The sequence below is a fragment of the Litoreibacter albidus genome, from assembly GCF_900107015.1.
GTDB classification, from domain to species: Bacteria; Pseudomonadota; Alphaproteobacteria; order Rhodobacterales; family Rhodobacteraceae; genus Litoreibacter; species Litoreibacter albidus.
The window spans coordinates 56,739-114,165 of the sequence record NZ_FNOI01000009.1 but is presented as its reverse complement, the minus strand read 5'-3'; the positions used below and the strand labels follow the sequence as shown (position 1 = coordinate 114,165).

56 protein-coding genes (2 of these 56 only partly in view) are annotated in these 57,427 nt (G+C 59.8%); 35 read left to right on the top strand and 21 right to left on the bottom strand.

Annotated features, from left to right (window positions below; genetic code table 11):
* A protein-coding gene (locus tag BLW66_RS16495) for a sensor histidine kinase (RefSeq protein WP_089948562.1) crosses the window boundary here: on the top strand, positions 1-155 show its final stretch. 1,294 nt of this gene lie to the left of the window's left edge; only the last 155 of its 1,449 coding nucleotides appear in the window; the start codon falls outside the window, past its left edge; the stop codon is at positions 153-155.
* Positions 156-161: 6 nt separating this feature from the next.
* Here the strand turns inward: BLW66_RS16495 and BLW66_RS16490 are convergent, their stop codons facing one another.
* From BLW66_RS16490 to BLW66_RS16465, 6 genes are all read right to left on the bottom strand, one after another.
* On the bottom strand, positions 162-638 hold the full coding sequence (locus BLW66_RS16490; protein ID WP_089948559.1) for a heme-degrading domain-containing protein: 477 nt from the start codon (positions 636-638) through the stop codon (positions 162-164).
* The gene (locus BLW66_RS16485) at positions 635-1,663 is read right to left on the bottom strand and encodes a Gfo/Idh/MocA family oxidoreductase (RefSeq protein ID WP_089948556.1); all 1,029 of its coding nucleotides are present in this window, start codon (positions 1,661-1,663) and stop codon (positions 635-637) included. The genes BLW66_RS16490 and BLW66_RS16485 overlap by 4 nt, the downstream gene beginning before the upstream one ends.
* A 1-nt stretch (position 1,664) precedes the next feature.
* Complete coding sequence (locus tag BLW66_RS16480) at positions 1,665-2,789, bottom strand: ABC transporter ATP-binding protein (protein WP_089948553.1); 1,125 nt, start codon at positions 2,787-2,789, stop codon at positions 1,665-1,667.
* 4 nt (positions 2,790-2,793) lie between these two features.
* Entirely contained in the window at positions 2,794-3,681 is an 888-nt protein-coding gene (locus tag BLW66_RS16475) for a carbohydrate ABC transporter permease (RefSeq protein WP_089948550.1), read from the bottom strand.
* Positions 3,674-4,609, bottom strand: coding sequence for a carbohydrate ABC transporter permease (locus BLW66_RS16470; protein ID WP_089948548.1), 936 nt, complete (start codon positions 4,607-4,609; stop codon positions 3,674-3,676). Before BLW66_RS16470 ends, BLW66_RS16475 begins: the two co-directional genes overlap by 8 nt.
* A gap of 97 nt (positions 4,610-4,706) precedes the next feature.
* Positions 4,707-5,969, bottom strand: coding sequence for an ABC transporter substrate-binding protein (locus tag BLW66_RS16465; RefSeq protein WP_089948544.1), 1,263 nt, complete (start codon positions 5,967-5,969; stop codon positions 4,707-4,709).
* A 269-nt stretch (positions 5,970-6,238) separates the two neighbouring features.
* Here BLW66_RS16465 and rfbC point away from each other — a divergent pair, with 269 nt between their 5' ends.
* From rfbC to rfbA, 4 genes are read left to right on the top strand one after another with little or no spacing between them, the layout of a single operon-like run.
* Positions 6,239-6,805 (top strand): dTDP-4-dehydrorhamnose 3,5-epimerase, encoded by a 567-nt coding sequence (gene rfbC, locus BLW66_RS16460; protein WP_342027830.1) that lies wholly within the window; start codon positions 6,239-6,241, stop codon positions 6,803-6,805.
* On the top strand, positions 6,806-7,843 hold the full coding sequence (gene rfbB, locus BLW66_RS16455) for a dTDP-glucose 4,6-dehydratase (RefSeq protein ID WP_089948538.1): 1,038 nt from the start codon (positions 6,806-6,808) through the stop codon (positions 7,841-7,843). It abuts the gene before it with no gap.
* A complete protein-coding gene (gene rfbD / locus BLW66_RS16450) occupies positions 7,840-8,727 on the top strand; it encodes a dTDP-4-dehydrorhamnose reductase (protein ID WP_244508679.1) in 888 nt (295 codons plus the stop codon). The genes rfbB and rfbD overlap by 4 nt, the downstream gene beginning before the upstream one ends.
* Positions 8,724-9,731 carry a glucose-1-phosphate thymidylyltransferase RfbA gene (rfbA, locus tag BLW66_RS16445; protein ID WP_089948532.1) on the top strand — a complete coding sequence of 336 codons (1,008 nt, stop codon included), beginning with the start codon at positions 8,724-8,726 and terminating at the stop codon, positions 9,729-9,731. The genes rfbD and rfbA overlap by 4 nt, the downstream gene beginning before the upstream one ends.
* Here rfbA and BLW66_RS16440 read toward each other — a convergent pair.
* A complete protein-coding gene (locus tag BLW66_RS16440; protein WP_089948528.1) occupies positions 9,636-10,394 on the bottom strand; it encodes a DeoR/GlpR family DNA-binding transcription regulator in 759 nt (252 codons plus the stop codon). The genes rfbA and BLW66_RS16440 overlap by 96 nt on opposite strands.
* Positions 10,395-10,658: 264 nt before the next feature.
* Here BLW66_RS16440 and glpD point away from each other — a divergent pair, with 264 nt between their 5' ends.
* From glpD to BLW66_RS16395, 9 genes are all read left to right on the top strand, one after another.
* A complete protein-coding gene (glpD, locus tag BLW66_RS16435) occupies positions 10,659-12,263 on the top strand; it encodes a glycerol-3-phosphate dehydrogenase (RefSeq protein ID WP_089948525.1) in 1,605 nt (534 codons plus the stop codon).
* A gap of 22 nt (positions 12,264-12,285) precedes the next feature.
* The gene (locus BLW66_RS16430) at positions 12,286-13,377 is read left to right on the top strand and encodes an ABC transporter ATP-binding protein (RefSeq protein WP_089948522.1); all 1,092 of its coding nucleotides are present in this window, start codon (positions 12,286-12,288) and stop codon (positions 13,375-13,377) included.
* Positions 13,378-13,389: 12 nt separating this feature from the next.
* Entirely contained in the window at positions 13,390-14,469 is a 1,080-nt protein-coding gene (locus BLW66_RS16425) for an ABC transporter ATP-binding protein (RefSeq protein WP_089948520.1), read from the top strand.
* A 49-nt stretch (positions 14,470-14,518) separates the two neighbouring features.
* Entirely contained in the window at positions 14,519-15,391 is an 873-nt protein-coding gene (locus tag BLW66_RS16420) for a carbohydrate ABC transporter permease (protein ID WP_089948518.1), read from the top strand.
* On the top strand, positions 15,391-16,239 hold the full coding sequence (locus BLW66_RS16415) for a carbohydrate ABC transporter permease (RefSeq protein WP_089948515.1): 849 nt from the start codon (positions 15,391-15,393) through the stop codon (positions 16,237-16,239). Before BLW66_RS16420 ends, BLW66_RS16415 begins: the two co-directional genes overlap by 1 nt.
* A gap of 22 nt (positions 16,240-16,261) precedes the next feature.
* Positions 16,262-16,534 carry a DUF2160 domain-containing protein gene (locus BLW66_RS16410; protein ID WP_089948512.1) on the top strand — a complete coding sequence of 91 codons (273 nt, stop codon included), beginning with the start codon at positions 16,262-16,264 and terminating at the stop codon, positions 16,532-16,534.
* Between the two features lie 73 nt (positions 16,535-16,607).
* Positions 16,608-18,329 carry an ABC transporter substrate-binding protein gene (locus BLW66_RS16405; RefSeq protein WP_089948510.1) on the top strand — a complete coding sequence of 574 codons (1,722 nt, stop codon included), beginning with the start codon at positions 16,608-16,610 and terminating at the stop codon, positions 18,327-18,329.
* Between the two features lie 126 nt (positions 18,330-18,455).
* Entirely contained in the window at positions 18,456-19,943 is a 1,488-nt protein-coding gene (glpK, locus tag BLW66_RS16400) for a glycerol kinase GlpK (RefSeq protein ID WP_089948507.1), read from the top strand.
* Between the two features lie 9 nt (positions 19,944-19,952).
* Positions 19,953-20,924: a class 1 fructose-bisphosphatase gene (locus tag BLW66_RS16395; protein ID WP_089948505.1), complete on the top strand. Its 972-nt coding sequence runs from the start codon at positions 19,953-19,955 to the stop codon at positions 20,922-20,924.
* On the opposite strand, the gene BLW66_RS16390 is transcribed toward BLW66_RS16395, so the two are convergent.
* Both BLW66_RS16390 and BLW66_RS16385 read right to left on the bottom strand, forming a co-directional pair.
* Positions 20,921-21,736 carry a class II glutamine amidotransferase gene (locus BLW66_RS16390; RefSeq protein WP_089948502.1) on the bottom strand — a complete coding sequence of 272 codons (816 nt, stop codon included), beginning with the start codon at positions 21,734-21,736 and terminating at the stop codon, positions 20,921-20,923. The two genes, BLW66_RS16395 and BLW66_RS16390, sit on opposite strands and share 4 nt — an antisense overlap.
* 1 nt (position 21,737) lies before the next feature.
* Positions 21,738-23,201, bottom strand: a complete 1,464-nt coding sequence (locus BLW66_RS16385) for an aminotransferase class V-fold PLP-dependent enzyme (RefSeq protein WP_089948499.1) — start codon at positions 23,199-23,201, stop codon at positions 21,738-21,740.
* Between the two features lie 103 nt (positions 23,202-23,304).
* Between BLW66_RS16385 and BLW66_RS16380 the strand changes: the two genes are divergently transcribed.
* A complete protein-coding gene (locus BLW66_RS16380) occupies positions 23,305-23,775 on the top strand; it encodes an Lrp/AsnC family transcriptional regulator (RefSeq protein WP_089948496.1) in 471 nt (156 codons plus the stop codon).
* On the opposite strand, the gene BLW66_RS16375 is transcribed toward BLW66_RS16380, so the two are convergent.
* Positions 23,772-24,545, bottom strand: a complete 774-nt coding sequence (locus BLW66_RS16375; protein WP_089948494.1) for an N-formylglutamate amidohydrolase — start codon at positions 24,543-24,545, stop codon at positions 23,772-23,774. The two genes, BLW66_RS16380 and BLW66_RS16375, sit on opposite strands and share 4 nt — an antisense overlap.
* On the bottom strand, positions 24,542-25,396 hold the full coding sequence (locus BLW66_RS16370) for a MurR/RpiR family transcriptional regulator (RefSeq protein ID WP_089948492.1): 855 nt from the start codon (positions 25,394-25,396) through the stop codon (positions 24,542-24,544). The genes BLW66_RS16375 and BLW66_RS16370 overlap by 4 nt, the downstream gene beginning before the upstream one ends.
* A 164-nt stretch (positions 25,397-25,560) precedes the next feature.
* Between BLW66_RS16370 and BLW66_RS16365 the strand changes: the two genes are divergently transcribed.
* The 11 genes from BLW66_RS16365 (at position 25,561) to BLW66_RS16315 (ending at position 37,691) form a co-directional block, all read left to right on the top strand.
* Entirely contained in the window at positions 25,561-27,189 is a 1,629-nt protein-coding gene (locus BLW66_RS16365; RefSeq protein ID WP_089948489.1) for an ABC transporter substrate-binding protein, read from the top strand.
* Between the two features lie 64 nt (positions 27,190-27,253).
* Entirely contained in the window at positions 27,254-28,225 is a 972-nt protein-coding gene (locus tag BLW66_RS16360; protein WP_089948486.1) for an ABC transporter permease, read from the top strand.
* A gap of 5 nt (positions 28,226-28,230) precedes the next feature.
* The gene (locus BLW66_RS16355) at positions 28,231-29,160 is read left to right on the top strand and encodes an ABC transporter permease (RefSeq protein ID WP_089948483.1); all 930 of its coding nucleotides are present in this window, start codon (positions 28,231-28,233) and stop codon (positions 29,158-29,160) included.
* Between the two features lie 15 nt (positions 29,161-29,175).
* Entirely contained in the window at positions 29,176-30,852 is a 1,677-nt protein-coding gene (locus tag BLW66_RS16350) for a dipeptide ABC transporter ATP-binding protein (RefSeq protein WP_089948480.1), read from the top strand.
* A 125-nt stretch (positions 30,853-30,977) separates the two neighbouring features.
* Positions 30,978-31,874 (top strand): LysR family transcriptional regulator, encoded by an 897-nt coding sequence (locus tag BLW66_RS16345; protein WP_089948478.1) that lies wholly within the window; start codon positions 30,978-30,980, stop codon positions 31,872-31,874.
* A gap of 192 nt (positions 31,875-32,066) precedes the next feature.
* Positions 32,067-32,738, top strand: coding sequence for a DUF4286 family protein (locus BLW66_RS16340; RefSeq protein WP_089948476.1), 672 nt, complete (start codon positions 32,067-32,069; stop codon positions 32,736-32,738).
* A gap of 78 nt (positions 32,739-32,816) precedes the next feature.
* Positions 32,817-33,785 carry a TRAP transporter substrate-binding protein gene (locus tag BLW66_RS16335; RefSeq protein WP_089948473.1) on the top strand — a complete coding sequence of 323 codons (969 nt, stop codon included), beginning with the start codon at positions 32,817-32,819 and terminating at the stop codon, positions 33,783-33,785.
* Between the two features lie 77 nt (positions 33,786-33,862).
* Positions 33,863-34,372 (top strand): TRAP transporter small permease, encoded by a 510-nt coding sequence (locus BLW66_RS16330; protein ID WP_089948471.1) that lies wholly within the window; start codon positions 33,863-33,865, stop codon positions 34,370-34,372.
* Complete coding sequence (locus BLW66_RS16325; RefSeq protein ID WP_089948468.1) at positions 34,373-35,671, top strand: TRAP transporter large permease; 1,299 nt, start codon at positions 34,373-34,375, stop codon at positions 35,669-35,671.
* A gap of 11 nt (positions 35,672-35,682) precedes the next feature.
* Positions 35,683-36,858: an amidase family protein gene (locus BLW66_RS16320; protein ID WP_089948466.1), complete on the top strand. Its 1,176-nt coding sequence runs from the start codon at positions 35,683-35,685 to the stop codon at positions 36,856-36,858.
* Positions 36,858-37,691 (top strand): 6-bladed beta-propeller, encoded by an 834-nt coding sequence (locus tag BLW66_RS16315; protein WP_089948463.1) that lies wholly within the window; start codon positions 36,858-36,860, stop codon positions 37,689-37,691. The genes BLW66_RS16320 and BLW66_RS16315 overlap by 1 nt, the downstream gene beginning before the upstream one ends.
* Here the strand turns inward: BLW66_RS16315 and BLW66_RS16310 are convergent.
* From BLW66_RS16310 to BLW66_RS16300, 3 genes are all read right to left on the bottom strand, one after another.
* Complete coding sequence (locus tag BLW66_RS16310; protein WP_089948688.1) at positions 37,680-38,861, bottom strand: multidrug effflux MFS transporter; 1,182 nt, start codon at positions 38,859-38,861, stop codon at positions 37,680-37,682. The two genes, BLW66_RS16315 and BLW66_RS16310, sit on opposite strands and share 12 nt — an antisense overlap.
* A 136-nt stretch (positions 38,862-38,997) precedes the next feature.
* Positions 38,998-39,879 (bottom strand): NAD(P)-dependent oxidoreductase, encoded by an 882-nt coding sequence (locus tag BLW66_RS16305; RefSeq protein WP_089948460.1) that lies wholly within the window; start codon positions 39,877-39,879, stop codon positions 38,998-39,000.
* Positions 39,880-39,910: 31 nt separating this feature from the next.
* Positions 39,911-40,243 carry a cupin domain-containing protein gene (locus BLW66_RS16300; RefSeq protein ID WP_089948457.1) on the bottom strand — a complete coding sequence of 111 codons (333 nt, stop codon included), beginning with the start codon at positions 40,241-40,243 and terminating at the stop codon, positions 39,911-39,913.
* A gap of 327 nt (positions 40,244-40,570) precedes the next feature.
* Between BLW66_RS16300 and rsgA the strand changes: the two genes are divergently transcribed.
* The 7 genes from rsgA (at position 40,571) to BLW66_RS16265 (ending at position 47,650) form a co-directional block, all read left to right on the top strand.
* On the top strand, positions 40,571-41,644 hold the full coding sequence (gene rsgA / locus BLW66_RS16295; RefSeq protein ID WP_089948455.1) for a ribosome small subunit-dependent GTPase A: 1,074 nt from the start codon (positions 40,571-40,573) through the stop codon (positions 41,642-41,644).
* A gap of 3 nt (positions 41,645-41,647) precedes the next feature.
* Entirely contained in the window at positions 41,648-42,076 is a 429-nt protein-coding gene (locus BLW66_RS16290; RefSeq protein WP_089948453.1) for a GNAT family N-acetyltransferase, read from the top strand.
* Between the two features lie 168 nt (positions 42,077-42,244).
* A complete protein-coding gene (locus BLW66_RS16285; protein WP_089948451.1) occupies positions 42,245-43,564 on the top strand; it encodes an extracellular solute-binding protein in 1,320 nt (439 codons plus the stop codon).
* Positions 43,565-43,648: 84 nt separating this feature from the next.
* Entirely contained in the window at positions 43,649-44,554 is a 906-nt protein-coding gene (locus BLW66_RS16280) for a carbohydrate ABC transporter permease (protein ID WP_244508678.1), read from the top strand.
* Positions 44,551-45,447: a carbohydrate ABC transporter permease gene (locus BLW66_RS16275; RefSeq protein WP_089948448.1), complete on the top strand. Its 897-nt coding sequence runs from the start codon at positions 44,551-44,553 to the stop codon at positions 45,445-45,447. Before BLW66_RS16280 ends, BLW66_RS16275 begins: the two co-directional genes overlap by 4 nt.
* A gap of 41 nt (positions 45,448-45,488) precedes the next feature.
* Positions 45,489-46,571 carry an ABC transporter ATP-binding protein gene (locus BLW66_RS16270; RefSeq protein WP_089948444.1) on the top strand — a complete coding sequence of 361 codons (1,083 nt, stop codon included), beginning with the start codon at positions 45,489-45,491 and terminating at the stop codon, positions 46,569-46,571.
* Positions 46,572-46,618: 47 nt separating this feature from the next.
* A complete protein-coding gene (locus BLW66_RS16265; RefSeq protein WP_089948441.1) occupies positions 46,619-47,650 on the top strand; it encodes a hypothetical protein in 1,032 nt (343 codons plus the stop codon).
* A gap of 56 nt (positions 47,651-47,706) precedes the next feature.
* Here BLW66_RS16265 and BLW66_RS16260 read toward each other — a convergent pair whose 3' ends face one another.
* The 7 genes from BLW66_RS16260 to BLW66_RS16230 form a co-directional block, all read right to left on the bottom strand.
* Positions 47,707-48,381, bottom strand: coding sequence for a GntR family transcriptional regulator (locus BLW66_RS16260; protein ID WP_244508677.1), 675 nt, complete (start codon positions 48,379-48,381; stop codon positions 47,707-47,709).
* Positions 48,382-48,634: 253 nt separating this feature from the next.
* Positions 48,635-49,327 (bottom strand): RraA family protein, encoded by a 693-nt coding sequence (locus BLW66_RS16255; protein ID WP_089948439.1) that lies wholly within the window; start codon positions 49,325-49,327, stop codon positions 48,635-48,637.
* Positions 49,328-49,335: 8 nt separating this feature from the next.
* Positions 49,336-50,157: an ABC transporter permease gene (locus BLW66_RS16250; protein WP_089948436.1), complete on the bottom strand. Its 822-nt coding sequence runs from the start codon at positions 50,155-50,157 to the stop codon at positions 49,336-49,338.
* Entirely contained in the window at positions 50,154-51,071 is a 918-nt protein-coding gene (locus tag BLW66_RS16245; RefSeq protein ID WP_089948434.1) for an ABC transporter permease, read from the bottom strand. Before BLW66_RS16245 ends, BLW66_RS16250 begins: the two co-directional genes overlap by 4 nt.
* Positions 51,068-52,666, bottom strand: coding sequence for a dipeptide ABC transporter ATP-binding protein (locus BLW66_RS16240; protein WP_089948431.1), 1,599 nt, complete (start codon positions 52,664-52,666; stop codon positions 51,068-51,070). The genes BLW66_RS16245 and BLW66_RS16240 overlap by 4 nt, the downstream gene beginning before the upstream one ends.
* 2 nt (positions 52,667-52,668) lie before the next feature.
* Positions 52,669-54,237 carry an ABC transporter substrate-binding protein gene (locus BLW66_RS16235; protein ID WP_089948429.1) on the bottom strand — a complete coding sequence of 523 codons (1,569 nt, stop codon included), beginning with the start codon at positions 54,235-54,237 and terminating at the stop codon, positions 52,669-52,671.
* A 45-nt stretch (positions 54,238-54,282) separates the two neighbouring features.
* Positions 54,283-55,152: a carbon-nitrogen hydrolase family protein gene (locus BLW66_RS16230; RefSeq protein WP_089948426.1), complete on the bottom strand. Its 870-nt coding sequence runs from the start codon at positions 55,150-55,152 to the stop codon at positions 54,283-54,285.
* A 106-nt stretch (positions 55,153-55,258) separates the two neighbouring features.
* On the opposite strand from BLW66_RS16230, the gene BLW66_RS16225 reads away from it, so the two are divergent.
* A complete protein-coding gene (locus BLW66_RS16225) occupies positions 55,259-56,167 on the top strand; it encodes a LysR family transcriptional regulator (protein WP_089948424.1) in 909 nt (302 codons plus the stop codon).
* A 71-nt stretch (positions 56,168-56,238) separates the two neighbouring features.
* Positions 56,239-57,427: the 5' portion of an MFS transporter gene (locus BLW66_RS16220; protein ID WP_089948421.1), read on the top strand. It continues 434 nt past the right edge of the window; the window shows 1,189 of its 1,623 coding nt (coding positions 1-1,189); its start codon is at positions 56,239-56,241; the stop codon falls past the right edge of the window.

Genomic DNA, 57,427 nt, shown 5'->3' with positions numbered 1-57,427 from the left:
GCATCGAAGGGTCGCGCAGTCGGGCGACGGGGGGCGTTGGGCTTGGATTGTCCGTGGCAAAGTCAATCATCGAAGACCACAACGGCGAGATACAACTGTTCAACCATCACACCAACGGGCTGGAATTGCGCGTAAGCTTGCCGCGCAATTCCTAAGCAAGGTCAGACAAATTCCGACAGGACCGAGACAACCAATTCGTGATCTTCAATCTGCGGCAGGCCCGACACGGTCACCGTGCCAATCACACCCGCGCCCTCCACGATGATCGGAAATGCCCCGCCATGTGCCGCGTATCTGTTCGCGGGCAGCATGTACTTTTGCTCCAACGTGACGCCCGCAATTCTACAAAATGCTCCCATATAGAGAGAGCTGTGCCGGAACCTGTCGACCACGCGGTTTTTGCGGATGACCCACTGGGCATTGTCGGGCGTTGCACCTTCTAAGGCGCAGTGAAACAACACTTGTCCAGTGCGGGTGATGTCGACAACGACAGGCGCATTCGCGGCTTGAGCCTTGGCGACCAAGGCCTGACCAACCTCCAACGCGCGCGCCATGCTGAAGTCGCGAAACACGATGCGCGCCTCTTGATCCGCGATGTGCCGCAGAAGATCTTCGTCAGGCATCTCGTGAGGGGTCATACCAAAGCCACCGTGCGTTTCTCGATGCCGCTTGTTACGGCGGCTTGCAAGATTGCAAAGGTGTTGCGGGCGTCTTCGGGCGTCACGGGCAGGGGGGCACCAGTCAGGATCGCCTTGGCGACGCCGTTATAATACGTCTCATACGCGCCGTTCAGAGAGGGGATTTCCCTGCGCGAACTGCCGTCGGCGGCCAGCATGACCGCCTGCGCGTTGTCCATGTGACCCCACCCAGCATCGCCGGGGCGTTTGCCCGCTTTCAAGTCATCTTCCTGACCGTCCAACCCGTAGTGTTGGAATCCCGCCTTGTCACCGTAGAGCGCTATGCGCGGCCCGTGGTCATAGAGGAGCGAGCTTGCGTTCAGCACCACGCGGGCGGTCGGGTAGTCCAGAACGATATGGAAGAAGTCATCGACCACCGCCCCCTCGCGTTGCGCAGTCACGGAGGCCGTGACGGCCGTCGGCATGCCCAGCAGATAATATGCTTGGTCGATCAGATGTGCGCCCAGATCAAACAGAACCCCCGCGCCGGGGGCCGGTTCCTCGCGCCAGCGCTTCTTTACCGTTGGAACAAAACGGTCGTACCGGAATTCCGCGTATGAAATATCGCCCAACTCCCCGCCATCAACTACAGATTTTGCGGTGCGCAAGCCACCATCCCAACGGCGATTTTGGAAGACGGACAGCAGGCGGTCCTTGTCAGCAGCGCGCGCGATAAGGGTTTCCACCTCGGACAGGCGCACGGCCATAGGCTTGTCGATGACCACGTGTTTGCCTGCCGAAATTGCCTGCAAGCCAAGCGGAAAATGGCTGGTGTTCGGCGTGGCGATCACGATCAAATCTATGGCGTCGTTGTTGATAACGTCGTCGAACGATCCCGTCTCGACCCCGTCCGGCGTGTCCTTGCCCTCAAAGCTGCGGCTGCCGATCGCAGTCAATTCCATGTCGGGGCAGGACTGGATCAACGGCGCGTGAAACACCGATCCGGCAAGCCCGTATCCCAATAGGCCAACTTTTACTTTCGACATCTCATTCTCCCATTTCGATACGGTTGGTTGTGTCAGGGTCAAACAGACTGACCTCGTTCATTTTGAATTGAAACCGCATGGATTGTCCGGCGGGGACAACATCCTTCGGCGACAGGCGCGCGGTGACTTCTTTGCTCCCTAGGTTGAACACAACCATGGTGTCCGCCCCCGTGGGTTCGACCACATCCACGACCAGATCGAAAGACCCAGTGTCGTCCGCGCCGGATGGCGCGCGGGTGATCCCTTCGGGCCGGATGCCAAGTATCAGGTCCGTTCCCAGTCGCGCGGATAGGTCGGTGTTGCCGGTGGGTAGCACCAGTTCAATTTTCGTGCGCAGGTCGTCCGGTTGCGTGATGGTCGCGCAGTACTGTCCGCTTTCGTTTTGGGTCAAGACGCACGGCACAAAATTCATAGCAGGCGCGCCGATGAAGCCAGCCACGAACATATTGGCAGGGCGCTCGTAAATTTGCTGCGGCTCGCCGTACTGCTGAATTGCTCCGTTTTTCATCACCGCGACGTGGCTCGCCAACGTCATCGCCTCCACCTGATCATGGGTGACGTAAACAATCGTGGAGCCTAACCGTTGGTGCAGGCGCTTGATCTCGGTGCGCATTTCACCGCGCAGCTTCGCGTCAAGGTTTGAGAGCGGCTCGTCGAATAAAAACAGCTTGGGATCACGCACCAACGCGCGGCCCATCGCGACGCGCTGGCGTTGACCGCCGGACAGTTGCGCCGGACGCCGGTTCAACAGCGGCTTGATCTGCAACAGTCCCGCCACATGGTCCAGTGCCGCTGCCTGCTCCGCCTTGCTGGCCCCGCGCCGTTGCAGCCCGAAGGTGATATTCTTCGCCACGGTCATGCTGGGGTACAAAGCGTAGGATTGAAACACCATCGCGATGTCACGGTCGCGGGGGTGGACGTTGTTCACAACGCGGTCACCGATGCGAACTTCGCCACTGTCGATGGTTTCCAGCCCTGCAATCATGTTCAGGAGGGTGGATTTCCCGCAGCCCGAAGGACCAAGCAGCACAAGGAAATCGCCGTCCTCCAGATCAACATTGATCCCGTTGAGAATGTCATTCCCGCCAAGCTTCTTCCGGATGTCGGAAATTCTGAGGGTTGCCAATGTTCTATCCTTTCACAGAACCCGCGGTCAGACCGCGAATGAAGTATTTTCCGGCGACGACATAGACGAAGACCGTCGGAATGGCCGCGATGATGGAGGCGGCGAAATCTACGTTGTATTCTTTGACGCCAGTGGTGGTGTTGACCAGATTGTTGAGCGCGACGATGACCGGTTGACCCGCCCCAGAAGAGAACGCCGCCCCAAATAGAAAGTCGTTCCACATGCCGGTAAACTGCCAGATGACGGTCACCACGATGATCGGCGGGGACAGCGGCACGATGATGTACCACAGGGTCGCGAAGAAGCCCGCGCCGTCGATGGTGGCGGCTTTGATCAAATCGTCAGGGATGCTCACGTAGTAGTTTCGGAAAAACAGCGTCGTGAACGGGATGCCGTAGAGCGTGAACACCAAGCCCAGCCCGAGAGGGGTATTGGATATGCCAAGCGTCCCAAGGGTTTGCGCCATCGGCAGCAGGATCGCCTGATAGGGGACGAAGCAGCCGAACAGCATCAGGCCGAATACCAAATTGGCCCCTTTAAAGCGCCACTTGGTCAGCGCATAGCCGTTGATCATGCCCAGTACCGTGGAGACGATCACCGACGGCACCACGACCTTTAGCGTGAGCCAGAAGTGCGGGCTCAGGCCGTCGCACTTTGTACCGATGCAAGCCTGCCCCCATGCCTTCACCCACGCGTCAAACGTGATCTCTCGTGGCAAGGCGATGATGGAGCCGCTTTTGATCTCCGCTAACGGTCGCAAGGACGTGGACAGCATCACAAACAGGGGCATCAGGTAGTACGTCGCGAAGATCAGCAGCATCGCGTAAATGGTGATGCGCCCGATGATTTGTCCGATGGAGCGTCGTCCGGGAAGTGCGCTTGTATCAAGCATGACGCTCCCCCCTGAGTTGGGAGTAGAAGTAAGGCACCATGATCGCCATGACCGTCGCCAGCATCATCATCGCGCTCGCCGCGCCGACGCCCAACTGGTTGCGCTGGAATGACATCGCGAACATGAATGTGGCAGGTAGGTCGGACGCCACACCAGGGCCGCCTGCGGTCATTGCCACCACCAGATCGAAGCTCTTGATTGCAAGATGCGACAGGATCACCACCGCGCTCAGAAACACTGGCTTGATGGAGGGGATGATGATCGTTGTATAAATCCGCGGCAGGCTGGCGCCGTCAAGATAGGCCGCTTTGATAATGTCCTGATCAACCCCGCGAAGTGCGGCCAGAAACAGGGCCATCACAAAGCCCGAGGCCTGCCAGACGGCGGCAATAACCAGCGTGTAGACCACCATATCACGGTCCGCAATCCAGTCGAAGGTGAAGGTCTCGAACCCGAGGTCGCGCACGAATTGCTGCACGCCTAACCCGGGGTTCAAAATCCACTTCCACGCCGTCCCCGTCACAATGAAGGACAGCGCCATCGGATACAGGAATATCGTGCGCAACGCGCCTTCCATGCGGATGCGTTGGTCCAGTAATATGGCCAGCGTGATGCCGATCAGCAGGCTTATGAAGATGTAGAGCCCGCCAAACACCAGCATGTTGTTCAGGGCCGTATACCACCGCGACATGGACCAAAGGCGGTCGTATTGCTCTAGGCCCGCAAAGTTGTAGCTGGGCAGCATGCGGGAGTCTGAAAGGGAAATATAGCCGGTCCAAAGGATGAAACCGTAAACCACAACCAGTATCGCGAGGAATGACGGCGCGACGACAAATTGCGAGATGCGGGTCTGTAGCCAAAAGACAAAGTTACCTTGGCCACCCTTTGACCTGTCCGGGCTTTCGCCGGACTCTTTGGTCTGGGACATGTGTCCACCTCATGGGTGAAACTGCGACGGTGCGCAGTTGGTGTTGAATTAAATGCCGCTGCCGGATGGGGCAGCGGCATTCTTGAAGGGGTTGGGCTTACTGGGCGAGTTCAATCGCCTCGACCAGCAGTTCAACCGCTTCTTGGGAGGACATGTCCGAGTTGAAATGCTCGGTTATGATTTCCAGAAATGCCCCGCGATTGGCGCTGGATGTTGCCATCTCATGCGCCATACTTGGGACAAGAGTGCCGGACGCCAAAGTGGCCTCAATATCATCCATGGAGCGCACACCGCAGATGTCATAAGGCTCTCTCGATACGCCAAGACGGGCAGGTACGGAGCCCTTGTTCAGCGTGAACTCGATCTGCGCTTCTTCGGACAACAATAGCGACGCCATCAATTCACGACCGGCGACCGCATCGTCGGATGCATTCGGATCGTCAAAGAAGGCAAAGCTGTTGGAGTTCAGAATGTAGCCGCCCTTGTTCGGCGCTGGCGCACAGATGAAGTCTTCTCCGGGGGTTTTGTTGGCCGCCAGAAACTCCCCCTTGGCCCAATCGCCCATGATTTGCATGGCAGCGTCGCCGTTCATCACCATGGTCGTGGCAAGGTTCCAGTCGCGTCCCGAAAAGTTGTCGTCCACGTAGCCGCGCATGCGGCGCATCTGGTCGAAAACAGCGATCATAGTGTCACTGCGCAGCGCGTCTGGGTTCACGTCGACCAGCGCTTCACGGAAAAAGTCAGGGCCGCCAAGCCCCAAGGCCACGACCTCGAACATCGTGGCGTCTTGCCAAGGCTGGCCACCATGCGCCAACGGCGTGATGCCGGCTTCAAGCAGCTTGTCGGCAAGGGTGTTGAATTCGTCCCATGTGGTCGGCACGGCGCCGTCGACACTCGCCAGCACTTCGGGGTTCACCCACATCCAATCCACGCGGTGCACGTCCAGTGGAACCGCCGCGTATTTGCCGTCCACTTTCACGATGTCCGACAGAAGCGGCGGGAGGATGTCGTCCCATTTCTCGGCAGCCGCCACGTTTTCGAGGTCAGCCAAGGCCCCCGCGTTAGCCCATTCAGTCACAACCGGCCCCTTCAGGATCGTCATGCCGGGCGGATCGCCTGCAATGACGCGGGTGCGCAAAACGGTGTTCATCGCGTCCCCGCCGCCACCGGCAACTGGTTGGTCGACCCATTTGCCGCCTGCGTTGTTCAGTGCGTCGGCAAAGACGTTAATCGCGAGCGACTCGCCGCCCGAGGTCCAGTAATGCAGCACCTCCAACGTCGGTTCCGCGTGCGCGCCGCCTGCCAAAACCGCCGACATCATAGCGGCCCCCGAGACGTTTCTAATAGCTTTCGTTTTCATGGCATATCCTCCCTGGAAATGATCTCACTCAGTACATGCCCGCGCCTCCTCAAACACTGGCATGACTTGAAATCATAGTTTCCGAAGTCGGTGTGAGATGCACACGAAACTTGGTCTCAGGTTTGTAAAGATTTGATACAAACGCCAGTGGCGTCCAATAGGCGCGCGCAAGATAGGCCAGCAACAGTTAAGGCAAATAATCGGGAAGTTGCATCTAATTCGTTAACCAATTCGACGTAATCGTAGGGGATACGAAGGGTTAACTTATGGTGCAAATTGAGCAGACGCCCCTTGCTGGGGTCATCGTCATCACCCCGTCGCGGCATGGCGACGGGCGGGGGTTCTTTTCCGAGTCTTACAGCCAGAAAGCACTGGCCGCGCACGGTGTCAGCACCCGATTTGTGCAAGACAATCACTCTTTTTCAAAGGCGGCGGGCACCATTCGCGGTCTGCATTTTCAGGCCCCGCCCCACGCGCAGGACAAGCTGGTGCGCTGCGGGCGCGGGGCGTTGTTTGACGTGGCCGTCGATATCCGCCGAAACTCCTCCACCTATGGTGCATGGTTCGGGGCGGAGCTGAGTTTCGAGAACGGCAAACAGCTGCTGGTTCCAGCGGGCTTTGCCCACGGTTTTGTGACGCGGCAGCCGGACACGGAAATCATTTATAAATGCTCCGACCACTACGCACCCACCTCGGAAGGCGCATTGGCCTGGAACGACCGCGATGTCGGCATCAAGTGGGGCTTGGCGGGGCGTATACCAATCTTGTCAGACAAAGACGCGCAAGCGCCGCTGCTCGCCGATCTGCGGAGCCCGTTTGAATATGAGGGGGCATAGATGAAGCTGTTGGTCACAGGCGGGGCAGGGTTCATCGGGTCTGCGGTGGTCCGTTTGGCGATCGCGCGGGGTCATACCGTCGTGAACCTCGACGCGTTAACCTACGCGGCCTGTCTGGAGAACGTCGCCAGCGTGGCCTCCAACCCGCGCTACAGGTTCGAACACGCGGATATTTGTGACCGCGCGGCGCTAGACCGGATGTTCGCGGCGTACCAACCGGACGCGGTGATGCATTTGGCGGCCGAAACCCACGTGGATCGCTCTATTGATGGGCCTGAGGTCTTCGTCCAAACCAACATCACCGGCACCTCTACCTTGTTGGAGGCCGCGCGGAATTATTGGCAAAGCGCGGGAAAACCGCGCAATTTCCGCTTCCACCACGTCTCCACGGATGAGGTATTCGGCACCTTAGGCCCAACGGGCCAATTCACCGAAGACACGCCTTATGATCCGCAAAGCCCCTATGCGGCATCCAAGGCGGCCAGCGATCATCTGGTGCGGGCTTGGGGGCAGACCTATGGCTTGCCGTTCATCATTACCAATTGCTCGAACAATTACGGCCCGTTTCACTTCCCTGAAAAGCTGGTGCCCGTGGTTATCCTCAAGGCGCTTTCTGGGCAGCCGATCCCGATCTACGGCGACGGCAGCCACGTGCGCGATTGGCTATTCGTGGAGGATCATGCGGAGGCGTTACTATGCGCACTCCAATCAGGTGCGGTAGGGCGAAGCTACGCCATTGGCGGCGAGAATGAGGTCAGCAATCTGGCGCTGGTCAAGGTGATCTGCGCCTTGCTGGACGCGCGCCGCCCAACGCAAGCGCCCCATGCTCGCTTGATCACTTTTACGGCTGATCGCCCCGGTCATGATCTTCGTTACGCGATCGATCCGTCCCGTATCCGGACGGAGTTAGGGTGGTCCCCCTCAACGACGATAGAGAGCGGACTTGCGCGAACTGTGGATTGGTATCTGGACAATCCCGCGTGGTGGCAGGCGCTGCAAACCCGCCAAGGTGTTGGCATGCGTCTGGGCGCCGCGTGAGCCCCGCGCGTATCCTTGTGTTCGGGCGCACGGGCCAAGTTGGCAGCGCACTTAGCGCCTTAGACGGGTGCGGCGCACAGATCACCGCGCTTGGCCGTGCAGAGGCTGACCTGATCAATCCGTCAGCCTGCATAGCCGCAATCAAAACGCACCACCCCGACGCGGTCATCAACGCCGCCGCCTACACGTCGGTTGATGCCGCCGAAACGGATCGCGACACCGCGCGTGTGATCAACGCGGCGGCGCCGGCGGCCATGGCAAGGTTTTGCGCCGCGCAGGGTATTCCCTTCGTCACCATCTCAACGGATTATGTGTTCTCCGGCAAAGGTACAAAGCCGTGGACGCCAACCGACCTGCCGGACCCACAAAACACCTACGGGCGTACCAAGCGCGAGGGGGAGGTCGCGGTCGCATCAGCGGGCGGGCGTTATGCCATCTTGCGAACGTCTTGGGTGGTGTCGGCGCACGGGCGAAACTTTATCACAACGATGGTGACCCTTGGGGCATCGCGCGATGCACTGGCGGTTGTGTCGGACCAGATCGGCGCACCCACCGCCGCGGCGAACATCGCGCAGGCATGTGTGACTATTGCAAAAACGCTTGTGTCAGAGCCTGAAAAATCGGGGATATATCATCTATCCGGCACCCCGCACACGACTTGGGCAGACGTCGCCCGCATGGTTTTCAGCCATGCGAGCATCACATGCGACGTGCAAGACATCCCAACCCGCGATTACCCGACCGCAGCCGCCCGCCCCCTGAATTCACGGCTCGATTGCACCACGACACGGGCGGCCTTCGGGATCTCCCAAGCTGATTGGCGGGTCAGTGTCGCGGGCATTATCGACCAACTGAACGACAAAAACGAGGTAATCTCGGCATGACGCGAACACCCAAACGCAAAGGTATCATCCTCGCCGGTGGCTCCGGCACGCGGCTCTATCCGATTACCGTCAGCGTGTCGAAACAACTGCTACCGGTCTATAACAAGCCGATGATTTACTACCCGTTGTCGGTGCTGATGCTGGCGGGGATCCGCGACATCCTGATCATCACCACGCCGCAAGACGCCGATCAGTTCAAGCGCGCATTGGGCGACGGCAGCCAATGGGGCGTATCGCTGTCTTACGTCACCCAACCCGCGCCGGACGGCTTGGCGCAAGCCTATGTATTGGCGGAGGATTTCTTGAATGGTGCCGCGTCCGCCATGGTGCTTGGGGACAATATTTTCTTCGGCCACGGCTTGCCCGATATCCTTGCGCGGGCGAATGCGCAGGCGTGGGGCGGGACGGTGTTCGGCTACCGCGTGTCTGATCCGGAACGCTACGGTGTGGTGGATTTTGACGATAACGGTCGGGCGCAGCAGATCATTGAAAAGCCGCGCGTGCCCCCCTCCAACTACGCTGTTACGGGGCTTTATTTTCTGGATGGCACCGCGCCGGAGCGGGCGAAATCGGTCACACCCTCGGCCCGTGGGGAGCTGGAAATAACCGCGCTTTTGGAAATGTACCTCCATGACGGCTTGCTTAACGTGCAACGCATGGGGCGCGGTTATGCGTGGCTCGATACCGGCACGCACGCAAGCTTGCTTGATGCGGGGAATTTCGTGCGAACGCTGGAAACCCGCCAAGGACTGCAGACCGGAAGCCCAGATGAGATTGCCTTTACCCAAGGCTGGATCAACGCTGCGTGTCTGCGACGGCGGGCGACGCTCTTCGCCAAAAACGAGTACGGGGATTATCTGGAAAGCCTGCTTCAGGCGGAGCCTTGCGACACCGAACTGCACGCAAAATCACGCAACCACGACTTCCGTCCCCCAAGCGGTACAATCAGCGACAAGCTGCTTCGACAGATTAGCGTCGGTGAAAAGCATAGTAACGTCACTTAAGGAGCAGATCGTCAGCGGTGCCTTGCGCTCAAACTTGTTCTGATCGGCCACGACCATCACCTTTCGGGACCGTTTTATCGCGGTGCTACTGACGATGATTTCCTGCCCGTCAAAGTCCAGCAAATCGCCGTCCGCATCAATGGCGGAGCAGCCCAGAACCGAGTAATCAAACTTGAACTGCTTGACCATCTCCACGGTCAGCCCGCCGACAATCCCTCCGTCAGCGCGGCGCAGAACGCCGCCAGCTAGGATAATTTCGCAGCTGTGATTGGCGGCAAGAATATTGGCAATGTTCAGGTTGTTGGTGACGACCAGCAGGTTTTCATGATCAAGCAATTCATGCGCAACGGCCTCTGTCGTCGTGCCGATATTCATGAAGACGGACGCCCCGTTCGGGATCTCTTGGGCACATCTTACCGCAATCGATTTCTTGCCGTCTTCGTTCAGCCTGCGCCGCTCCTCGTACTGAATATTGACTACGCCGGAGGGGACAACCGCCCCGCCGTGGACGCGTTGAAGGCGGCCGCTGTCGGCCAGTTCCGACAGGTCGCGGCGAATGGTTTGCACGGTCACATCGTATAGCTCTGCAAGGCCGTCGACTGTCACCTTGCCGTCTTTTCGTGCCAGCTCGAGTATCTCTTTTTGCCTGAAGTTCGAGACCATCGCTCCCCCTTTGGTCACCTCCTTCACGCCGCATTTCTGGGGCGTGTTTAGTCGTATAAACAATCAATAGTCCTGCCCCAGCGTCAAGACTCGATTCGAATCTTCATGCTCGAATGGGACACATATGTTCGCATTGCGATAATAAAGCGCATGATTTTCAGAGGCATATGCCTAAACGAACATAAACGAACATTCGTTATTGACTTAAAATTTGACTCAGTGTTGATTGATGTGACGCTAAAAGCTGGGAGGCTTTGGCGCGGTATGACTGAGGGGGAGGCTTCAGTGGAGCAACGTGAAACTCACGACATAGTCGATCTGTTTGTCATCGGTGGTGGCATCAATGGGTGCGGCATTGCCCGTGACGCGGTGGGCCGTGGGCTTCGTGTCGAACTGGCCGAAATGAACGACCTCGCCTCGGCAACATCTTCCGCCTCTACCAAGCTTTTCCACGGCGGATTGCGCTATCTGGAATACTGGGAAGTCCGCCTTGTCCGCGAGGCTTTGATCGAGCGCGAAACGCTTCTGCGCGCCATGCCGCATATCTCTTGGCCGATGCGCTTTGTGCTGCCTTATCACCCCGATATGCGCTTTGATGGCGATACGCCAACCTCCAAAGTTTTGAACATTTTCATGCCGTGGATGAAGGGCCGCCGCCCCGCGTGGCTCATCCGCTTTGGCCTGTTCCTTTACGATAACCTCGGTGGTCGGAATATCCTGAAGGGCACAACGTCCTTGAGTCTGTCGGGAACGCCAGAAGGCGCGCCGCTGGAAGACCGCTTCGAGAAGGCGTTTGAATACTCCGACTGCTGGATCGAAGACAGCCGTTTGGTGGTTCTGAACGCCCGCGACGCGCAGGCGCGCGGTGCCAAGATTAACGTGCGCACCAAGGTTGTGTCGGCGGAGCAGTCGGACGGCATCTGGAACGTGACGCTGGAGCAGCAAGACGGTAGCCAGCGCGTTGTGCAGGCGCGGATGCTGATCAACGCGGGCGGCCCGTGGGTGGAAAACGTCATTCGCAACACGGTGCGCAGCAACTCCACTGACGGCGTTCGGCTGGTTCGTGGCAGCCACATCGTGACCCGCAAGCTTTATGATCACGACAAATGCTATTTCTTTCAAGGCGAAGACGGCCGGATCATCTTCACGATCCCTTACGAGACTGATTTCACCCTGATCGGCACCACCGATGCGGATCACGAGGACGTCTCCCAAAAGCCTGTTTGTACGCCGGAGGAGCAGACATATCTGCTCAACTTCGCCTCAAAATACCTGAAAGAAGACATCTCGGATGACGACGTTGTCTGGACATATTCCGGCGTGCGCCCGCTCTATAATGACGGTGCCAGCTCCGCGACTGCTGCAACGCGCGATTATGTGCTAAAGGTAGATAAGTCGTCGGGCGCGCCGATCCTGAACGTGTTTGGCGGCAAGATCACCACCTACCGCAAACTGGCTGAATCCGCGTTGGAAAAGATCGCAGGCGTCTTGCCGGATACGGGTAAACCGTGGACGGCGGGCGTGCCACTGCCGGGCGGTGATTTTCCGGTCGACGGGGTCGGTGCGCTGAAACAGCGGCTGTCTGCGCAATTCCCGTTTTTGGATGATGCTTGGGCGGCGCGGCTGATCAAAGCGTACGGTTTGGACGCGTTTGACCTGCTTGGCGATGCGGCATCCATTGCCGATCTGGGCCAGTCTTTCGGCTTCAACCTGACAGAGCGCGAAGTGCGCTGGCTGGTAGATCACGAATTCGCGCAGACCGCAGAGGACATCGTTTGGCGGCGATCGAAACTGGGCCTTCGCCTGACGACAGAAGAAATTGACGCGCTTGACGCGTGGCTGACAACGGCAACGCAGCACACCGTGTGAAAAGCGCTAAGGGGAGAACGAAATGTCACTTGTTTTAGAGGGCGTGTCGAAGGTCGTGAACGGCCAGACGCATATTTACCCCACCGATCTAGAGCTGCAATCGGGCACAATGAACGTGCTGCTTGGGCCAACCTCGTCGGGCAAAACATCGCTGATGCGCCTGATGGCGGGGCTGGATGTGCCGAACACGGGTAAGGTATTCTGGGGGGGCAAGGACGTCACCGGCCTGCGCGTGCAGGATCGCGGCGTGGCGATGGTGTACCAGCAGTTCATCAACTACCCCTCGATGACAGTCTATGAGAACATCGCCAGCCCGATGCGCCTCTTGAAACAATCCGCAGAGCAGATTGACGCGGCAGTGAAAAACGCGGCAGAGCTGATGAAGCTCACCCCGTTTCTGGACCGCAAGCCGCTGGAACTGTCCGGCGGCCAACAACAGCGCTGCGCCCTTGCGCGCGCGCTTGTGAAAGGCGCGGGGCTGGTTCTGCTGGACGAGCCTTTGGCCAACCTCGACTACAAACTCCGTGAAGAACTGCGCGCGGAAATCCCGAAGATCTTTGAAGAGGCAGGCTCCATCTTCGTCTACGCCACGACAGAGCCGGAAGAGGCGCTGCTTCTTGGCGGCAACACGGCGACGATCTGGGAAGGCCGCATCACCCAGTTTGATAAGACACCGATCGTCTACCGCCAGCCGGTCAATGCGACGACGGCACGCGTCTTCTCCGACCCGCCCATGAACTTTCTGGAGTTCGAGAAATCCGGCGACCAGCTGCGCTTTGGCGACGGCAAAATCGGCGCGGCGACCTCCGGCGCCTTCGTTGGTCTTGCCGATGGCAGCTATGTTGCGGGCTTCCGCCCGAACCACCTGAAGCTGGAGAAAGAGGCGCCCGACGCGCTAGAATTCACCGGCGACCTGTCGGTGACAGAGATCACAGGCTCGGAGACATTCATCCATCTGAAGCACCACGGCGAAAACTGGGTCGGCTTGGTGCACGGCGTTAAAGCGCTGCAAACCGGCGCGGAACTCAACGTCTATCTGGACCAGGCACATGTTTACATCTTTGCGCAAGACGGCACTTCTGTCGCTCCGGCGTCTTACGCAGCTGCAGCTTGAGGGAACGAACCAATGGCTAAAATTACCCTCGAAAATCTGGCGCATTCCTACCTGCCAAACCCCAAGCATGAAGACGATTATGCGCTGAAAGAACTGAACCACGATTGGGTGGACGGCGAGGCTTACGCTCTGCTTGGCTCTTCGGGGTGCGGCAAGTCAACGTTGCTCAACATCATCTCCGGTTTGCTGCACCCCAGTCAGGGGCGCATTTTGTTCAACGACAAGGACGTCACGAACGCACCGACAACGCAGCGCAACATCGCGCAGGTTTTCCAGTTTCCGGTTGTCTACGACACGATGACTGTGCGCGACAATCTGGCGTTCCCGCTGCGCAACCGCGGCGCTGATCCCAGCTACATCAAAGACCGCGTGCAGCAGATCGCCGCAATGATCGGCATGGAAGCGACGCTGGATCACAAGGCGCGCGGCCTAACTGCTGACGCCAAACAGAAAATCTCGCTCGGGCGCGGCATGGTCCGCGAGGACGTGAACGCGCTGCTGTTCGACGAGCCGCTGACCGTGATCGACCCGCACATGAAGTGGGAGCTGCGCACGCAGCTAAAATCGCTGCACCAAGAGTTCGGCCATACGATGATCTACGTGACCCACGACCAAACGGAGGCCCTGACCTTCGCGGATAAAGTCGTGGTCATGTATGACGGGCGCGTTGTGCAAATGGGCACCCCAAGGGAGCTGTTCGAGACGCCGGAGCACACCTTCGTGGGCTACTTCATCGGCTCGCCCGGCATGAACGTTCTGGCGGCCGACGTGCAGGGCGACAAGGCCGTCATCGGCGGGACGCAGATATCACTGGGCAAGGGGTTTGGCGCGCCGCAAGGGCAGGTCGAAGTCGGCGTACGGCCGGAATTCGCGTCCCTCGCCACTGGCGACGCGGGCTTGCCAGTCACAATCAAACGGGTCGAAGACGTGGGCCGCCACAAGATCGTGCGCGCGGATTTTCAAGGCGCAGAGATCAACATTCTGGCGGGCGAGGGCGAGACAATCTCCCCCGACATGAACCGCGTTGTGTTCGATACGGCAGGGGTCAACGTCTACTCCAACAGCTGGCGCGTCACGCCAGAGGTGGCGTAATGGCGCAGAAATCCCAACCCCGCCCACTGCTCTTTAAAAGGAACGCGTCATGAATAAGACAGTCAACCAAAAGGCCTGGTTTCTAATTCTGCCAGTGCTGCTGCTCGTCGCGTTCTCGGCGGTTATTCCGTTGATGACAGTGGTAAATTACTCGGTCCAAGACACCTTCGGGCAAAACCAGTTCTTCTGGGCGGGCCTCGATTGGTTCCGCGAAATGATGGCGTCGGAGCGTATGTGGGATGCCTTGGGTCGCCAAATTGCGTTCTCGGGCATCATTCTGGCGATCGAAATTCCTTTGGGTATTTTTGTGGCGCTGAACATGCCGAAGAAAGGGTTCTGGGCGTCCGTCTGTCTGGTGCTTATGTCCCTGCCATTGCTGATCCCGTGGAACGTGGTTGGCACCATCTGGCAAATCTTCGGGCGCGTCGACATCGGCCTTCTGGGCTACACGCTGGCCGCCTTGGGCATCGACTATAACTACACCCAAGACTTCTACGCCGCATGGGCAACCGTCATCGTGATGGACGTCTGGCACTGGACGTCGCTGGTGGCGCTGCTGGCCTACGCTGGCCTGCAATCCATCCCCGACGCCTATTACCAAGCCGCGAAAATCGACCAAGCGAGCCGCTGGAAAGTGTTCCGTTTCATTGAGCTACCCAAGATCATGGGCGTGCTGATGATCGCGATTTTGCTGCGCTTTATGGACAGCTTCATGATCTACACAGAGCCGTTCGTGGTCACAGGTGGTGGACCGGGCAACTCGACAACCTTCCTGTCGATCGACTTGGTGAAAATGGCCCTCGGCCAGTTTGACCTAGGCCCCGCCGCCGCGTTCTCGATCATGTATTACCTCGTGATTTTGCTGGTGTCTTACGTGTTCTACACCGTGATGACGAACCTCGACAAAAGGGATGGCCACTGATGTCTGATCTCACCAACACCCCCGCCAAGCGTGGCTTCGCGCTGCCCAAGATCAAGGGCAACGCGGTCGTCATGGGGCTTTACCTGCTGTTCCTGCTTTTGCCGATCTACTGGCTCTTGAACATGAGCTTGAAGACCAACACGGAAATTCTGAACAGCTTCACCCTGTGGCCGCGCGATTTGACCTTCGCCAACTACGTGACGATCCTCACCGATCCGTCATGGTACACGGGCTACCTGAACTCGATGGCCTACGTGCTGATGAACATGGTTATTTCCCTGCTCGTCGCCCTGCCTGCCGCCTACGCGTTCAGCCGCTACACCTTCTTGGGCGACAAGCACCTGTTCTTCTGGCTGTTGACCAACCGGATGGCGCCGCCTGCCGTTTTCGCGCTGCCATTCTTCCAGCTCTATAGCTCGGTGGGCTTGTTCGACACACATATCGCAGTGGCCTTGGCGCATTGCTTGTTCAACGTGCCGCTGGCGGTTTGGATTTTGGAAGGCTTCATGCGCGGCGTGCCGAAGGAAATCGACGAGACGGCCTATATCGACGGCTATTCATTCTCGCGGTTCTTCATCCGTATTTTCACCCCGCTGGTGGCATCGGGCATCGGCGTCACGGCGTTCTTTTTGTTCATGTTCTCATGGGTGGAGCTGCTGCTCAGCCGCACGCTGACCAGTGTGAACGCCAAGCCGATTGCCGCCACGATGACACGCACCGTGGGCGCTGCCGGGATTGACTGGGGGGTTCTTGCTGCGGCGGGGGTTCTGACCATCATTCCGGGTGCTTTGGTGATCTATTTTGTTCGCAACTACATCGCCAAGGGCTTTGCCCTGGGCCGCGTGTAAGAAAAGAAGAAGGAGTAACACTATGGACTGGATGGCATGGACTTGGCCGACCGCCGCTTTCTTCGGTGTGATCGCGTTGACCCTGATCACCTTCACGATCTTGGCAATCAAATACCCCGAGGTGCCGCGCAACGGCATCTTGGGGATCGAAACAACGCGCGGTGACCGCTTGTTCATCACGCTGCTTGGCTCTGCCTTTATCAATCTGGCTTGGCTTGGAATGCTCAGCGCGCCCCAATGGGGGGCTCTGATCGTATGTCTCTTTTATGCCATCGCGGTTTTCCGCTGGGTGTAGAGGATGGCAGTATGGATGGTCAGTTTTGCAAGAATGCGGCCATCTTGAATGTTCTATTTTAGGGAGGAACAAAATGAACTTGCGACTTAAAGGAACGACTGCGCTCGGGCTTGCTGCATGCATGCTGGCCGCGCCTGCGTTCGCTGACATGGAGGCCGCCAAGGCCTTCCTCGATTCAGAGATCGGCGATCTGTCATCTCTGTCGCGTGCGGACCAAGAAGCTGAACTTCAGTTCTTCGTCGACGCCGCAGCACCCTACGCTGGCATGTCGATCAACGTTGTGTCCGAGACCATCGGCACGCACACGTATGAATCCACCGTTCTGGCCCCTGCGTTTGAAGCCATCACCGGCATCAAAGTCACGCACGACCTGATCGGCGAAGGCGACGTTGTTGAGAAGCTGCAAACGCAAATGCAGTCCGGCGAGAACATCTATGACGCCTATATCAACGACTCCGACCTGATCGGCACGCACTGGCGCTACAAGCAAGCGCGCAACCTGACAGACTGGATGACAGGCGACGGCGCAAGCGTCACGAACCCGAACCTCGATCTGGAAGACTTCATCGGCATCGACTTCACCACTGGCCCAGACGGCAAAGTGTACCAGTTGCCTGACCAACAGTTCGCAAACCTCTACTGGTTCCGCGCTGACTGGTTCGACGACGAGCAGAACAAAGCCGACTTCCTTGCGGAATACGGTTACGATCTGGGTGTGCCTGTAAACTGGTCCGCCTATGAGGACATCGCAAAGTTCTTCACCGGTCGCGACCTGTCGCGCCTTGGCGTTGAAGGCGACGTTTACGGCAACATGGACTACGGCAAGAAAGACCCGTCCTTGGGTTGGCGCTACACTGATGCGTGGCTGTCCATGGCTGGTGCCGGCGACAAGGGTGAGCCGAACGGCCTGCCAGTTGACGAATGGGGCATCCGCGTCAACGAAAAGTCGCAGCCTGTTGGCTCCTGCGTCGCGCGTGGCGGTGCCACAAACGGCCCGGCTGCCGTCTATGCTGTCACCAAGTCCATCGAGTGGCTGGAGAAGTACTCTCCCCCAGCTGCAGCGGGTATGACGTTCTCCGAAGCGGGTCCAATTCCTGCGCAGGGCAACGTTGCACAGCAAATGTTCTGGTACACTGCGTTCACCGCAGCGTCCGTAGAGCCTGACCTGCCAGTGATGAACGAAGACGGCACGCCAAAATGGCGTATGGCGCCTTCGCCACACGGTGCATATTGGACCGAAGGCACCAAGATCGGCTACCAAGACGCCGGTGCATGGACGCTGATGGAATCGACACCTGTGGACCGCGCACAAGCCGCGTGGCTTTACGCGCAGTTCGTGACATCCAAGACTGTCGACGTGAAGAAAAGCCATGTTGGTCTGACGTTCATTCGTGAATCCACCATCCAGCACGAAAGCTTCACCGAGCGTGCGCCTAAATTGGGCGGTCTGGTTGAATTCTACCGTTCGCCAGCGCGCGTTCAGTGGTCCCCAACCGGCACGAACGTTCCTGACTACCCGAAGCTGGCTCAGTTGTGGTGGCAGAACATCGGCGACGCAATGTCGGGTGCCAAAACCCCACAAGAAGCGCTTGATGCTCTGTGCGAAGACCAAGAAAAAGTCATGATCCGTCTGGAGCGCGCAGGCGTTCAGGGCGAACTTGGTCCGGTTATGAACGAAGAAAGCGATCCGTCCTACTGGCTCGACCAGCCCGGTTCGCCAAAGCCGAAACTCGCTGACGAGAACGAAAAGCCTGTCACCATCGCGTATGACGAGCTGATCAAATCTTGGCAGTAAGCTAACCATCCGGGGCCGCGCGTCGGCCCCGGATACCCGCATGTTTCACACATAATATGACCGGATATTTCGCTGCCACGCACCGTGGATGGCGGAATTTCTGCAACCTACGCATTGGGGCTACAGATGGGCTACATCCTCGCAATTGATCAGGGCACGACGTCAACACGGTGCATGATTTTTGATAGCGCGATGGCAATCGTAGCCAGTGACCAGCAAGAGTTCGCGCAGCATTTTCCGCAGTCGGGCTGGGTCGAACACAACCCCAAGGACCTATGGGACACGACCCTCGCCACCTGTCGCGGCGCGATGAAACGCGCGGGCGTCACGGCGGCGGACATCACCGCAATCGGCATCACCAACCAACGCGAAACCACCGTCGTCTGGGACAAGGCGACGGGTGAGCCCATCTATAACGCGATTGTCTGGCAAGACAGGCGCACCGCTGACCTATGCCGCGACCTGCGCGACGCGGGCCATGAGCAGATGATCACGGAGCGCACCGGCCTGCGCATTGACCCCTATTTCTCCAGCACCAAGCTCAGCTGGATTTTGGACCACGTGGACGGCGCCCGCGCCCGCGCCGCCAATGGCGAGTTGCTGTTCGGCACCGTCGACAGCTACCTGATCTGGAAACTCACCGGCGGCGCGGTGCATGCGACTGACGCCACAAACGCTGCGCGCACCATGCTCTATGACATCCGCAAGGGCCGCTGGAGCAAGACCATCTGCGACCTGCTCACCATCCCCATGCAAATGCTGCCAGAGGTCAAGGACTGCGCCGCCGACTTCGGCCAAACGCAGGCAGAACATTTCGGCGCGCCCATCCCCATCTGCGGCGTGGCGGGCGACCAGCAAGCCGCAACCGTGGGGCAGGCTTGTTTTAAACCGGGCATGATGAAATCGACCTATGGCACGGGCTGCTTCGCGCTGCTCAACACCGGCGACACGCCCGTGACATCCGAGAACCGCTTGCTCACAACCATCGCCTATCAGCTGGACGGCAAGCCGACATTTGCGCTTGAAGGGTCAATATTTGTGGCGGGGGCCGTGGTGCAATGGCTGCGCGACGGGCTGCAAGTGATCGGGGACGCCGCCGAAACCCAAGCGCTCGCCCTGCAGGCCGATCCCAACCAAAACGTGGTCCTCGTCCCCGCCTTTGTTGGCCTCGGGGCGCCTTACTGGAACGCGGAATGTCGCGGCGCGGCCTTCGGGTTGACCCGCAGCACTGGTCCGGCGGAGTTGGCAAAAGCCGCGCTTGAAAGTGTCGGCTACCAAACCCGCGATCTGCTCGACGCTATGTCTGCCGACTGGCAAGCCAGCGGCGTGCAGCCCACCTTGCGTGTCGACGGCGGCATGTCGGAAAGCAACTGGGCCATGCAATTCCTCGCGGACATCATCGGCGCGCCGGTTGATCGGCCCGAAATTCGCGAAACCACCGCGCTTGGCGCGGCTTGGCTTGCGGGCATGCACGCAGGCATCTACCCTGATCAGGCGGCATTCGCCGCACAATGGGCTTGCGAGACAGAGTTCGTACCGAATATGGCTGACGCCGCGCGTCAGGACAAATATGCGTCTTGGAAGAAGGCGGTCCAGGCCACCATGAATTTTTGAGGACGTAAAATGACCGACACAACGCTGCGACGCTATCTCACGCAAAGCGTATTGGACCCGAACCTGATCTTTCTGATCGAGGATATCGCAAGCTCTTGCCGCGTGATTGCCAACAGCGTGCGCAACGGCGCATTCGAGGGGAACCTCGGGGCGGCAGGTGCCACCAACGTGCAGGGGGAGGCGCAGAAAACCCTCGATATTCTGGCCAACGACGAATTTGAACGGATCTGCTCCAACAGCCCGCGCCTCGCAGCACTTGTGTCTGAGGAGGTGGAGGAGGTCACGTGGCTCAAAGAGCCGGAAGCCGGTGACTACCTGTTATACTTCGATCCTTTGGACGGCTCCTCCAACCTTGATGTGAACCTCTCTGTCGGCTCCATCTTCGCGGTGATGCAGGTGGAAGAGGACGGCGACCGCAACGTGCTGCGCAACGGCCGCAACCAAATCTGCGCGGGCTACGCGCTCTACGGCCCCTCCACCATGTTTGTGTTGACCGTCGGCGACAAGGTTGAGGGCTTCACCTGCCAGCATGGCACGGGTGACTTCCGCCTGACCCATCCCGATATGATGGTGCCTGCGGAGACGTCTGAATTCGCCATCAACGCCTCGCGCTACAAATACTGGGACGAACCCGTTCGCCGCTACATCGACGAATGCATCGCGGGCGAGGACGGCGTGCGCGCGCGCCCCTTCAACATGCGCTGGACCGCGTCCATGGTCGCGGAAATCCACCGCATCCTGACCCGTGGCGGTGTGTTCCTCTATCCGGCGGACAGCAACAACAGGGACGCGGGCGGCAAACTGCGCTTGATGTATGAAGCCAACCCCATGGCGATGATCATCGAGCTTGCAGGCGGTGCTGCCTCCACGGGGCTCACGCCGATCATGGACATTGACCCCACAGGCCCGCACCAGCGCGTGCCTGTCATCCTAGGCTCGCGCAGCGAGGTGGAGCGGTTGGTCAGCTACCACAAAACCTAGGCGTCTATCAGATCGTCCACGCGGGGGCTGTTGTCCTCGCGTGCGCCCTCAATGAACGGCGTGACGGACAGGGATGTGTGCGACACCGTCAGCACCGAATTCGGCGGCACCTCGATCCAGTCACTCCGGTTCTTCTCCAGCGGTTCGGACACCACCAAGGTGCCAGCCTCGGACCGATGGTAAAACAAGCTTGGCGCGAAATCATCGGACGCGTAACGCGCGGCGTAAAGCGTCTCCCCGTCGGACCAACAGCCCGTGAACCGCATATGCGGGGTCACGCCTACATCGCGCGAATGGCGCTCAACGGTCTGAACCGCCTTCGCCATTGCTGCAATCGGGGCCTGCGCCAGCCCGAAACCCATCGCGGTCAGGAACAACACTTCACTGTCCGTCGCACCGCGCCGTTTCAGGTACAGCGCGTCGTCAATCCCGTGCTCCAGCCGCTTGCGCAACTGGTCAAAGCCGCCCACCATGCCGTTGTGCATGAACGACCACTTATCCAGCGTGAACGGGTGGCAGTTGTTGTAGCTCGTCGCACTGCCCGTCGACGCGCGCACATGTGCCAGAAACAGCGGCGCGCGTACTTGCCGCGCCAGTTGCAACAGGTTCGGGTCCGACCACGCGGGGTGCACGTTCTTGTATAACCCCGGCTCGGGGCGGTCCCCGTACCACGCTACACCCACGCCGTCGGCATTGATGGCCACCTTGCACGACAGTGCGTTGCGGCTTTGATCAATCAGCGAATGCTCAGGTTCGCTGATCAGTTTTTCCAGAAAGATCGGTGTGCCGATCCACGCAGCCCAACGACACATATTAAGCCGACAGCTGACGTGGCACGGGGCTGAACCGCGCGGTGGACGGGTCGGCGGTGTAATAGGCCAGCATCGGGTGCGGTTGCCGCGCCAACTCATCCACGGCGGAAATGATGCGGTCGGCCTTCTCGTCGTCCAGCAGAACGCTGAAGTTCAGCCTGACCCAACCTGGTTTCGCCAACTCATCGCCGTTGTCGATATCGCGGCGCAGGGCAAGGGAGGCGTCGTCGTCAATCCCCAGCAGACGGTGCGCATATGGCCCCGCGCAAGCGCAGCCGCCGCGCACTTGAATGCCGTAGCAATCGCTTAGCATTCGGGTAAACAACTGGTGGTGCAGATAGCCGCCCTGATCGTCCTTCACGCGAAACGAGAAGATCGGCAAGCGTGCGCCCTTATCCAGCCCGAAGATTTCGAGGTTCGGGTTCGCGTCCCAAACCGCGCGGGCGCGGGCATCAAAGGCGGCATGGCGCGCGTCCATGACGGCTTGCCCGATCGCGTCCTTCACCAAAAAGGCCAGCGCCGCACGGATGTCGCCAATCACGTTGGGCGTGCCGCCCTCTTCGCGGGTGGCAAGGTCGTCCACATAGTCTTGCCCACTGCGCGACACAAAGCTGACCGTCCCACCGCCTGGAAAAACGGGGGTGTCGCGGGTCACGGCATCCTTGCGCACGATCAGAACCCCCGTCGCCGCAGGCCCGCCCAGAAACTTGTGCGGCGAGACCACGACCGCATCCTTGGCGCAGGCCGTTCCGTCTTGCATGTCGATGCTCAGGTAGGGGCCGCCGCCCGCGTAGTCCCAAATGCTCAGTGCGTTATGCGCCTTCAGCAGGCGGGTAACCGCGTCGGTGTCGGTCACAATGCCCGTCACGTTGGAGGCGGCAGAGAACGTACCGATGCGCAGCGCCGCGTCAGCGGTGGCGTCCAGTGCGGCTTCCAGCTCGACCATATCCGGCCCGCCGTCGGCTGCCTCGTTTATCTCGATCACTTCCGCGCCGGATTCGCGCCATGGCAGGATGTTGGAGTGGTGCTCATACGGCCCGATAAACACCACCACGCGCCCGCCGCTGGCCAGCGTTTTCGGCACGCCGAACAACTCCACAAGCCGGTTGATGCCAGATGTCGCACCGGACCCGCCAAAGATCACCGCATGGGCATCGGTTGACTGCGTCAGCCGCGCGATAGTGGCGCGGGCGTCGCGGCGCATGCGGGTCATGGTCATGCCACAAAAAGACGCCTCGGTGTGGCTGTTGGCATAATACGGCAGGATCTCGGTCATCACGAACCGCTCCACCACCTCCAGCGCGCGGCCAGAGGCCACGTAATCCGCGTACAGCAGCGGGTTGGTTCCAAACGGCCCCGGCACGACGGCGCCATTGCCAACCAGACCGGCCCGAAGCCAGTCGATCAGATCGGGGCGTTCAAGGGAGCGGGCAAATCGGGCGAGTGGCGCGGAGGCGGGGGTCATGGATCATCTTACCTAAATATTTTTGACTTTTCGATCATACGGGCGTTATCTCAGATCAAGAAACATCAAATGAGCGAATATCACAGGAGTTTGGGTGTCAAAAATGGTAGAAACAAACCACCCCGTCGATCAAATGGACCGCAAAATCCTGCGGGCGTTGCAATTGGATGCATCCCTGTCCCAACGTGATTTGGCCGATAAGGTCGGCATGTCCCAAAGTGCCTGTTGGCGGCGGCTGAAAGCTTTGCGCGACAGCGGCGTGATCAACGGGCAAACCATTCGCATCAATCCGCAGCGGGTGGGGCTGGGGCTGACGGTCTTCGTGATGGTGCGCACCAAGCATCACTCCAGCGATTGGCTGCGCCTGTTTCGCCAGAAAATATCCGCCATCCCTAATGTGATCGACTTCTACCGGATCGCGGGGGAATACGACTACATGTTCAAGGTCATGGCCAAGGACATGAACGACTTCGATCGCGTCTATCAGCTGATCATCGCGAAGGTCGATCTGGACGCCGTCACCTCCTACATCACGATGGAGGCAATCGCCGACCAGAAGGACTTGCCGATCTAGCCCTGCGCGATGTCCGCCAAAACATCCGCCAGCCGTGCGGACCATTTGGCCTGACTGCCGGGGGTGGTGATCAGATCGTTCACGATCTCGACGCCGCAGGCCCGCAGGTCGCTGCCCCACGTGTGGTAGTCCAACGTGAACGACGTGCCGCGAAACCCCGAATAGGGGGAGTTGCACGCCAGCTTCAGGTCTTTCTCGCGGCCAAGCCCCGTCAGCAGTGCGTCGGACAGGCGGCGGTCGTAGTTCCAAAAGGTGCCCGCGTCTATGTCGCGGTGCTCATCGCCGAACTGCCGGTTGCAGCTGTGAAGCGCAACAAACAGCGGGGCGCTATGGCGCGCGCGCAGCTCGGTGGTCATCCGGTGCACCGTGCGGTGGTAGGGCCAGAAATAGCGGTGCCACCGCTCCGCACGGGCATCAAAATCCAGCCCGACGTTGCCCGCAATTGGCACCCCGTCGCTCTCCTCTGGGATGGAGGTAGGGTCTTTGATCCAGCGGTTGCAATCAATCATCAGCCTTGAATGGCGCGTCAGTACCGCAGGGGCATCCAACAGCATCGACAGGGCACGCACCACGGGGGCAATGCCGATATCCACGCCGATGTGGTCGCGCAAATGCGCAGGATCAAGCCGCAGGTCGCCGACCTCGGGCGGCAGGGTGGGGCTGGCATGGTCGCACACCAACAGCGCGGGGAAGGTGCCGTTCGGGTTACAAATCTCAACTGCTTCGGTGATGTGGATTTGGGGCGGCATGGCCGCGTGCATATAGGTCATGTGTTCGGCTCGGGCAGTTGGGTGAACCTGTCGCGCATCGCTTCAATCGCTGACAGGCGTTCGCGGATTCTGTCGGGATGGCGCTCCGCCACGGCGGCGACGAGCGCTTCGGTCTGGGCGATGGCGGGCACCCAGCTGTCGAACATGCCGCCGCTCTCTACCGGCGACGTCAGAACCTTGCTTGCGAAGGAGGCAATCGGCGACTGCCAGCGGTCGGTAAACAAAACAATCCGCGCCCGCCGCTCATGCGCCATGCGGGCGTATTGCTCCGTCTCCACCTGATAGCGCCGGAAATCGAACACCACCAACGTGACTTGGCTGTCGTAATCCACCAACCCGTCCGCCAGTTGTTTGGAGCCACAGCTCAGCAGGCGCACCCGCGGGCGCACCTGTGCCAGATGCAAGGCAAGCCGCTCGGCCAGAACAGTGCTGAAGCGCCCGCCAATGCAATGTATCTCGGACCGCTCGTCCGCGATCAAATCCACCACGCTCTCGAAGGTGCTGTCGTCGTAGTCCGCCTCCAACCGCTCTAACGCGGCGCGCATGGAGCGGATCGTGCGTTGAAAGGTCGAATTGCCGTCGGTCGCATCCGCCGGCGTGAACAGCGACAGCGGCGAATTCAGCGTGTCCCCCAGCTCGTCGATCAGGTCTTTCTGGAAAGAGGCGTAACCTTGGAACCCCAGTTTGGTGACAAAGCGCAGCACCGTCGGCACGCTGACCCCCGCCGCAGTTGCCAGATCGGCCACCGTCGACAGCCCTGCCACAGGGTAGTTGGTCAGCAACGTGCGGCGTATCTTTTCTTCCTTGGCGGTCAGGTCAAGGTCCGGTCCGGATAGGCGATCTTTGAGCATTGAAGTTTCCTAGCAATGATTAATGATCAAATTCATATCAAAACAATTATTCAAGCGCCACTATTTACTGAATTATTCATTTTAAGTTGACTGTATTCTAGTTGTGTGCCGATATACATCAATGCGGATGAACACGTCCAAACCTCGCCAAAGGGAGTTTTTACATGCCTAACATACGCCTTTCCTCGGTCTTTCTAGCCTCGGCGCTTGCGCTGTCACCGGCCGCCAGCGGCGCGGAAACGCTGCGCTTTGCCTCGCAGGGCGACATTGGCAGCATGGACCCCTATGTGGTGGAGGAGGTGTTCACCTCCGGCTTCCTTGGCAACATCTATGAGGGCCTCGTGCGCCGCGCGCCGGACCTGTCAATCCAGCCCGCACTGGCGGAAAGCTGGGAGTTGCTGTCGCCCACACACTGGCGCTTCCATCTGCGCAAGGACGTGACATTCCACGACGGCACGCCCTTCAACGCGGATGATGTGATATACAGCGCGGACCGCGTGCGGGCAGGGGCGTCGGACTTCAAGAACCGCCTTCCCAGCGACGCCAAGGTCGTCGCCGTTGACGATTACACCGTTGATTTCATCACCACAGAACCCAACCCGATTTTGCACTACACATGGGCCAACTGGTACATCATGAACCGCGATTGGGCCGAGGCGAACGGCGTCGGTGACGCCGACAAAGCCGCGTCGGAGGAAAGCTACGCGACCCTCCACGAAAATGGCACTGGCCCGTTCCAGCTTGTGTCGCGTGCGCCCGGCGTAAAAACAACGCTGTCGCGTTACGACGGCTGGTGGGGCGAAGGCAGCGTGCCGACCAATGTGACGGAGGTTGAATACACCCCCGTCCCCAACGCGGCGACCCGCGTCGCGGCGCTGTTGTCCGGTCAGCTTGACGTTGTGTTCCCCGTGCCGGTGCAAGACATCGCCCGCGTTGAAGCCGCCCCAAGCGGCAAGATCGAGGCAGGCCCAGAGGTCCGCACCATGTATCTGACGATGAACCAATGGCGCGACACCCTGCCAGGGTCCGGCCTTGAGGGCAAAAACCCCCTCAAAGACCGCCGCGTCCGTGAGGCCATGTACCGCGCGATTGATTTGGAAACCATTCACGCCCGCATCCTGCGCGGTCGCGCAACGCCCGCAGCCCTGATGGTCGCCCCTGGGGTGAACGGCTATTCCGACAGCTTCAAACGCTACGAGTATGACCCAGACCGCTCCAAGGAATTACTGGCGGAGGCAGGCTACCCCGACGGCTTCACCTTTACCTTCCAATGTTCCAACAACATGTACGTCAACGACGAGGCGATCTGCCTCGCGGTGTCCAACATGCTGGCCAAAGTCGGGATCGACGCCAAGGCGAACGTGCAGGCGAAGGCCCAGTACCTAGAGGCGATCCTGTCGCCCAACATGGACTTCGGCCTTGCAATGCTGGGGACCACACCGGCCAGCCTTGATAGCCATATTGCGCTGTATTCCCTGCACATGTGCCCCCGCGCCGATGAGAACAGCGCAGTTTGGGCGCCAGATGATCTGGCGAAAATAGTTGCCGGTAAGTCGAACTTCGCGGGCTACTGCAATCCGGAAATCGACCGCCTTGCCAATGAAATCCTGATCGAAACCGACGAGGACAAGCGCAACGCCCTCATCAACGAGGCATGGACCATCACCACCGATGATGTGGCCTACATCCCGCTGCACCAATCATGGGGCGCATGGGGCGTGCGCGAAGGCGTGGGCGTGGAAGTTCGTGCCGACAACATTTTCGACTGGCGCTACGTGACAGTGGCTGAGTAGACCCTAGCCCGAAGCGGCCCCGCACCTTGGGGCCGCTTATGCCTTGCCCCCGCCGGAGAATGACATGATCCGTTTTCTAATAGAGCGTCTGTTCCAAGCCGCCGTGGTGCTGATCGTCGTGGCGCTTCTGGCCTTCGTGATGTTCCGCTTCGCCGGTGATCCGGTGGCGCAGATGGTCAGCTTGGACACGACCGCAGAAGACCGCGCCGCCCTGCGCGAGGCAATGGGGCTCAACAATTCTTTGCCGGTCCAATTCGGCCAATTCGTGCTGCGCGCGGTGCAAGGCGACTTCGGCCTGTCCTACCAGATGGGGCAACCCGTGGCGACGCTACTGGCGGAGCGTCTCCCCGCCTCGATAGAGCTCAGCTTGGTCGCCTTCGGTATCGCGTTAATCGTCGGCATCCCCATGGGCGTCTATTCGGGGCTCTACCCCGAAAGCTGGCTGTCGCGGGCGTTCTTGATCCTGTCGTTGGCGGGCATATCGCTGCCGACATTCTTCATCGGCATCATGTTGATCCTGATCTTCGGGGTGGAGCTAAACCTGTTCCCGACCTTCGGGCGCGGTGAAACCGTCGATCTGGGCTGGTGGACCACAGGGCTTCTGACGGGGTCGGGCTGGCACTCCATCATCTTGCCCGCCTGCACGTTGGGGCTGTTTCAGATGACCTTCATCATGCGGCTGGTGCGCGCTGAAATTCTAGACGTCATGCGCACCGATTACATCAAGTTCGCCCGTGCCCGTGGCATCGCGAAGGGGCGCATCAACTATGGCCACGCGCTGAAAAACACGCTGGTTCCGGTGCTGACCATCGCGGGGTTGCAGCTTGGCTCTATCATCGCTTTCGGCATCGTGACGGAAAGCGTTTTCCAGTGGCCGGGCATTGGGTTGCTGTTCATTCAGGCGATCTCCACCGTCGATATTCCGGTGATGTCCACCTATCTGCTGCTGGTCGCGCTGATCTTCGTTTCGATCAATCTGATCGTTGACTTACTTTATCTTCTTGTCGATCCGCGCCTGCGGGTCCGGTCACGGTGACGCAAATGAACCCAGAGCGATCCCCCAACCTCATCATGCGCCTGCTCGACAGCGACGCGGGTTATAAATTCCGCAGCTCTCCGGTGACGGTGGTCGCCGGTCTGGTCTTCGTGCTGATGATCGGCGCGGCGCTTCTGGCCCCTGTGATTGCCCCTTTCGACCCGTTCGACAAAGGCTCCATCGACCTGATGAATTCCCTGCTCCCGCCCGCGTGGAACAGTGGCGGCGATCCCGCCTTTTTGCTGGGCACGGACAACCAAGGGCGCGACCTGTTCTCGACGATCCTTTACGGCACCCGCACCTCTGTGTTCGTGGGCGCGGTGTCGGTGAGCCTCGCTGTGGTGGCAGGGCTGTTTCTGGGGCTTCTGGCGGGGTATTTCGGCGGCTTGGTGGACGCGATTATCATGCGGATCGTTGATATCCAGATGACCTTTCCGGCGATCATGGTCGCCTTGTTGATTGACGGGGTGACGCGCAGTTTTCTGTCGCGCGATCAGCATGATGAACTGGCCGTCTTCGTGATCATTCTGGCCATGGCCCTCTCGATCTGGCCGCAGGTCGCGCGCACCGTGCGCGCCTCCGCGATGGTTGAGAAAAGCCGCGAATACGTGATGGCGGCGCAGGTGATCGGGCGCGGCCCATGGCTGATTATGGCACGCCACATTCTGCCCAATGTCATGGGTCCGGTGCTGGTGATTGCGACGATCAATCTGGGTGTCGCCATCCTTGGGGAAGCAACGCTAAGCTTCCTCGGTCTGGGTATCCCCGCAGGGGAGCCATCGCTGGGCACGCTCATTCGTATCGGGAATGACTTCATCTTTTCCGGAGAGCGCTGGATGCTGATCTATCCGGGGCTGACGCTGGCGTTGTTGGTGCTGTCGGTGAACCTTCTGGGGGACTGGCTGCGCGACGTGCTTGACCCGAAATCGCGCTAAGTAGAGGTCCAGCACATGTCCCTTCTCGCTATCAAAAATCTGACGGTCGAATACCCGTCCCGCAAGTCCACCTTCACCGCAGTGCGCGACGTCACACTGTCGGTGGAGCGGGGCGAAATCCTTGGGCTGGTCGGGGAATCCGGCGCCGGAAAATCCACCATCGGCACGGCGGTCATGGGGCTGCTCGATGCCCCCGGTCGCGTGGCTGGGGGTGAAATCCTGATCGACGGGCAGGACGCCCGCAGCATTGCCAACCTGCGCGGGGCGCGGGTGTCGATGATCTTTCAAGACCCGCTTACCAGCCTGAACCCGCTCTACACTGTGGCGCAGCAGTTGACGGAAACCATCCGCACCCACCGCCGCATGACCAGAGCCGAGGCCCACGACGAGGCGGTCTCCCTGTTGGATCAGGTCGGGATTGCCGATGCGGAAACACGCATTACCCAGTACCCGCACCAGTTTTCCGGCGGGATGCGGCAACGGGTGGTGATCGCGCTGGCGCTGTGCTCGCAGCCCGATCTGATCATCGCGGATGAACCCACCACGGCGCTAGATGTCTCGGTGCAGGCGCAAATCCTTGACCTCATCCGTGACCTCGCCGTCAGTCGCGGTGTGGGGGTCATCTTGGTGACCCATGATATGGGGGTGATCGCGCAAACCGCTGACCGCGTGGCGGTCATGTATCACGGGGCCTTGGTCGAGGAAGGCAAGACCGCGCAGATCATCCACGACCCGCAACACCCTTATACACAAAGCCTTTTGGCGGCGGTTCCCCGCGGGGAACGCAAGTTGGACCGCTTCCCCAGCCTCACCTACCAGCCCGATGGTGCCCCTGCACCGCAGGAAATGACGCTGACGGATGACTGGCTGCGCTCCAAGGGAAAAGACGAAAATCAGGGCACCGGACCGCTGGTTCAGGTGCGCGGATTGGGCATGCGGTTCCTGACCCGCAACGCCATCCTGCCAAAGAACCGCAGCTATATTGATGCGGTTAAGGATCTAAATTTCGACATCAACCGCGGCGAGGTTTTGGGGCTGGTGGGAGAGTCCGGCAGCGGCAAATCCACCGTCGCGCGGATGATCGCGGGCATTCACGCGCCAGACACAGGCAGCATCACCTTTGACGGTCAGGACATGGCGAAAATCGCGTCGTCGCATGAGCGCCAAGCGCTGCGACGTCAGATCCAGATGATCTTTCAAGATCCGTATTCATCATTGAACCCAAGGATGCGGGTGCGCGATATCGTGGCGGAGCCAATCCACCACAACCGCCTAAGCGAGACGGCCAGCGAGACCAGCAGAATTGTCGGTGACTTGCTGGAGGTTGTCGGGCTTGGCGCGGCGGCGGGGGCTAAGTTTCCGCATGAGTTCTCCGGCGGTCAGCGCCAGCGTATCTCCATCGCCCGCGCCCTTGCCACACGGCCCAGATTTCTGATTTGTGACGAGCCGACCTCGGCGCTGGATGTGTCCATTCAGGCGCAGATTTTGAACCTTCTGAAAGACCTGCGCGACGCGCTTGATCTGACGATCCTGTTCATCAGCCACGACCTGCCCGTCGTGCGCCAGATGTGCGACCGCGTGGCGGTCATGCGCAACGGGCAGCTGTGCGAACTGGCCGAGACGGAGGCTTTGTTCGAAGCCCCCCGCGATCCCTACACCCGTGAGTTGATCAGCTTGATGCCCAGCTTGTAGCGTCAATTTGGCGGGCGCAGCGCGACCCGCTGTGGTAGTGTCCTTGATGGGGGCATGTGTTTCGGTTGTAACCTGACACCAAACGCATCAAGAAGCCCTGCCACTACCGCCAAGAGGGACGCGCCGTGAACACCCGATTTCTAGAGACGTTTTTGCGCGTCGCCTCTTTGGGCAGCTTTCGGGCTGCGGCCCAGCAGTTGAATGTGTCGCAAGCCACGGTGTCCAGCCGGATATCATCGTTAGAGACCGAGTTCAGCGCGCAGCTGTTCGACCGCGAGCATCACGAAGTCCGCCTGACGGCGGCGGGCACCTTGATGCTGGAAAAAGCGCAGCGCGTGATCGCGGCGGAGGCGTCGCTGCGCGAAACCATGAGCATTGTGACGGTGGGCGCGGGCCGTGTGCGGTTGGGGCTGGTGAGCTCAGTCGTGCACACTTGGCTGGGGGAGCTAATCTCCGAGATTGCCACAGCCTTCCCGAAGCTGGAGTTGGAGTTAACGGTGGAGCCGACCAACAGCCTCGCCAGCCAGTTCGAGCGCGGCGCGCTGGACCTGTTGATCACCACAGATGAGACGCAGGCGGAAATGGTCTCGACCATGCCGCTGCCACCGTTGCAACTGGCGTGGTTCACCAGCGAGGCATTGGCCGCAAGTTTGCCCAGTGGCGTGCTGACGATTCCCGACATTGCCGACCTGCCGTTGATCACCTTCACCCGCAAATCGCGACCGTATTTATCCACGCTGGAGCTGTTTAACGCGCACCATTTGCGCCCGCCGGTTTTACACTGCGTGACCTCGCTCGCCGCGATCGTGCGGCTGACGGAGCGCGGTTTGGGCGTGGCCACGCTGCCCTGTGGGTCCGATCTGGAATCGCGCACATTGGTGCGCCTGAACCTTGAGGCGCAACTGCCTGATTTGCCACTCTATTGCACGTGGCATCAGACCTCCGACGCGGAGCTATACCGCGCGATATCGGAGCTTGCCGTGGCCTGCGCCAAGGCGCATGGGGTAGCGACGGCGTTGTAGCTGCGCCCGATGAGCGCCGCTGAAGGGGCGTTCAATAAACCTGATCATTGCCGTTCAATTTATTCCGTTTGCGGTTTCGCGAGCGCCGGACAATGTTCCTCAAAACCTCCCTGATCGTCTGCACGGCGTTGGGGCCAGAACGCCCCACGGGGCGTGTCTGGGCCACGCCGACACATCAACGAAAGACCCGACATGACAGAGCACGACACATCAAAACCAGCGCAACTGTACGTTTGGAGCGATGTCGATCCCGACCACGAAGCGGATTTCAACCTGTGGTACGACCGCGAGCACATGGAAGAGCGCGTGCGCATTCCGGGCTTCACGGGTGCACGTCGCTACCGCGCGGTGTCCGGCTCGGCGCGTCGCTATCTGGCGCTTTACCGTGCGGACAACCTTGGTTGCTTCACCACGGACGCCTACCGCAAGGCGTTCACGCAGCAGACGAGCTGGTCGAACCTCAACTTCTCGCGGATGTCGAACACACGGCGTCGGGTGATGTCTGTGGCGATGGAAGTCGGGTTTGGCGCGGGCGGCAATGTCGCCATGGTTGTGCTGAACAAGCCAGAGGGCGCGCACGGCATCGACGCTGAGCGCATTCACCAATTGCTGAACGATATCGCGCAGATTGATGGCGTCTTGCACTGCCAGTATCTTGTGCCGGACGAGACCCTGTCCACACCGCTGCCGTCCGAGAAGACACAAGGCCGCGTGTTGGCACCGGCTATCGTGATCGACACCACCACAGAGCCCGCCGCAGAAGCCGCGCTGCATCAGATGCGCGAAAGCTTGGAAGTCGCTGTCGAAGATGCGCAAACCTTCTCGCTGCTCTGGTCGCTTGATCAGCGCGAGTTTCCGGCCTGACCCCGTAACACGTAACCCATGGCAACGCCGCGCAAGACGGCGGCCATTTCGAATTAACCAACCTCAAGGGAAACCAACATGAAACCACTTCTTTTTTCCGCTAGCGCGTTTGCACTGCTTGCCATGCCGGTCGCGGCGTCTGCCGAGACATGGAAAATGTCCGCCCACGCCCCAGATGGCAACTACCTGACCCAGACCGCGCGCAGCTTTGCCGAAGACGTAGAGCGCCTGACCGATGGCGCGTTGAAGATCGACGTTGTGTCCAACTCCGTGCTGCTGAAGCGTGCGGACCTGAAGCGCGGCGTGCAGCGCGGTATCGTGCCAATCGGCGAAGTCCTCGTGTCCGCGTTGGGCAACGAAGATGCGATTTACTCTGCCGATGCGGTTCCATTGCTGGCGACCACATTCGAGGACGCAAAGAAGCTCTGGGATGCGACCAAGCCTATCTACCAAGAGAAATTCGCCGAAGACGGTTTGGTGATGCTGTATTCCGCACCGTGGCCGCCACAAGGCATCTACATGCAAACCGAAGTCAAAGATGCGTCGTCGTTTGAGGGCGTGAAGTTCCGCGCCTACAACCCAGCGACCGCCCGTTTGGCAGAGCTGATGGGCGCGGTTCCGGCAACGATCGCCACCTCCGAGATTTCGCAAGCGTTCTCTACAGGCGTCATTTCCGGCATGATCACATCGCCAACCACGGGCGTTGACAGCCAAGCTTGGGACTACGTGCCGTATTACTACGACGTTAAAGCGTTCATCCCGAAGAACGTCATTCTGGTAAACAAAGACGCCTATGACGCGCTGCCTGCCGACGTTGCGGCGGCCGTTCAGGAAGCATCCGACTTGGCAGAAGCACGCGGCTGGGAAGCAGCGGTTGCGGCGACCAAATCCGCCACCGACACGCTGGCCGAGAACGGAATGCAGGTTATCGAGACACCTGAGGGTCTGCGCGCCGACTTCGACACCATCGCCAAAACGATGAGTGCGGAATGGGCTGCGGAGACTGGCGAAGAAGGTCAGGCCGTGATCGACGCGCTGTCCAAATAACAGCGCTTCACGTTTGAAACCTAAGGTGCCGCAGGCGATGCGGCACCTTTTTTAGAGCAAAATCAGGACATAGTGCGATGGCCTTTTCTCGTTGGATCTACAAAGGGTGTGGGGGGCTGGCTGCGGCCATGCTGTGCTTCATCGCGGTTTTGATCATTCTTCAAATCTTTCTGCGCGCCATTGGGCACCAGATACCGTCCGCTGATGACTTCGCCGCTTGGGCGTTGAGCGCCTCGATCTTTCTGGCGCTGCCGTCCGCGTTGATCCACGGCAGCCACATCCGTGTGACGTCGCTGCGCGGGCTGATCCGTGATCCCTTTGGCCGCTACATGGACATCGCCGCCAGCCTGATTGCGCTGGCGATGCTGGCATGGGGCACCGTCGCCCTGATCGATTTCGTGTGGGACAGCTATCGCTACAACGACGTCAGCCACGGCTTGATCGCCGTCCCGCTGTGGATTCCGCAAATTGCAATGGTCTTGGGGAGCGTGTTGTTCACGGCTGCCATGGCAGAGCGCGCGATCCGGCTGTTCCTTGGCCTTCCGGTTGAAATCACCACCGCATCCACCGAAAGCACAGAGGTCTAAATGGACAGTCTCATACAAGTTGTCACGCTTCTTTTCGTCCTGTTCTTGCTGCTGGGCCTTGGGGTCTGGGTCGGGGTATCGCTGCTCATTTCGGGGCTGGTTGTGTTCATGGTGTTCACGCCGACACCGGCGGACGCCATTTTCGCAACGACGATGTGGTCGGCCTCCGCGAACTGGACGCTGACAGCGCTGCCGCTGTTTATCTGGATGGGCGAAATCCTGTACCGCACCCGCTTGGCGGAGGACTTGTTTTCCGGTCTTGCCCCGTGGCTTGGTCGCCTTCCGGGTGGTCTTGCGCATGTGAACGTGGTGGGCTGCGGCATCTTCGCGGCGGTGTCCGGCTCTTCCGCTGCGACGACGGCCACCATCGGCAAAATCTCCCTGCCGGAGCTGTCAAAGCGCGGCTATGACGACCGGCTGACCATCGGGTCACTGGCAGGATCGGGCACCCTTGGGCTGCTTATTCCGCCGTCGGTTGTGATGATCGTCTACGGCGTCGCCGCGCAGGTCTCCATCAACCGTTTGTTCATCGCCGGTGTTGTGCCTGGCCTGATGCTGATGGCGATGTTTTCCAGCTATATCGTGATCTGGTCGCTGCTGAACAAAGGCAAAATGCCCCCGCGCGAGGCCCGTGTTCCCATGTTGGAACGGCTTCGTGGCATGAAGCTTCTGATCCCCGTTGTTGGCCTGATTTTCTGCGTGATCGGTTCGATTTACGCAGGTGTTGCCACCGCGACGGAAGCCGCTGCCTTGGGCGTGATGGGGTCGCTTATCATTGCGGCTTTGGGGCGGTCCCTGACCAAATCGGCTTTCATTGAGGCGCTTGTCGGCGCGACGCGGACCTCCGCCATGATCGGGTTTATCCTGCTGGGCGCGGCGTTCCTGACCTCCGCGATGAGCTTTTCCGGACTGCCATCCGATCTGGCGCAGGTCATCTCCTCCAGCGGGTTGAGCACCTATGGGCTGATTGCGGTGTTGACGCTGTTCTTCATCCTGCTGGGCTGTTTTCTGGACGGGATTTCCATTGTGGTTCTGACCACATCGGTGGTGCTGCCGTCGGTCATTGCGGCGGGGATTGACCCGATCTGGTTCGGCATCTACCTGATTATCGTGGTGGAGATGGCGCAGATTACGCCGCCGCTGGGGTTCAACCTGTTTGTGATCCAAGGGCTGACCAACCGCAGCATCTTCGAGATCACGCGCATGGTCGTGCCGTATTTCCTGCTGCTTGTTATGGCGGTAGTGTTACTCACGCTGTTCCCGTCCATCGCGACGGGGCTGGTTGACCTAAGCTACTGATAGGACGGACAATGTCGCAGATAACTTCTCCTGAATTTACCCAAAGCTTCGCGCCCGAAGATACGCCGGAGGGGCCGCTTTCGGGGGTGCGCGTTGGCGTCAAAGACCTGTTCGACGTGAAGGGCTATGTAACCAAAGCAGGGTCCAAGGCGCGCGAGGTCTTGCCTGCGGCGCGTGAGGACGCCGATGCAGTGGCGTTGCTGCGCGCGGCGGGGGCCACGCTGGTCGGGCATAACAACATGACGGAATTTGCCTATTCCGGCCTTGGGCTGAACCCGCATTACGGCACCGCCATGACGCCCTTGGTGGAGGGCGCAATCGCGGGCGGCTCTACCTCCGGCGGGGCGTCAGCGTTGGCGCAGGGGATCATCGACGTGGCGTTGGGGACGGACACCGGCGGCTCCCTTCGGATTCCGGCGGCATTTTGCGGCGTGGTGGGGCTGAAGCCTACGGCGGCTTCTATCTCGTCCAAGGGCGCGGTGGCGTTGTCTCACACGCTCGACAGCGTGGGGCCGATGGCGCGGGACCTTGAAACCGTGCGCCGCGCTTATGACGTGTTGTCGGCACCTGCCAACCAGCAAAGCGGCGCGTTGACCCATCTGATCGTGCCGGAAAACTTCGGCATGACCGAATTGGACGACGGTGTGGCTACGGCGTTCGACGCGGCTATCCCATTGTTGGAAGCTGCGGGCTTTATAGTGGAGCGCCGCAAGCTCGATTTCTTGGACATCTATGCCCAGCTGCCGATCTGGCACTTTTCCGCTGTGGAAAGCCGTGTGCACCACGCGGTGCAGTATGAGCAGACGCCCGAATTGATCGACCCCAAAGTCAAGCTGCGCATGGCGCGTGCGGATCAGGCGTCGGCGGTTGAGTATGCCAAGACCCTTGCCCTGCGCGCGCGGATTGTCGAGGCGGCGCAGGCGGAGCTGGGACTGTCGGGCGTCCTGTTGCCAAGCGTCGCGATCTTGCCGCCGCAACTCTCAGCGCTGGAGGAGGACGCGGCGTTTGACCGGATCAACCTGCTGGCGTTGCGCAACACAACTTTGGGCAATGTCATCGACGGGTGCTCCATCTCCTTGCCGATTGCAGGCACGCCGGGCGCGGGTTTGATGCTGACGGCCCCCGCGTGGCGCGACCATGCAATTCTGGACGCGGCGGCCAAGATCGAGCCGCTGTTGAAGCGCTGATGCCTGACCAGATCGTTGGACTGGGGGCGCGGTTCTACCGCGTCATGGAAAGCCAGCGGGACTGGGCGCAGGGGATCGACTTCAGCGGTATATCTGACGTGACGGTGTTCAATGGCGCGGTGGTGGCCCTGCTGCGCAGGTCGCCGGAGCTGTTGGTTCTGTCGCCGAATGGTGCGTTGGTGCGCAAGATTTCGCTGCGTGACGTGGTGTTGGGGCATGGCATTCGCGCGCTTGGTGCGGACCTTATGGCGGTGACGGATGTGGACGGGCACCAAGTGCTGTTGCTGGATGCGGAGTTCAACGAATGCCACCGTCTGCATTGCGGCAACCGGCCTGCGTTGGGGCGGCCGTTCAACCACCCGACCGACTGTGCGCGGGATGAACACGGGCGAATATTTGTTACCGACGGCTACGGGAATTCGCAGCTACATGTCTTCAATCCGGACTTTACGCATAGCCATTCTATCGGCGGTGCGGGGGCGGGCGAGGGGCAGTTCACCACGCCCCACGCGGTTGCGGTGCTTCACGACGGGCGTATCGCGGTGGCTGACCGAGAGAACAACCGCGTGCAGATTTTCGGCGCAAATGGCGATTATCTGAGCAGCATTACGGGGCTGCACAAACCCATGGCGCTGGAAGTCATGGGGGACAAGTTATTGGTGACGGATCAGACCCCGCGCCTGTCGATCTATGACAGGGACGGGGTGCTGATCGGGCGGTGCCGCACGTTTGCGACCTATGGGCACGGCGGTGCCGTGGCTGAGGACGGGAGCATCTTTATCGCCAACATGGGCCCTGACGGGTTAACCAAGCTGGAGCCGCTACCCCTGTAACCGTGTCATGGCCCGCAGCGTCATCAAGGTCAGCGCCAAGGAAAAGACGGCGCACATGGCAATCATCGCGATCATCGGCAGCGCGGTGCCATCGAAGAACACGCCTGTCACGGCGATCATCACGCCGCCCGTGACCATCTGCAACGTGCCGCCCAAGGATGACGCCAGCCCCGCGATCTCGCCGTGGGGGTCCAAGGCCATGACCATGGTTGTAGGGATGATAAGGCCCAAGCAGGCGTTGGCCAAAAACAGCCCCGCGATGATGACGGGCAGCGTGGCGAAGCCCAAAAGCCCCACGGCGTAAAGCCCGATGGAGAAAGCGGCGAAGCCGATTGCGGCCCAGTAAATCACCTTGGGGATACCGTATTTCGCGCCCAGTGGTCCGGCGGCTTGCGACGCGGAAAAGAACCCGATTGCGTTGACCGCGAATGCCAGACTGAAGCCCGTGGGGCTAAGGCCGAACTGGCCCGAATAGACGAAGGCGGCGCTGGCCACGAAGACCATAAAGCTGGCGAAACCGAAGCCGCCGATGAAAGTCAAACCCATGAAGATGGGATCGCGAAACAGCGTGCGCCCGCCCTTCCAGAGGTTGCGGAAATTGATTGCGACGCGCTTGGACGGCTCAAGCGTTTCCGGCAGGGCGGTGGCGGTTAAAATCAGGCTCAGCACGGCCGCGAGGGCCAGCGCCCAGAAGATCAAGCGCCAGTCGCCAATGACGATAAGGCCGCTACCCGCCAGCGGCGCGAGCATCGGAGACACGGAAATAACCAGCATCACCATCGCCATCAGTTTCGTGGCCTCGGTGCCGGTGTGCATGTCGCGGATCACCGCGCGGGGCACGACCATGAGCACCGCGCCGCCCAACCCTTGCAGTGCGCGAAACGCCACGAGCCAGCCGATAGTCGGGGCCAATGCGCAGCCGATCGTGGCCAGCGCAAAGACGCAAACCCCGAAGTAAAGCGGCAGTTTGCGGCCCGATTGATCGGCCCACGGGCCGTAGAAAAGCTGCGCGACACCGAAGGCCACGAAGTAGGCCGTTAGCGTCAGTTGAACCGCTGTGACATCCGCGCCCAGATCAAGAGCGATTGCTGGCATTGCCGGCAGATACATGTCGATTGCGAAGGGGCCGACAGCAGAGAGCAGGCCTAAGATCAGCGCGGCGCGAAACATGGTCATGACGATGTCCTTAAAAGTGGTCAGCGTCGTTCTATTTTTGTTCCTAAGTTTACGCAAGGTTAAATATGAGGATTTAGGCCGCACCAGTGGGGAGACCGGCGCGGCGTTGAAACAGAGCGGTTGGCTCCGTTTAGCGGCTGAGTTTGAGGTAGTAGTCGAAGATTTCGGGCACGTTTCCGTCGCCCAACCCAGCCTCCACAGCGGCGGTTAGGTTGGCGGATGTGCCCTCGGCAATCTGCGCGCGTGTGCCCATGTCGGCGGCCATCTGCACGAAGTAGGCTAAATCCTTGTTGGCATTGTTGATGGAGAAACCCAGATCGCTGACGCCGTCGACCGCATATTTTTTACAGAACCCCATGAAGGGTGAATTAGACGGTCCGGTCGACATGATGTCGAACAACTGCTGGCGGTCGATGCCCGCGCGATCCGCGACTGCGAAGGCTTGGCTCATTGCGCAAACCGTGGTCATGCCCATGAAGTTGTTGATCAATTTGGTGACATGGCCCGCGCCCAACGCGCCGATGTAGAAGACGTTTTCGCCCTGCTCTTCGAGCACTGGTTTGACCTTTGCGAATGTGGTCTCGTCCCCCGCTGCCATGATGTTGAGCAGCCCGTCCTTGGCGTGCGCCGGAGTGCGGCCCAATGGTGCGTCGACCATGCCCGCGCCCTTCGCGGCCAGATCCGCGCCTATTTTGCGGGTCGACTCTGGGATAGAGGTGCCGAAGTCGATTAGCACCGTGCCGTCTTTGATGCCTGCAAGGATGCCGTCGTCACCGTAGACCAAGCTTTCAACAACCTCGGATGTTGTCACGCAGAGCATCACGATGTCGCTGGCGGCGGCGAGCTCTTTGGGGGTCGCCGCCTCTCGGGCGTTGCCGCGGTTCAGGACAGCATCGAGGGCGGCACGTTTGCGGCCCATCACCACCACTTCAAAGCCCCTTGTCTGGAGGTTCTCGACCATATTGCTGCCCATGAGGCCGAGGCCGATGAATCCGATTACGGGTTTTGTCATGTTATTGTCTCCGGTGGATTGAATGTGGGGATCACAAGAAGTCTTCGCGCTGCGGGGTGAAGACATCCAAGAGCGTACCCGCCTCGAGGCAGGTTGCGCCGTGTTCGATGTTGGGTTGCTTATAGAGGCTGTCGCCCGCGCCAACGATGTAGGTTTTGTCGCCGACGGTGAATTCGAACTTGCCGGACATCACGTAGGTGATTTGTTCATGAATGTGATGGTGGAGCGGGGCGGTTGTGCCCGCCTCGAAGTGGACCTCGACGACCATGACGTTGTCACTGTGCGCGCCGACTTTGCGTGAGAGGCCGGGGGCCACGGTCTCTGGCTTGGTCGCATCGCCGGAAAAGAGGTTTTGAACAGGCATTGGTTCCTCCGAGTTGGATGCGTGTGGTGTGCCGAATTAGATCTTTGTCGAATCATTTGCGTAACTAGCATACCAGTTAAGCCGACTATTGATAGTCTAGTATGCTAGTTGCTGCCGATTGACACGGCCACCGTAGGGAGCGAATATCCAAGGGTTCTTTGGATGGAGATTTCATGTCCCGTTAAAGTGGGGAGGCAACAGCCCTCCCGACGCAAATTCTACACTGTACTAACGCGGTCGGTATGCATTCCGGCGCGACGTGAGAATTGCGGCCTCAGTATATCCTGACACTTCGCGCTTTGCGCCATGACATGAAAGCACTCCCTAATGACACGGGACTATTCCGACTTTTTTCCGCCTCAGGCGGCTACGATACGACCACCTTCCCCGATTAAGCAGTACGGCTGGGAGCCGTTCTTTGCACAACAAATCAGCGTGGACGACTTGTCCGCGACCCCGCCCGCCCGCGTGGTGGAGGTGCACCGAAACGGGTTACACATTATTGGCGATGAGGTGGAAATCACGATACCGCCTTTGCCGGATGCGACGGTCGGGGACTGGGTTCTATATGACCAGTCTCGCCCGAATGCCTGCCGTGTGCTGACGCGCAAAAGCGTTGTGAAACGCCGCGCTGCGGGCACGGGGCGCAAGATCCAGCTGATCGCGGCGAACATCGACACGGCGTTTATCGTGACGTCGTGCAATCAGGATTTTAACGTCGCACGGCTGGAGCGCTACGTCGCCTTGGCCTTTGAGGCTGAAATCACGCCGGTGATTGTGCTGACAAAATCTGACCTCAGCCCCATGGCGGAACCCTATATCACGCAAGCGGCTGAGGTGTCTTCATGGGTTCCGGTCGTGGCGATGGATGCGCGCGGGGAGGAGCCATTGGCGAAACTCGCGCCGTGGTGTGGGCGCGGTCAAACTGTGGCGTTCATCGGGTCGTCTGGCGTTGGGAAGTCCACGCTGACAAATGCGTTGTCGGGGACAGACTCCGTGGACACGCAAACGATACGCGACGACGACGCGAAAGGGCGCCACACCACGACACGGCGGCAGTTGCACAGGGTTCCAAGCGGCTGCTTGGTGCTCGACACGCCGGGGATGCGGGAGTTGCAACTGACGGACGCGGCCTCTGGCATTGAGGATGTGTTCGCCGACCTTGTGGCACTTTCGTCAGAGTGCCGGTTCGGCGACTGCCAACACGACACAGAACCCGGCTGTGCGGTGCGTGCGGCGATTGAAGCGGGGGCGATTGATGCGTCCCGTTTGGCGCGGTGGCGCAAGCTCAAAGCGGAGGATGCCTTTAACTCGGCCAGCCTCGCGGAGCGCAAGTCCAAGGACAAAGCCTTGGGCAAAATGATCCGCGCCGTTCAAAAATCTAGCAAGAAGAGAGACTAACCAATGATCAGAAAATTCAAAGACAGCGACACCGACCAGCTTGTCGACATCTGGGCGCGCGCGGGCGCGGTGGCGCATCCGTTTTTGCCGGAGGCTTTTGTTGCGCAAGTCGCGAAGGACATGCGCAACATCTACTTGCCGAACGCCGAAACTTGGGTGTCAGTCGTGGACGGCCAGCCGAATGGTTTCATCGCCCTGCTTGGCGCAGAAATTGGCGGGCTTTTCGTTGACCCCGACGCGATAGGCCAAGGTTACGGGCGGGCGTTGGTGGATCATGCGGTCGGGTTGAAAGGCCCCTTGCGGGTTGAGGTGTTCAAAGACAACCAAATCGGCCTCCCGTTCTACACCCGATACGGCTTCATCTACGAGAGTGAAGCCCTGCACGAGCCGTCCGGCGCGGTGGCTGTGCAGATGGTAATGGCCAAGAGGTAAAAACAATTGGTGCGCGGCGAACCGCCGTCGTGCACCGATATTTTAGCTTAAGCTTCTGATTCCTCGTGCAAAAAGTGTTAACAAGACGTTAACACACGGGGTTATCGCTGAATTTGACACTTGAAATAAAGTATGCATTGTTAAATACATTATTTTGGGAGGAAGAAAATGTCAGTATTTGGAAGATTACCCCGCAGACCCGCACGGACCGTCGCATCCGCGCTTCTCATTACCTCGACCTTGGGACTTGCCGCTGCACCGGTGAACGCCGACGAGATCACCTTCTGGTCCCAACCTTACGGGGATTTGTTGGAGTGGAAGCGGGGCATGAACGCGCTTGCCGATGCGTATGAGGAACAGAGCGGCACCAAGGTAAACTACGAGGTTTTGAACTGGTCCGTGGCCTTTAACACGTGGCTGACCGTGGCGCAGGGCGGGGCAGCACCCGACTGCGCGGATATGTATTGGCTGCACTCGTTCTCCGCGATTGGTGGCGATCAATATGGCCCGCTTCCGATCAACGAATACAAAGATCAGTGGCCTGATCTGGACAAGAATTTCTACAGCGGCAGCTTGCAGGACTCGCATTATCGTGGCGATTTCTACGGAATCCCATGGCGGGGCGACGTGCGCCCGCTGATGTACCGCACCGACCTTGCGCAAGAAGCGGGGCTGTCGGGTGCGCCGCAGACATGGGACGATCTGGTGACCTATGCCAAGGCCATGACCGCACGTGACGACAACGGCAATGTGACCCGTTGGGGCATGTCGCCGGGGTCCGAGATCGTGACGCAGGCCTATATTCCCTACTATTGGCAGGCTGGCGGCGTGTTCATGACGGAGGACGGTAAGACCGCCACGATTGACAACGACGCGAGCATTGCCGCGCTTAGCTTTATCCGCGATCTGGTTTGGGAGCACGAAGTCGTAAGCCCCGAATTCATGGAGAAAAGCTACGACCCCGAGTCCGAGTTCCTTGCGGGCACCTTGGCGATGGTTGGCAGCACCCCCGGCGCGTGGCCGGGCCGGTTGCAGCGGGAGAACCCTGACCTTGACGGCAAATGGGCGCTGGCTGTGCCTGCCGCCGGATCGGCTGGGCGTGACGCCTACGCAGGAAGCGGCTACTTCGGCGTTTTGCGCGGGACGGAGAAGGTTGAGCAATGCGTCGGCTGGATCAAATTCCTGAGCAGCCCCGAGAACATGCAAAAGCTGAGCGAAGCCAGCGGCAACGTCAGCCCGCGCCGCGACGTGATGGCGTCTGACTTCTGGTCTGACACCGATTGGAAGAAGGTCGTCGGCGAGACGCTTGAGCATCAACACACGTCCCAGCACCCGTCGCCCGCCTGGAGCGCGTTGATCAACGATGAGCCAGGATCGGTTGTCTATGACATGATGTATGAAGCCATCATCCAGAAGCAGGACGTCAAGGAAGTCGTGCAACGTGCGCAGGCACGGATGCAGGCCGAACTGGACCGCGTAAGCAAATAGGCGGCGCTAAGCCAACCCTGATCCCGCCCCCAAGCGTGGCGGGATCAACACCCACCGAGCATACCCCAACATGAGGACGAACGCGTGGAGCGTAAGAAGCTGATTTTTTGCTATCTGATGGTGGCGCCGTCCCTGCTGTTCACCGTGGTTCTTGGCATCCTGCCGATGCTGGCATCTTTGGGGATCAGCTTTCTTGAATACGACCTGCTGCGGGTGCGCGACTTTGGCACGCCGTTTGTGGGTGTCGACAATTACATCACTGTTTTGACCGACGCGCGCTTTATCCAAAGCGTGTGGAACACGCTTCTCATCACGGGTTTGGTGGTTGCGATCGTGATTGCCTTGGGCCTCTTGCTGGCCCAAGTGATGGACGCCGAATACCGTGGCCGTGCGCTCATCCGCGTGCTGATCTGCGCGCCTTGGTTCGTGCCGCCTGTGGTGGCTGCGGCGATCTGGTCTTGGATGCTCAGCACCTCCAGAAGCCCGTTGAACGCGGCGCTGATGGACGCGGGTATTATCGACTCTAACATCCGCTTTTTATCTGACACCGAGACGATTTGGGGCATCTCGATACCGCTGTTGTCGGTGACGGCTGTGCGCATATGGAATGGTTTGCCGTTCGTGGTGATCTTCATTCTGGCGGGTCTGCAGTCGATCCCCAAAAGCCTTTACGAGGCGGGCAGCATTGATGGTGCATCGGTCTGGAACCAGTTTCGTTTTATCACGCTGCCGCTGCTCAAGCCGATCCTTGGCGTCTTGTTGCTGCTCCTGTTGATCACCGGCATCGGCCATTTCGAGATCAACTACATCATGACCGGCGGCGGGCCGCAGGGCCAAACCAACGTGATGGCGGTTTATGCCTATCAGCAAGCCTTCAACTCGTTCCGGTTCGATTACGCGGCGGCGGCCAGCGGGGTGATCTTTGTGATCACCGGCATCATTTGCTTCTTCTACATCCGCGCGCAACTCAAAGACGGGGACGACGCATGAGCGACCTGCAATCAGACAATTTCCTGCGGCCACGTAACGGCCCACTTGCCGCCGCGCGATTGAACAACACGGTGACGCGGATCACGGTCATTGTGATCACCGCGCTGACGCTGATGTATATCTTGATGCCGGTGTATTGGATGCTGAAAAGCTCGTTCCAAAGTGCCAACGACATTCGCGCCATGCCGCCGCAATGGTTGCCTAAGGAGCTCTCGCTACAGGCCTACCGCGATCTGGGGGAGTTGATCCCGATCGGGCGGTATATCTATAACTCCATCTTCGTGTCTTTGGTGGCGGCGGTGCTGTCCACGGCGATTGGCAGCTCGGCCGCTTACGTGTTGTCGCGTTTCAAGTTTCCGGGGATGTCGATCATCTTGGTCATGATCCTGATGACACAGATCATCCCGCCGATCACCCGCGCGTTTCCGATCTACTTCACCATTCAGTCGGCCAACCTGCTGAACACCTATCTGGGGTTGATCGTGGCCTATGTCGGGTTCTCCCTGCCGTTTAGCGTGTTGTTGTTGCGTGGTTATTTCCAGAACAACTGCCCGCCTGATCTGGAGGAGGCCGCGATGGTGGATGGATGTTCGCACTTTGGCGCATTTCTGCGGGTCATCCTGCCTGTCTCTATGCCCGGCTTGGCGGCGGTGACGATCTTCACCTTCCTGAACGCGTGGAACGACTTCTTGTGGGCGTCTTTGCTGCTGAACCAAGGGGCCATGAAAACCATCCAAGTCGGCATTGGCGACTTCGCGGGGGAGGGCGGCGGTGTCCAATACATCAACATTTTCATGGCGGCCTGTGTTGTCGCGACCATACCCGCGTTGATCATGTTTTTGTTCGTCCAACGCTGGCTGGTTTCCGGCCTGACATCGGGGTCGGTCAAATGAGCCGCCGCGCATACTTTCAACCCAAAATCGGAGCATAGACCGTGGCCAATATTTCCATTCGATCCTTGCGGAAAAAATACGGTGGGTTTCTGGCCATTCCGGACCTGTCGCTTGATATTGAAGACGGTGAGTTCGTCATTCTGGTGGGGCCGTCCGGCTGCGGCAAGTCCACGCTGTTGCGGATGCTGGCGGGGCTGGAGCCGATCACCGGCGGGGACATCGCCATCGACAACACGGTGGTGAACGACTTCACACCGCGTCAGCGCGACATTGCGATGGTGTTCCAATCCTACGCGCTTTACCCGCATATGACGGTCGCGCAGAACATGAGCTTTTCGCTGAAGTTGGAGAAGCATTCCAAAGCGGAGATAGAGCGACGGGTAGGGCTTGCCGCCGACATTCTCGGGCTGGAAGCATTGCTTGATCGCTACCCCAAGCAACTGTCTGGCGGACAGCGCCAGCGGGTGGCGATGGGGCGGTCTATCGTGCGTGACCCGAAGGTGTTTTTGTTCGACGAACCGCTGTCAAATCTGGACGCCAAATTGCGGGTTCAGATGCGCACGGAGATCAAGGCCCTGCACGCCCGCCTGAAGACGACCATCGTATATGTCACCCATGATCAGGTTGAAGCCATGACCATGGCCGACCGCATTGTCATCATGAACGCAGGCGTGATCGAGCAGGTCGGGCCACCGTTGGAACTTTACGACAACCCCGCCAATCGGTTCGTGGCGGAGTTCTTGGGCTCCCCCTCGATGAACCTGCTGCGGGGCACAGTGGTGGGTGACGATACCGGTTTGGCGCTTGTCACTGAAGATGCCACACGGCTCGCGCTTCCGGCGCAGGCATTTGCCCTGAAGGGGCGCCAAATTGATGTCGGGTTCCGGCCTGAATATGTGTCCCTGACAGCGAGCGACGGGGCCTTGGGCCTGCCCTCAACGGTGAGCGTGGTGGAGCCCACGGGGTCCAGCACACTTATTGTTACGCAATGCGGCGCGACGCCGATCACTTTGGAAATACATGACCGCGTGGCGGTGCACGTGGGCCAAGACATCGACCTTCATATCAGCCCAGACCGCATCCTCTTTTTCGACGCAGACACTGGCGCGCGCGTGGATATCTAGCCTTCTCATGTGCCGCGCCCCATCCACATTTACCGGAGATTTTACCCATGACAGCAAAGACAAAACTGACCATCGACGGCGATGGATTCCTGATCAACGGTGTGCCGACCTATCAAGGCCGCGTCTGGAACGGGCGCAAGATCGAGGGTCTGCTGATGAACACGCGTATGGTGCAGGGCATCTACGACGACGTGAACCCAGACACCCGCGACCGTTGGGCTTATCCGGACACGGGCGTGTGGGATCCTGACCGCAATACCCGTGAATTCATTGAACAAATGCCGGTTTGGCGTGATCACGGTGTGCTTGGATTCTCGATCAACCTGCAAGGTGGCAGCCCCTATGGCTATTCCAAAGAACAGCCTTGGATCAACTCCGCGTTCCGGCCTGACGGCTCTTTGCGCGAAGCCTACATGGACCGGCTGAAGCTGATTTTGGACGCCGCAGATGATCTGGGCATGGTGCCGATTGTGGGTCTTTTCTACTTCGGGCAGGAGCGGGAGTTGCAGGATCATCAAGCGGTTGTCGACGCCATCGACAACGCGGTGAACTGGCTGCTGGATGCCGGTTACGAGAACTGCCTCTTGGAGATTTCCAACGAGTGCAATATTCACCATTACCTGCAACCGCTGCTGGTTCCCGAGGGCATTCACGAGGCGATCGAACAAGCGCAAGCGCATCACCGTGACGGGCGCAGGCTGCTTGTCGGCGTCAGCTATGGCGGTGGCGCCCGCATTCCCGGTAAGTTGGTCACGCAAGTGTCGGACTACCTTCTGCTGCACGGCAATCACGTGAACGACCCCGACGTTATCCGCAAAATGGTCCGCGATACCCGCAACGTAGAGGGCTACACACCGAAGCCAATTCTGTTCAACGAGGACGACCATTTCGACTTCGACAAGCCGGACAACAACTTCGTGGCGTCGGTGGATGAATATGCGTCATGGGGATATTTTGACTACCGTTTTGACGGCGAAGGGCCGGATGACGGGTACCAGAGCGTGCCGGTGAATTGGGGTATTTCATCCCCTCGCAAGCGGGCATTCTTTGAGAAAGCCAAAGAGATTACAGGCTACTAGCGGATATTGAGCAACGGCGGGATGGTCTGCCAACCCGTCGCCGGTCCACGCGCGCCCTAGACGTAGGGAACCTGAATCTTTTCTAGGAAGGACACCAGCATCGTACCTGCGTATTGGCGGTGCTGGTAGTGCAGCCGCTTGGCCGTTTCCGCGTCGCCACGGGCGATTGCCTCATAAACAAGGCGGTGGTCATCGTTGGACTTCACGGGCAATGGCCGAATATGCAAGGTGACGGAACGCGCGCGTTTGATCTGGTCGGCCATCATGCCGACGATCCGCATGATACGGCGGTTGCCGCCCAACTCCAGCAAACTGGCGTGAAACTGGTCGTCCGCGACGGCCCAAGCCTCGAGGTCGGATTGCTCTAGCGCACGGTCCATCGCGTCAATCGCGTCGGCCAGCGCGGAGAGTTCGCTGTCTTTGTAGCCCTTCTTCGCAGCGAGCCATGCGGACAGGCTCTCCAGCTCTGTCAGGACTTGGTAGATTTCCTCCATGTCGGAGACCGAAAGCGACGCGATGCGCACGCCTTTACGCGGGCGGATCGCCAAGAGACCTTGTGATGAAAGCAACAAAACCGCCTCGCGGATCGGCGTGCGCGAAAGCTTCAGCTTCTCGGCCAGTTCGGTTTCCAGATGATCACTTCCAGCGGCCAACTCACCCGAAAATATCATGTCGCGCAGTCGTGCGACCGCGAATTCGGTGTTGGACATGGGAAGTTTCTCATCAGTCACCACATGTAATCTCCGTAGAAAGTTTCACAACGCATGCCATAACGCATACTTAATGCACAACATTATAGGACAAATTCTAAAAGTCTACGAAACTGATGAGGCAGGACAGTATGACACACACCGCGCAGAGGGCTGCGGGGTGTGTTGGCTGTGAGAGAACGCACGCTGCAAGACCGGACTGGGTGACAGCGCGAACCCCTTACAGGGTTGGGTTTCTAGCGGGGTATGCTGGTGCCGAGTAGCTGCTCGCGTGCTATGCCGTTCCGCGTTCAACCATCGCGGTTGCGCCGGAAAGTTGACCAAGCGTCAAGTCTGTGGCGCGCGTCTTACGACGCTCCTCCACCAAGGCCGCGCGGGTCAATGCGATTTCCGTGGCGCGCAGGGCGTCCGGCTGTGATAGGGCGAATACGCCGCTGGCATCCGCGATGATTGCCGCACCGGGTACAACAGCGATCCCGCCGACGGAGACCGGACGGTGTACCGAGCCGCCGCTATCAAGCAGCCGCGTCGTCACTGGCGAAGTGCCGCGACACCACACGGGAAAGCCAAGTTCCACCATCTCGTCGGCATCGGTGCAGGGGCCGTCGATGATTGCCCCGATAATTCCCGCACGCATTGCGGCGGCGGCGACCCCGTCGCCCAGACAGGCGTAGGTCTGATCGCCAAGGCGATCAATCACCAAGATATCCCCTTGCCGCGCCAGCCCAACGGCGTGGTGTAACATCGTGCTATCGGCCCCCGGACATTGCACGGTGAGCGCCCGTCCCGCGATGCGCGGACCGAAATCACGGCTGGCCTTGATGCCCGTATCCATGTGCCCCCACCACAGAATATGCCCGAGCATGGGCGTGTCGAGCTGGTTCATCTGCGCCAGCAAATCTTGCGGGAACGCGCCGGGGTCTTCGTCGATGACATACTTCGGAATATTGGGCAGGGGGGTGTTCATGTGGAACCTCAGCGGGATTTTAATGTGGGGTCGAGATGGTCACGCAGCCAGTCGCCGATCAGGCTGACGGAGAGGGCCAATAGGAAAATGATGGTTCCGGGGAACAGCGTCAGCCACCACGCGGTGAGCAAGCGGTCGCGGCCCTCGGACATCATCTGCCCCAGCGATGTGAGCGGCGGCTGCACGCCCAACCCAAGGAAGGACAGGGCGGTTTCCAGCAGGATCGTCAGCGGTAAGTTGATGGTGAATTGAACCAGTGCGATGGAGGCAACGTTCGGCAGGATGTGACCCAGATAGATGCGAGCAGGGGATGCACCCAAGGCGCGTACGGCGGTGACGTAGCCATGCTCCTTCGCGGATAAGACCGCGCCGCGCATCAGGCGGGCGTAGACCTCCCAGCCTGTCAGGCCGATCAGCAGCAAGAACAGCGTGAAAGAATTGTCGAACATGGCCAGCACAAACAGCGCGACAACGATAATAGGCAGGCTGGCCTGCACGTCGATGGCGGCGACGATGGCGTTCTCGGTCCAGCCGCGTTTGGCGGCTGCGATGATGCCGAGCAGTGACCCCAGCATCGCGCCGATAACGGTGCCCACGATGGCCACGATCAGCGTGATCTGCGCGCCCACGGCCAATCGCACCAGCACGTCGCGGCCACGGGCATCCGTGCCCAATATGTAGCCTTCCGTTCCCGGCGGCTTCAGCCTGTTCAGCAGGGAGGTTTCGCGAAACTCATAGGGGCTAAGCCACTGACCGAAGATCGCGAAGGCCACGAAGAGCGCCACAAAACCCATGGCACATTTGACGACAAAGGGTATCTGCAACTTCATTTCGAGCGGATCCTTGGGTCAATAACGAGGTAGAGCAAGTCGACGATCAGGTTGGCGAGGATCATTGTTACAGCCACGGCCAGCACGATGAATTGCACGGTTGCGATGTCGCGGGTCGCGACCGAGCGCACCAAGAGTTGCCCGACACCGGGCCAGCCAAACACCTGCTCCGTCACGATAGAGCCCGCGATGAGGCCGCCAAGACTAAGGCCGATCAGGGTGACCAGCGGGATGGATGCGTTGGGCACCGCGTGGCGCAGCAAACGGCGGGTGCGCCCGATGCCACGCGCCTCTGCCGCGACCATGAAGGGGGCGTTGATCGTTTCCAGCAATGAAGAGCGAGCGAAGCGGGCAAAGGCCCCCATCGACGCAAGGCCAAGGGTCAGCGCGGGGAACACCACGTCAAGAAAGCTATCGGGGTTGGAGCCGATATAGGTCTGAAACACCAGCGCCCCGATCAGGATGATCACCAATCCGAACAAGAAGTTCGGCAGCGCGAAGGCAAAGACGGAGAAGCCCATGACCAGTCGGTCAATCGGCTTGCCACGGTTCAGCGCCGCGATTGCGCCAAGCGGCAGGCCAGCGGCCAAGGCCACGGCCAGCGCCGTGCCGCCCAGAAACAATGTGGAGGGCAGGCGGGCGAGGAACACTTGCACGGACGGCAATCCTGTGTGCACGGAATAGCCGAAGTCCCCTTGTAGCAACTGGCCCAAGTAGGCGGTGTATTGAGACCATAGCGGTTTATCGAGGCCTAAGGCTTCGCGATATTGGTCGATTACCTCTTGCGGCGCGTCGGGCGGGGCGAGTGCCGCTGCGGGATCACCGGAGAAGCGGATAAAAATGAAAACAAGCGTGATGGTGATCAGCAAGGTCACCACTGCGCGTATCAGTCGAAGTCCGATGTAGCTTATCATGCTGCGGATACCGCCGTTAAATCTTGGCCGGGCGCTGCGGCGAGCAGGGCCTTGGTGTAGTCCTGCGACGGGTTGGCGAAAATCTCTGCCGCGTTCCCGTATTCCACCGCGCGCCCGTTTTGCATGACCAACAGATCATCTGCGATGGCCGCCGCGACGCGCAGGTCGTGGGTGATGAAGAGCATGGTGAAGCCGAGCCGCTGTTGTAAGTCGCGAAACAACGCGAGAACTTGCGCTTGGATGGAGACGTCGAGCGCACTGACGGATTCATCGGCGATCAGCACGTCAGGATCGAGGGCCAGCGCGCGGGCAATGCAAATGCGCTGGCGTTGGCCGCCGGAGAATTCGTGCGGGTGGCGATCATAGGCTTGCGGCGTCAGGCCAACCATTTCCAGCAGGTTTTCCGCCTTGGCCCGCGCATCCGCACGGGTTGCGCCGTGAATGATCGGACCTTCCGCGATGGCAGAGCCAATGGTGCGGCGTGGGTTCAGCGCCCCGAACGGATCTTGCAACACCACTTGGATACGCTTGCGCAGGGCTTGCATCTCAGCGCCCTCAAGGTGGGTGATGTCGCGGCCTTCAAACGTCAGGGTGCCGCTGGTCACATCTTCCAGACGCAGCAGGCAGCGTGCGAAGGATGACTTGCCGGAGCCACTCTCCCCGACAACGGCCGTGGTGCGCCCTTTGTGCAGCGTGAGGGAGACATCCTTCACGGCCTCCACCTCACGGCGATTGAACGGTCCGCCGGATTTATAGGTGAGGCAGATATTCTGCGCCGTCATGACGGCCGATTTGTCCACCGCGTCACGGGGTGCTGCGCGGCTGGTGGCGGCTGCAAGCAGTGTGCGGGTGTAGGGGTGCTGCGGGTTTCGCAGCAAGGGCGCGGCCTCACCGGATTCCACAACTTCGCCTTTGCGCATCACCACCACGCGATCCGCGATATCACTGACCACACCAAAGTCGTGGGTGATGAACAAAACCGCCGTTCCGCGATCGCGGCGTAGCTCCTCGATCAGCTCCAAAATCTCGGCTTGTGTGGTCACATCAAGCGCGGTCGTCGGTTCATCCGCGATCAGAAGTTCGGGGTTCAACAGCAGCGCCGCCGCGATCACCACGCGTTGCGCTTGACCGCCCGACAGTTGGTGGGGGTAGGCGCGGGCCAGTTTTTTCGGGTCAGGTAGATGTACCGCGTCCAGAATATCCGCGACCATCTTCTTACGTGTCGCGCGATCAATGCCGTGGACGAGCGCTATTTCCTCCAGCTGGTCACCGACGCGTTGCAGCGGGTCGAGGCTGGCACCTGCGTCTTGGAAAATCATCGCCATGCGCACGGAGCGCATCGCCAGATAAGCCGGATCACGTTGGGCGGGCAGGGGCGCGCCCATGAATTCGATGTTGCCGCTTTTGACCGGCAGTTGGAGTGGGAGCATGCCCATGACCGCCTGCGCGACCACGGATTTGCCAGAGCCACTCTCGCCGACAAGGCACAGGGTCTCCCCCTTGCCGACAGAGAATGTGACCCCCTCCACCGCAAGGTCGCGGTCGCCGCCATCGGGGAGGCCAACCGAGAGATTGTTGATGGAGAGGATCGTCATGCTTACTGCACTTTCAAGAAGCGGTTGTCGAAGATGGTGACGGCAGAGTTGCCTGGATCCCAGTCAAGCCCGTCGCGGACGCCGTAGCTCACAACATTGCGCCACAAGTACATGCCGGGTGTGATGTCTTCCCATTCGGCAACCAGTTCAAGGTAGGCCGCTTTGCGGCTTTCGAAGTCCTGCGCCTTCACAAACTTGTCGCCCAGTTCAAGAAACTTGTCTGTCGGAACGTAGGTCTTGTGTTTGGCGGTCACGCGGCTGGAATTCGGGCCCCAATCCAACCACAAAGGACGCCATGGATCGCCGGAGAAGTCCGAGGACATCGACATGTTGAGCATGTGGAACGGGCGCTCGTAGGCGAGGCTGAAGTTGTCGACAATCGTCATCTTCACGTTGATACCGACGTCGCGCCATTGCTCGATCATGAACTCTGCCGCGATCTCGTAGTTGGGGTAGAAGCCACGGGTGATGTGCCATTCCAGCTCTTCGCCGTCGTAGTCGGACGCCGCCAACAGCTCTTTCGCGCGCTCCGGATCGAAGGGGTAGGCCCGCTTGCGGTCTGGATCGAAGTAGTCGCCGTATTCAGGAAAGTTGAACGGTGTTGGCACGAAGGTGCTATCGCCCCAAAGGGCTTGCACAATCGCGTCGCGGTCGATTGCCGAGACCATCGCTTTGCGCAGGTTCGGGTCAGTCAGCGGATTGTTGGGAATGGTTTCATCGTCGTCGAGCATGTTGAAGGCGAACATCGGGTAGTTCTCGATGCCCTTCGACATAACGCTGACGCCTTCGGCGTTGTCGACCTGCTCAACCTGGTCGGCAGGGATGGAGACGATGATGTCAAACTCGCCCGACACAAGCCCCGCAAACCGTGTGGAGAATTCCGGCACAATGCGAAAGTTCAAGCTTTCCGCAGGCACGGGCCCGTTCCAGTAGTCGTCAAATGCAACGGCTGTCAGTTCTGTTGAAGGGTCGAAGCTTACGACCTTATACGGGCCGGTGCCCATGGGCATCTGGCCAAAGGCGTCGGTGCCGACTTCGGTGTAGTAATGCTCCGGCAGAACAAAGCCGAGGGGTGTCGCCAAGCGGTTCGGGAATGTCGGGTCGGCGATGTCGAGTTCGACTTCCACCGTCAAAGGACCGGTCGCCTCCACGCGGATGATGTTGGCCGCATAGCGCTTGCCGCGCGGGGCCAATGGCTTGTCGCCCCACAGGCGTTCCTCCGACATGGAGAACGCAACGTCTTCGGCGTCCATCACATGGCCGTCATGGAATTTGACGCCCTCACGCAGGGTGAATTCCCAGATCATCGGCGTTTTGCGCTCCCACTTGGTGGCCAGTTGCGGCACCAAGGTTGCACCGTCTGGGTCTTCCCAGCGGTTGCGCGCGATCAGCGTGTCGAACACGTTGTAATGTACCCGCGCACCGGAGGTTGAGATGCCGATCACCGGATCCATGGTTTCCCACAGGTTGTCGACGGCGATCGTGATTTCGGGGCGATCTTGCGCGAATACGGCAGCCGGCACGGCCATCGCCAACGCAAACGTTATATTCAGGATCTTGGCATGGATCATGTAACTTACTCCTCTGTGAACGTGGGTGGGCGGTCTGTGGATTGTCTATTCAGCGGCGTGGGGCTTGGCGGCTTTGGCGTCAAACGCATAGTCCCGCCCGTTTTGCAGGGACGGAATTTGGCGGCGCGCGGCGACAACTTCGTCCATGTCCAGATCAACGGTGGTGATGCCCACGGTTTCCGGACCCATATCGGCCAATACCTCGCCCCATGGGTTTACGACCATTGAATGCCCGTAGGTCTTGCGGCCGTCGTCATGGTGGCCCGCTTGCGCGGAGGCCACAACAAAAGCGCCGTTTTCAATAGCGCGTGCCCGCAGCAGGACTTCCCAATGTGCGCGGCCGGTCGGAATGGTGAAGGCGGAGGGGATGAACAACATGGATGCGCCCGCTTGGGCGTAATCGCGAAACAGTTGCGGGAACCGAAGGTCGTAGCAAATCGCCATGCCAGCATCGCCCCATGGTGTCGGGGCCATCACAGCCTTTGCCCCGGGTCCGTAGCGGCGCGACTCGCCGGTGGCCGGTTTTCCATCAAGGAAAATGTCGAACAGGTGGATTTTGTCATAGCCCGCGACGATCTCGCCTTGGGCGTTAATCATGTCGCCGTGGTTCAGGAATCGCGCCCCGTCAGCACCATCTGGCCCTTTGACGGGGGTGGAGCCGGTTTGAATCCAGATGCCGTGCTTCGCCGCCGCCTCTTGGCAGGCCTTGATAAACGGGTCATCCGCGTGGTCCACAACTTGGGTCAAAGCGTCGGCGCGGTCTTTGTTGCACAGGCCGGATGCCTCTGGCAGCGCCAGCATATCAGCGCCCTCTTGCGCGGCTTGGGCGATGGCGTCCTGCATCCATTCGATGTTGCCCGCGTGCCGGTTTGTCGAATTCATTTGGGCGAGGCTGAGGCGAAGGCGGTTGGTCATCGACGGGGTTCCAGACGTATTGGTCGCTATTAGGTTGTTGGTCAGAATGGCATCTGATTAACAAATTAAAAGTAGAAAATTTGCGTATATGGTCTAAATAGCTAACATGACTGATGCAGCAGATATACGGCGCCTCCCACCACTTAAGGCCCTAAGAGCGCTGGAGGCGATCCACCTCACCGGCTCCGTGACGCGGGCCGCGCAGCAGCTTCGGGTATCGCATTCGGCGATCAGCCATCAGGTGCGCATCCTGGAGGATTGGAGCACCACGCCGCTGTTTTCACGCAGCGGGCGGACAACGGTTTTAACCGAAGCGGGCCGCAGCTTGGCGATGACCGCGCACCGCGCCTTCGACGAAGTTCGCCATGAGATCGACCGCTTGCCACTGCGCCAAGTTGATCCCGTCACGGTTGCGACCCTACCACTTTTGGCCACCGAAGTCATCTTGCCGAACCTGACCACCTTCACCGAGAAAGAGCCAAATGTCCGGCTGCATGTGTCATTGGCACTGTCGGACCGGCCCATGATGCACACCCCCGATCTGCAAATCCTGTTTGTGCGGCGCGCGGCAGTTCTTGCCAGTGACGTGACCCTCTTTGCAGGTGACGCCATCCCCGTTTGTGCCCCCGCCTTGGTGAAGCGCACGGGCCAATCGCCCGAGGCATTGCTGGAAGCTGGCCCGCATATTCACGACGAAGACCTGCGCATGTGGCCAACGTGGGTGGAGCAGCACCGCAGGGGTATCCAAAAACGCTTGGGCGATGAGGCCACGATGATCTTGCTTGAAGGGTCGCTACTGATCCACGAGGCGGTCGCGCAAGGGTTAGGCGTGGGCTTTGTGCGCCGCGCGATGAGTGCGGATAAACTGGCAAGCGGTGAGCTATTGGCCTGCTCAGAAGAGGCGATTGATTTTGATTGGGTCTACGTGTTGCGCGTCGCCGCCGACCGTGCCGATGATCCGCAGGTGCAACTGGTCGCAAAGTGGCTGCGCCGCATCTGCACGCAACGCAGTTAAGCGTTAACTGGTCTCGACAGGCGGGGAACGATAGGCGTACCTACGACGAGCATCATGTTTGAGGGTTCGACGTGCCAGACCAAATCTCCCCGCTGAAGCTGTTAGGAAACCAGACCTTCCGGTCGTTGTGGTTTGCGGCACTGGCGTCGAATTTCGGCGGGCTGGTGCAGGCTGTCGGGGCGGGGTGGCTGATGACGTCGCTGTCGGACTCGCAGTCTATGGTGGCGTTGGTGCAAGGTTCCGTCGCTTTGCCGATCATGATTTTCTCACTGCTCGCGGGTGTTTTCGCCGATAACTTTGACCGACGCCGCGTTATGCTGATCGCGCAGGGCTTCATGTTTGCGGTCTCCATCATCCTGACGTTCATGGCCTTTGAGGGCTGGCTGACGCCGTGGTCACTGCTTGCGTTTACGTTTCTGATCGGCTGCGGCACAGCGCTTCACAATCCATCGTGGCAGGCAACCATGGGCGATATCGTGTCGCGCGAAGAGCTGCCCTCCGCCGTATCGCTCAACAGCATGGGGTTCAACCTGATGCGCAGCGTGGGGCCAGCGGCGGGCGGCGCGATCGTAGCCATTGCGGGGGCTGCGGCGGCCTTTGCGGTCAACGCGCTTAGCTACGTCGCGATCATTATGGCGCTGCTGCGGTGGAAGGCCCCGCCCCGCGACACCCACCTTCCCAGAGAGCCCTTGGGCAGCGCGTTTTCGGCTGGCCTGCGCTACGTTGCGATGTCGCCGAACCTGCAAAAGGTTATCTTGCGCGGGTCGTGGTTCGGCTTCTCCGCGATTGCCCTTCTTGCGCTGTTGCCCGTCATTGTGCGCGACACGCTAAATTCCACGGCCTTCGTTTACGGCATCATGCTGGGCTGTTTCGGTGTCGGCGCGGTGGCGGGCGCGTTCATGAACAACCGCCTGCGAATGCGGTTCAACAATGAGGCCATCGCCAAGGGAGCCTTCACCGTCTACGCGCTGTGTTGCGCCATTCTGGCGCTGAGCGAGCACGCCGCCTTGTCCGGTGCCGCGTTGCTATTCACCGGCGCGTGCTGGGTTTTGGCGATGTCGATGTTTAACGTGACCATCCAGCTGTCGACGCCGCGTTGGGTGGTTGGACGGGCGTTGGCCCTGTACCAGACCGGTGTTTTCGGCGGCATGGCCGCAGGTAGTTTGTTGTGGGGCGTCATCGCACAATCAGGCGGGCCGGAGATCGCGTTGCTGTTCGCCGCCACAATGCTAAGTCTCGGCGCGCTGCTAGGCGCGTGGC

Bases quoted from the DNA above. Each gene is read 5' to 3' on its own strand.
- BLW66_RS16490 (WP_089948559.1), bottom strand. From the start codon at position 638: ATGACCCCTCACGAGATGCCTGACGAAGATCTTCTGCGGCACATCGCG.
- BLW66_RS16485 (WP_089948556.1), bottom strand. From the start codon at position 1,663: ATGTCGAAAGTAAAAGTTGGCCTATTGGGATACGGGCTTGCCGGATCG.
- BLW66_RS16475 (WP_089948550.1), bottom strand. From the start codon at position 3,681: ATGCTTGATACAAGCGCACTTCCCGGACGACGCTCCATCGGACAAATC.
- BLW66_RS16470 (WP_089948548.1), bottom strand. From the start codon at position 4,609: ATGTCCCAGACCAAAGAGTCCGGCGAAAGCCCGGACAGGTCAAAGGGT.
- BLW66_RS16465 (WP_089948544.1), bottom strand. From the start codon at position 5,969: ATGAAAACGAAAGCTATTAGAAACGTCTCGGGGGCCGCTATGATGTCG.
- rfbB (WP_089948538.1), top strand. From the start codon at position 6,806: ATGAAGCTGTTGGTCACAGGCGGGGCAGGGTTCATCGGGTCTGCGGTG.
- rfbA (WP_089948532.1), top strand. From the start codon at position 8,724: ATGACGCGAACACCCAAACGCAAAGGTATCATCCTCGCCGGTGGCTCC.
- BLW66_RS16440 (WP_089948528.1), bottom strand. From the start codon at position 10,394: ATGGTCTCGAACTTCAGGCAAAAAGAGATACTCGAGCTGGCACGAAAA.
- glpD (WP_089948525.1), top strand. From the start codon at position 10,659: ATGACTGAGGGGGAGGCTTCAGTGGAGCAACGTGAAACTCACGACATA.
- BLW66_RS16430 (WP_089948522.1), top strand. From the start codon at position 12,286: ATGTCACTTGTTTTAGAGGGCGTGTCGAAGGTCGTGAACGGCCAGACG.
- BLW66_RS16425 (WP_089948520.1), top strand. From the start codon at position 13,390: ATGGCTAAAATTACCCTCGAAAATCTGGCGCATTCCTACCTGCCAAAC.
- BLW66_RS16420 (WP_089948518.1), top strand. From the start codon at position 14,519: ATGAATAAGACAGTCAACCAAAAGGCCTGGTTTCTAATTCTGCCAGTG.
- BLW66_RS16415 (WP_089948515.1), top strand. From the start codon at position 15,391: ATGTCTGATCTCACCAACACCCCCGCCAAGCGTGGCTTCGCGCTGCCC.
- BLW66_RS16410 (WP_089948512.1), top strand. From the start codon at position 16,262: ATGGACTGGATGGCATGGACTTGGCCGACCGCCGCTTTCTTCGGTGTG.
- BLW66_RS16405 (WP_089948510.1), top strand. From the start codon at position 16,608: ATGAACTTGCGACTTAAAGGAACGACTGCGCTCGGGCTTGCTGCATGC.
- glpK (WP_089948507.1), top strand. From the start codon at position 18,456: ATGGGCTACATCCTCGCAATTGATCAGGGCACGACGTCAACACGGTGC.
- BLW66_RS16395 (WP_089948505.1), top strand. From the start codon at position 19,953: ATGACCGACACAACGCTGCGACGCTATCTCACGCAAAGCGTATTGGAC.
- BLW66_RS16390 (WP_089948502.1), bottom strand. From the start codon at position 21,736: ATGTGTCGTTGGGCTGCGTGGATCGGCACACCGATCTTTCTGGAAAAA.
- BLW66_RS16385 (WP_089948499.1), bottom strand. From the start codon at position 23,201: ATGACCCCCGCCTCCGCGCCACTCGCCCGATTTGCCCGCTCCCTTGAA.
- BLW66_RS16380 (WP_089948496.1), top strand. From the start codon at position 23,305: ATGGTAGAAACAAACCACCCCGTCGATCAAATGGACCGCAAAATCCTG.
- BLW66_RS16375 (WP_089948494.1), bottom strand. From the start codon at position 24,545: ATGACCTATATGCACGCGGCCATGCCGCCCCAAATCCACATCACCGAA.
- BLW66_RS16370 (WP_089948492.1), bottom strand. From the start codon at position 25,396: ATGCTCAAAGATCGCCTATCCGGACCGGACCTTGACCTGACCGCCAAG.
- BLW66_RS16365 (WP_089948489.1), top strand. From the start codon at position 25,561: ATGCCTAACATACGCCTTTCCTCGGTCTTTCTAGCCTCGGCGCTTGCG.
- BLW66_RS16360 (WP_089948486.1), top strand. From the start codon at position 27,254: ATGATCCGTTTTCTAATAGAGCGTCTGTTCCAAGCCGCCGTGGTGCTG.
- BLW66_RS16355 (WP_089948483.1), top strand. From the start codon at position 28,231: ATGAACCCAGAGCGATCCCCCAACCTCATCATGCGCCTGCTCGACAGC.
- BLW66_RS16350 (WP_089948480.1), top strand. From the start codon at position 29,176: ATGTCCCTTCTCGCTATCAAAAATCTGACGGTCGAATACCCGTCCCGC.
- BLW66_RS16340 (WP_089948476.1), top strand. From the start codon at position 32,067: ATGACAGAGCACGACACATCAAAACCAGCGCAACTGTACGTTTGGAGC.
- BLW66_RS16335 (WP_089948473.1), top strand. From the start codon at position 32,817: ATGAAACCACTTCTTTTTTCCGCTAGCGCGTTTGCACTGCTTGCCATG.
- BLW66_RS16330 (WP_089948471.1), top strand. From the start codon at position 33,863: ATGGCCTTTTCTCGTTGGATCTACAAAGGGTGTGGGGGGCTGGCTGCG.
- BLW66_RS16325 (WP_089948468.1), top strand. From the start codon at position 34,373: ATGGACAGTCTCATACAAGTTGTCACGCTTCTTTTCGTCCTGTTCTTG.
- BLW66_RS16320 (WP_089948466.1), top strand. From the start codon at position 35,683: ATGTCGCAGATAACTTCTCCTGAATTTACCCAAAGCTTCGCGCCCGAA.
- BLW66_RS16315 (WP_089948463.1), top strand. From the start codon at position 36,858: ATGCCTGACCAGATCGTTGGACTGGGGGCGCGGTTCTACCGCGTCATG.
- BLW66_RS16310 (WP_089948688.1), bottom strand. From the start codon at position 38,861: ATGTTTCGCGCCGCGCTGATCTTAGGCCTGCTCTCTGCTGTCGGCCCC.
- BLW66_RS16305 (WP_089948460.1), bottom strand. From the start codon at position 39,879: ATGACAAAACCCGTAATCGGATTCATCGGCCTCGGCCTCATGGGCAGC.
- BLW66_RS16300 (WP_089948457.1), bottom strand. From the start codon at position 40,243: ATGCCTGTTCAAAACCTCTTTTCCGGCGATGCGACCAAGCCAGAGACC.
- rsgA (WP_089948455.1), top strand. From the start codon at position 40,571: ATGACACGGGACTATTCCGACTTTTTTCCGCCTCAGGCGGCTACGATA.
- BLW66_RS16290 (WP_089948453.1), top strand. From the start codon at position 41,648: ATGATCAGAAAATTCAAAGACAGCGACACCGACCAGCTTGTCGACATC.
- BLW66_RS16285 (WP_089948451.1), top strand. From the start codon at position 42,245: ATGTCAGTATTTGGAAGATTACCCCGCAGACCCGCACGGACCGTCGCA.
- BLW66_RS16275 (WP_089948448.1), top strand. From the start codon at position 44,551: ATGAGCGACCTGCAATCAGACAATTTCCTGCGGCCACGTAACGGCCCA.
- BLW66_RS16265 (WP_089948441.1), top strand. From the start codon at position 46,619: ATGACAGCAAAGACAAAACTGACCATCGACGGCGATGGATTCCTGATC.
- BLW66_RS16255 (WP_089948439.1), bottom strand. From the start codon at position 49,327: ATGAACACCCCCCTGCCCAATATTCCGAAGTATGTCATCGACGAAGAC.
- BLW66_RS16250 (WP_089948436.1), bottom strand. From the start codon at position 50,157: ATGAAGTTGCAGATACCCTTTGTCGTCAAATGTGCCATGGGTTTTGTG.
- BLW66_RS16245 (WP_089948434.1), bottom strand. From the start codon at position 51,071: ATGATAAGCTACATCGGACTTCGACTGATACGCGCAGTGGTGACCTTG.
- BLW66_RS16240 (WP_089948431.1), bottom strand. From the start codon at position 52,666: ATGACGATCCTCTCCATCAACAATCTCTCGGTTGGCCTCCCCGATGGC.
- BLW66_RS16235 (WP_089948429.1), bottom strand. From the start codon at position 54,237: ATGATCCATGCCAAGATCCTGAATATAACGTTTGCGTTGGCGATGGCC.
- BLW66_RS16230 (WP_089948426.1), bottom strand. From the start codon at position 55,152: ATGACCAACCGCCTTCGCCTCAGCCTCGCCCAAATGAATTCGACAAAC.
- BLW66_RS16225 (WP_089948424.1), top strand. From the start codon at position 55,259: ATGACTGATGCAGCAGATATACGGCGCCTCCCACCACTTAAGGCCCTA.